Origin of the sequence: Massilia sp. H6 (genome assembly GCF_024802625.1) — a bacterium.
Taxonomy (GTDB): Bacteria; Pseudomonadota; Gammaproteobacteria; order Burkholderiales; family Burkholderiaceae_D; genus Telluria.
On record NZ_CP103371.1, the window covers coordinates 1,428,911 to 1,485,569 of the forward strand.

At 64.1% G+C, this 56,659-nt stretch carries 52 protein-coding genes and 2 tRNA genes (2 of these 54 cut by a window edge); 28 read left to right on the top strand and 26 right to left on the bottom strand.

All coding sequences use genetic code 11. The features are described from left to right. Positions 1-198 (bottom strand): IS3 family transposase gene (locus NRS07_RS06350; RefSeq protein WP_259211902.1) (it extends 983 nt beyond the left edge of the window). Within the gene, positions 1-198 belong to an annotated coding region that runs on past the window's edge; the region does not span the whole gene. An 83-nt stretch (positions 199-281) separates the two neighbouring features. Here NRS07_RS06350 and NRS07_RS06355 point away from each other — a divergent pair. After that, entirely contained in the window at positions 282-614 is a 333-nt protein-coding gene (locus NRS07_RS06355; protein WP_259211904.1) for a hypothetical protein, read from the top strand. Here the strand turns inward: NRS07_RS06355 and NRS07_RS20340 are convergent. The 6 genes from NRS07_RS20340 to NRS07_RS06380 form a co-directional block, all read right to left on the bottom strand. Beyond that, complete coding sequence (locus tag NRS07_RS20340) at positions 519-821, bottom strand: STAS-like domain-containing protein (protein ID WP_373889861.1); 303 nt, start codon at positions 819-821, stop codon at positions 519-521. The genes NRS07_RS06355 and NRS07_RS20340 overlap by 96 nt on opposite strands. Then, the gene (locus NRS07_RS06360) at positions 815-1,753 is read right to left on the bottom strand and encodes an ATP-binding protein (RefSeq protein WP_259211907.1); all 939 of its coding nucleotides are present in this window, start codon (positions 1,751-1,753) and stop codon (positions 815-817) included. Before NRS07_RS06360 ends, NRS07_RS20340 begins: the two co-directional genes overlap by 7 nt. Positions 1,754-1,889: 136 nt before the next feature. Further along, positions 1,890-1,965, bottom strand: a tRNA-His gene (locus tag NRS07_RS06365). A gap of 73 nt (positions 1,966-2,038) precedes the next feature. Beyond that, positions 2,039-2,908, bottom strand: coding sequence for a glutamate racemase (murI, locus tag NRS07_RS06370; RefSeq protein WP_259211909.1), 870 nt, complete (start codon positions 2,906-2,908; stop codon positions 2,039-2,041). Positions 2,909-2,947: 39 nt separating this feature from the next. Beyond that, positions 2,948-4,483: a fumarate hydratase gene (locus NRS07_RS06375; RefSeq protein ID WP_259211911.1), complete on the bottom strand. Its 1,536-nt coding sequence runs from the start codon at positions 4,481-4,483 to the stop codon at positions 2,948-2,950. 25 nt (positions 4,484-4,508) lie between these two features. Continuing rightward, the gene (locus NRS07_RS06380; RefSeq protein ID WP_259211914.1) at positions 4,509-5,114 is read right to left on the bottom strand and encodes a TIGR00645 family protein; all 606 of its coding nucleotides are present in this window, start codon (positions 5,112-5,114) and stop codon (positions 4,509-4,511) included. A gap of 204 nt (positions 5,115-5,318) precedes the next feature. On the opposite strand from NRS07_RS06380, the gene acs reads away from it, so the two are divergent. From acs to rfaD, 5 genes are all read left to right on the top strand, one after another. Continuing rightward, entirely contained in the window at positions 5,319-7,316 is a 1,998-nt protein-coding gene (gene acs / locus NRS07_RS06385; protein WP_259211917.1) for an acetate--CoA ligase, read from the top strand. Between the two features lie 283 nt (positions 7,317-7,599). Beyond that, positions 7,600-7,690: transfer RNA gene (locus NRS07_RS06390), tRNA-Ser, on the top strand. A 692-nt stretch (positions 7,691-8,382) separates the two neighbouring features. Continuing rightward, positions 8,383-9,726, top strand: coding sequence for a S1 family peptidase (locus NRS07_RS06395; protein WP_259211920.1), 1,344 nt, complete (start codon positions 8,383-8,385; stop codon positions 9,724-9,726). A 93-nt stretch (positions 9,727-9,819) separates the two neighbouring features. Further along, on the top strand, positions 9,820-10,842 hold the full coding sequence (gene waaF / locus NRS07_RS06400) for a lipopolysaccharide heptosyltransferase II (RefSeq protein WP_259213050.1): 1,023 nt from the start codon (positions 9,820-9,822) through the stop codon (positions 10,840-10,842). 25 nt (positions 10,843-10,867) lie between these two features. Continuing rightward, on the top strand, positions 10,868-11,863 hold the full coding sequence (rfaD, locus tag NRS07_RS06405) for an ADP-glyceromanno-heptose 6-epimerase (protein ID WP_259211924.1): 996 nt from the start codon (positions 10,868-10,870) through the stop codon (positions 11,861-11,863). 55 nt (positions 11,864-11,918) lie between these two features. Here rfaD and NRS07_RS06410 read toward each other — a convergent pair whose 3' ends face one another. After that, complete coding sequence (locus NRS07_RS06410; RefSeq protein WP_259211925.1) at positions 11,919-12,305, bottom strand: putative quinol monooxygenase; 387 nt, start codon at positions 12,303-12,305, stop codon at positions 11,919-11,921. Positions 12,306-12,450: 145 nt separating this feature from the next. Here NRS07_RS06410 and NRS07_RS06415 point away from each other — a divergent pair, with 145 nt between their 5' ends. After that, positions 12,451-14,085: a M28 family peptidase gene (locus NRS07_RS06415; protein WP_259211928.1), complete on the top strand. Its 1,635-nt coding sequence runs from the start codon at positions 12,451-12,453 to the stop codon at positions 14,083-14,085. Between the two features lie 18 nt (positions 14,086-14,103). Here the strand turns inward: NRS07_RS06415 and NRS07_RS06420 are convergent, their stop codons facing one another. Further along, entirely contained in the window at positions 14,104-16,677 is a 2,574-nt protein-coding gene (locus NRS07_RS06420) for an ATP-binding protein (protein WP_259211929.1), read from the bottom strand. Between the two features lie 320 nt (positions 16,678-16,997). Between NRS07_RS06420 and NRS07_RS06425 the strand changes: the two genes are divergently transcribed. Continuing rightward, positions 16,998-17,471, top strand: a complete 474-nt coding sequence (locus tag NRS07_RS06425; protein WP_259211931.1) for a chemotaxis protein CheW — start codon at positions 16,998-17,000, stop codon at positions 17,469-17,471. 142 nt (positions 17,472-17,613) lie between these two features. Here NRS07_RS06425 and NRS07_RS06430 read toward each other — a convergent pair whose 3' ends face one another. After that, positions 17,614-18,633, bottom strand: a complete 1,020-nt coding sequence (locus tag NRS07_RS06430; RefSeq protein ID WP_259211933.1) for a porin — start codon at positions 18,631-18,633, stop codon at positions 17,614-17,616. A gap of 406 nt (positions 18,634-19,039) precedes the next feature. Between NRS07_RS06430 and NRS07_RS06435 the strand changes: the two genes are divergently transcribed. The 5 genes from NRS07_RS06435 to NRS07_RS06455 all read left to right on the top strand — a co-directional run bounded on the left by NRS07_RS06435 (position 19,040) and on the right by NRS07_RS06455 (position 25,620). Continuing rightward, positions 19,040-20,101 carry an aldose epimerase family protein gene (locus NRS07_RS06435; protein WP_259213053.1) on the top strand — a complete coding sequence of 354 codons (1,062 nt, stop codon included), beginning with the start codon at positions 19,040-19,042 and terminating at the stop codon, positions 20,099-20,101. Positions 20,102-20,105: 4 nt separating this feature from the next. Then, positions 20,106-20,984: an SMP-30/gluconolactonase/LRE family protein gene (locus NRS07_RS06440; protein WP_259211935.1), complete on the top strand. Its 879-nt coding sequence runs from the start codon at positions 20,106-20,108 to the stop codon at positions 20,982-20,984. Positions 20,985-21,257: 273 nt separating this feature from the next. After that, a complete protein-coding gene (locus NRS07_RS06445) occupies positions 21,258-23,900 on the top strand; it encodes a GAF domain-containing protein (protein WP_259211937.1) in 2,643 nt (880 codons plus the stop codon). 53 nt (positions 23,901-23,953) lie between these two features. Beyond that, positions 23,954-24,643, top strand: a complete 690-nt coding sequence (locus NRS07_RS06450) for a fumarylacetoacetate hydrolase family protein (RefSeq protein ID WP_259211939.1) — start codon at positions 23,954-23,956, stop codon at positions 24,641-24,643. Positions 24,644-24,771: 128 nt separating this feature from the next. After that, on the top strand, positions 24,772-25,620 hold the full coding sequence (locus NRS07_RS06455) for a hypothetical protein (protein ID WP_259213055.1): 849 nt from the start codon (positions 24,772-24,774) through the stop codon (positions 25,618-25,620). 54 nt (positions 25,621-25,674) lie between these two features. Here the strand turns inward: NRS07_RS06455 and NRS07_RS06460 are convergent, their stop codons facing one another. Continuing rightward, positions 25,675-26,706, bottom strand: coding sequence for an asparaginase (locus NRS07_RS06460; RefSeq protein ID WP_259211940.1), 1,032 nt, complete (start codon positions 26,704-26,706; stop codon positions 25,675-25,677). Between the two features lie 314 nt (positions 26,707-27,020). On the opposite strand from NRS07_RS06460, the gene NRS07_RS06465 reads away from it, so the two are divergent. Next, positions 27,021-27,428 (top strand): hypothetical protein, encoded by a 408-nt coding sequence (locus NRS07_RS06465; RefSeq protein WP_259211941.1) that lies wholly within the window; start codon positions 27,021-27,023, stop codon positions 27,426-27,428. Here the strand turns inward: NRS07_RS06465 and NRS07_RS06470 are convergent. Beyond that, positions 27,414-28,280 carry a pirin family protein gene (locus NRS07_RS06470; RefSeq protein ID WP_259211942.1) on the bottom strand — a complete coding sequence of 289 codons (867 nt, stop codon included), beginning with the start codon at positions 28,278-28,280 and terminating at the stop codon, positions 27,414-27,416. The two genes, NRS07_RS06465 and NRS07_RS06470, sit on opposite strands and share 15 nt — an antisense overlap. Positions 28,281-28,410: 130 nt before the next feature. Here NRS07_RS06470 and NRS07_RS06475 point away from each other — a divergent pair, with 130 nt between their 5' ends. From NRS07_RS06475 to NRS07_RS06495, 5 genes are all read left to right on the top strand, one after another. Beyond that, positions 28,411-29,958: a dipeptidase gene (locus NRS07_RS06475; RefSeq protein WP_259211943.1), complete on the top strand. Its 1,548-nt coding sequence runs from the start codon at positions 28,411-28,413 to the stop codon at positions 29,956-29,958. A gap of 415 nt (positions 29,959-30,373) precedes the next feature. Beyond that, positions 30,374-31,477: a galactose-1-phosphate uridylyltransferase gene (gene galT / locus NRS07_RS06480; RefSeq protein WP_259211945.1), complete on the top strand. Its 1,104-nt coding sequence runs from the start codon at positions 30,374-30,376 to the stop codon at positions 31,475-31,477. Further along, positions 31,477-32,586, top strand: coding sequence for a Xaa-Pro peptidase family protein (locus NRS07_RS06485; RefSeq protein WP_259211946.1), 1,110 nt, complete (start codon positions 31,477-31,479; stop codon positions 32,584-32,586). The genes galT and NRS07_RS06485 overlap by 1 nt, the downstream gene beginning before the upstream one ends. Then, the gene (gene galK, locus NRS07_RS06490; protein ID WP_259211947.1) at positions 32,580-33,668 is read left to right on the top strand and encodes a galactokinase; all 1,089 of its coding nucleotides are present in this window, start codon (positions 32,580-32,582) and stop codon (positions 33,666-33,668) included. The genes NRS07_RS06485 and galK overlap by 7 nt, the downstream gene beginning before the upstream one ends. Further along, a complete protein-coding gene (locus NRS07_RS06495) occupies positions 33,665-35,491 on the top strand; it encodes a glycoside hydrolase family 2 protein (RefSeq protein WP_259211948.1) in 1,827 nt (608 codons plus the stop codon). The genes galK and NRS07_RS06495 overlap by 4 nt, the downstream gene beginning before the upstream one ends. 259 nt (positions 35,492-35,750) lie before the next feature. Here NRS07_RS06495 and NRS07_RS06500 read toward each other — a convergent pair whose 3' ends face one another. From NRS07_RS06500 to NRS07_RS06530, 7 genes are all read right to left on the bottom strand, one after another. After that, a complete protein-coding gene (locus tag NRS07_RS06500) occupies positions 35,751-36,293 on the bottom strand; it encodes a hypothetical protein (RefSeq protein ID WP_259211951.1) in 543 nt (180 codons plus the stop codon). Positions 36,294-36,454: 161 nt separating this feature from the next. After that, the gene (locus NRS07_RS06505) at positions 36,455-36,856 is read right to left on the bottom strand and encodes a VanZ family protein (protein WP_259211953.1); all 402 of its coding nucleotides are present in this window, start codon (positions 36,854-36,856) and stop codon (positions 36,455-36,457) included. A gap of 71 nt (positions 36,857-36,927) precedes the next feature. Further along, positions 36,928-37,239 carry a hypothetical protein gene (locus NRS07_RS06510; RefSeq protein ID WP_259211955.1) on the bottom strand — a complete coding sequence of 104 codons (312 nt, stop codon included), beginning with the start codon at positions 37,237-37,239 and terminating at the stop codon, positions 36,928-36,930. A 575-nt stretch (positions 37,240-37,814) separates the two neighbouring features. Beyond that, the gene (locus tag NRS07_RS06515) at positions 37,815-38,579 is read right to left on the bottom strand and encodes an SDR family NAD(P)-dependent oxidoreductase (protein WP_259211956.1); all 765 of its coding nucleotides are present in this window, start codon (positions 38,577-38,579) and stop codon (positions 37,815-37,817) included. Positions 38,580-38,680: 101 nt separating this feature from the next. Next, positions 38,681-39,196, bottom strand: a complete 516-nt coding sequence (locus NRS07_RS06520; RefSeq protein WP_373889862.1) for a TPM domain-containing protein — start codon at positions 39,194-39,196, stop codon at positions 38,681-38,683. A gap of 5 nt (positions 39,197-39,201) precedes the next feature. Further along, positions 39,202-39,984 carry a YgcG family protein gene (locus NRS07_RS06525; protein WP_259211958.1) on the bottom strand — a complete coding sequence of 261 codons (783 nt, stop codon included), beginning with the start codon at positions 39,982-39,984 and terminating at the stop codon, positions 39,202-39,204. A gap of 63 nt (positions 39,985-40,047) precedes the next feature. Next, entirely contained in the window at positions 40,048-40,671 is a 624-nt protein-coding gene (locus NRS07_RS06530; RefSeq protein WP_259211960.1) for a LemA family protein, read from the bottom strand. Positions 40,672-40,817: 146 nt separating this feature from the next. Between NRS07_RS06530 and pyrF the strand changes: the two genes are divergently transcribed. After that, entirely contained in the window at positions 40,818-41,639 is an 822-nt protein-coding gene (gene pyrF / locus NRS07_RS06535) for an orotidine-5'-phosphate decarboxylase (RefSeq protein WP_259211963.1), read from the top strand. Positions 41,640-41,678: 39 nt separating this feature from the next. On the opposite strand, the gene sbcB is transcribed toward pyrF, so the two are convergent. Both sbcB and NRS07_RS06545 read right to left on the bottom strand, forming a co-directional pair. Next, positions 41,679-43,127, bottom strand: a complete 1,449-nt coding sequence (sbcB, locus tag NRS07_RS06540) for an exodeoxyribonuclease I (RefSeq protein ID WP_259211964.1) — start codon at positions 43,125-43,127, stop codon at positions 41,679-41,681. 93 nt (positions 43,128-43,220) lie between these two features. After that, the gene (locus NRS07_RS06545; RefSeq protein ID WP_259211966.1) at positions 43,221-44,195 is read right to left on the bottom strand and encodes a GGDEF domain-containing protein; all 975 of its coding nucleotides are present in this window, start codon (positions 44,193-44,195) and stop codon (positions 43,221-43,223) included. A gap of 101 nt (positions 44,196-44,296) precedes the next feature. On the opposite strand from NRS07_RS06545, the gene NRS07_RS06550 reads away from it, so the two are divergent. Then, positions 44,297-45,109 (top strand): helical backbone metal receptor, encoded by an 813-nt coding sequence (locus tag NRS07_RS06550; RefSeq protein WP_259211967.1) that lies wholly within the window; start codon positions 44,297-44,299, stop codon positions 45,107-45,109. A gap of 54 nt (positions 45,110-45,163) precedes the next feature. Here the strand turns inward: NRS07_RS06550 and NRS07_RS06555 are convergent, their stop codons facing one another. After that, complete coding sequence (locus NRS07_RS06555; protein ID WP_259211968.1) at positions 45,164-45,556, bottom strand: HPF/RaiA family ribosome-associated protein; 393 nt, start codon at positions 45,554-45,556, stop codon at positions 45,164-45,166. Between the two features lie 127 nt (positions 45,557-45,683). Further along, entirely contained in the window at positions 45,684-46,718 is a 1,035-nt protein-coding gene (locus tag NRS07_RS06560) for a CDP-6-deoxy-delta-3,4-glucoseen reductase (protein WP_259211969.1), read from the bottom strand. Between the two features lie 191 nt (positions 46,719-46,909). Here NRS07_RS06560 and NRS07_RS06565 point away from each other — a divergent pair, with 191 nt between their 5' ends. Together NRS07_RS06565 and NRS07_RS06570 are read left to right on the top strand one after the other, a co-directional pair. Further along, positions 46,910-47,851: an SDR family oxidoreductase gene (locus NRS07_RS06565; protein WP_259211970.1), complete on the top strand. Its 942-nt coding sequence runs from the start codon at positions 46,910-46,912 to the stop codon at positions 47,849-47,851. 14 nt (positions 47,852-47,865) lie between these two features. Next, positions 47,866-48,096 carry a hypothetical protein gene (locus tag NRS07_RS06570; RefSeq protein ID WP_259211971.1) on the top strand — a complete coding sequence of 77 codons (231 nt, stop codon included), beginning with the start codon at positions 47,866-47,868 and terminating at the stop codon, positions 48,094-48,096. Positions 48,097-48,238: 142 nt separating this feature from the next. Here the strand turns inward: NRS07_RS06570 and NRS07_RS06575 are convergent, their stop codons facing one another. The 3 genes from NRS07_RS06575 to NRS07_RS06585 all read right to left on the bottom strand — a co-directional run bounded on the left by NRS07_RS06575 (position 48,239) and on the right by NRS07_RS06585 (position 53,284). After that, a complete protein-coding gene (locus tag NRS07_RS06575) occupies positions 48,239-49,084 on the bottom strand; it encodes a glycine-rich domain-containing protein-like (protein WP_259211974.1) in 846 nt (281 codons plus the stop codon). 244 nt (positions 49,085-49,328) lie between these two features. Next, positions 49,329-51,185 carry a CHASE domain-containing protein gene (locus NRS07_RS06580; RefSeq protein ID WP_259211976.1) on the bottom strand — a complete coding sequence of 619 codons (1,857 nt, stop codon included), beginning with the start codon at positions 51,183-51,185 and terminating at the stop codon, positions 49,329-49,331. 338 nt (positions 51,186-51,523) lie between these two features. Continuing rightward, entirely contained in the window at positions 51,524-53,284 is a 1,761-nt protein-coding gene (locus NRS07_RS06585; RefSeq protein WP_259211979.1) for a glutamine--tRNA ligase/YqeY domain fusion protein, read from the bottom strand. A gap of 184 nt (positions 53,285-53,468) precedes the next feature. Here NRS07_RS06585 and NRS07_RS06590 point away from each other — a divergent pair, with 184 nt between their 5' ends. From NRS07_RS06590 to NRS07_RS06610, 5 genes are all read left to right on the top strand, one after another. Continuing rightward, complete coding sequence (locus NRS07_RS06590; protein WP_259211982.1) at positions 53,469-53,759, top strand: DnaJ domain-containing protein; 291 nt, start codon at positions 53,469-53,471, stop codon at positions 53,757-53,759. A gap of 100 nt (positions 53,760-53,859) precedes the next feature. After that, positions 53,860-54,372: a hypothetical protein gene (locus tag NRS07_RS06595; RefSeq protein WP_259211985.1), complete on the top strand. Its 513-nt coding sequence runs from the start codon at positions 53,860-53,862 to the stop codon at positions 54,370-54,372. Next, entirely contained in the window at positions 54,369-55,181 is an 813-nt protein-coding gene (locus NRS07_RS06600; RefSeq protein ID WP_259211987.1) for a hypothetical protein, read from the top strand. Before NRS07_RS06595 ends, NRS07_RS06600 begins: the two co-directional genes overlap by 4 nt. A 17-nt stretch (positions 55,182-55,198) precedes the next feature. Further along, the gene (locus NRS07_RS06605; RefSeq protein ID WP_259213057.1) at positions 55,199-56,071 is read left to right on the top strand and encodes a hypothetical protein; all 873 of its coding nucleotides are present in this window, start codon (positions 55,199-55,201) and stop codon (positions 56,069-56,071) included. Between the two features lie 24 nt (positions 56,072-56,095). After that, positions 56,096-56,659, top strand: the beginning of a protein-coding gene (locus tag NRS07_RS06610) for an MFS transporter (protein ID WP_259211988.1). It continues 639 nt past the right edge of the window; only the first 564 of its 1,203 coding nucleotides appear in the window; it begins with the start codon at positions 56,096-56,098; its stop codon lies off the right edge, out of view.

A 56,659-nucleotide genomic window follows, 5' to 3' on the forward strand; every position in this document is an offset into this window, starting at 1 on the left:
CTCTGCGGTGAGCGGTTTGCCAATGCCTGGCTGGCCGCTCTGCTCAGCGCCGTATTGAGCCAGCGAGCGCCGGATTGCCGTCTGGCCGATGTTCGTGCTCTCGCTGACGTTCTGGATGCTCTGACCTTGCTCTTTGATCATCCGAACCACTTCTAGCTTCAGGCTGGGATCAAAGGTCTTTCGTTTTCTTGCTGTCATGTATTACTCCTCAGAAGATGGATTTTCCACCTATTGAGGTGTGCGGGCAAATTAGACCACAGCATACGAACCTGCGCCGGCTGATGGCGCACGCCGAGAAGAAGGCCAAGGAAGAGGGCGTCGAGTTCGCACGCTTCACGCTGAAGGACATGCGGCCAGCGGCGGTGACGGATCGGGTAGAAGACGGGGACGAAACAATCACGAACGCTACCGGACACAGTAGCGATCGCATGGTTCGTAAAGTGTACGACAGGCGGAAAACGAAGGTGGCGCGCTACGGAGTGACTTCGTCCGATAGATCAGTAGCTGCGCCGCCGGTACTACTTGGAGGTGCCGAGGTGGCGGCGGTTCACCTCGAAGTCGAATCTGGACTTGATCATTTCGTTAATCTGCTTCGTCGTGTTTACAAAGCGTAGATTAGTTTTGATTGTGTCAAACGAGACCACATCCAACAACTTGATCAGCGATGTGTTGATAAACGAAGACGGAACGGTGTCTACCCCGTCGAACGAAAGCTCAATGCGCTCCCCCCGGGTAAGCCGAGGACACAACACATCGTAAATCTTCTGTCCATCATCCTGTGAATAACATCGACGAACGATGTCGAGGGCACGGATTACCATTCGAACTCCTCCTTCTCCGCGATCGGTTCCAAGGAACCAGTTCTGAACGTGATTTGAATCAAGGTACCAGGGTACGATACCGTTTCGGTACGAGGCGACATGCGTACCCCCGACGCTGCATGAATGCAATTAAAAGTGCCTTTGAGAGACTGTACGAAAACTCTACCACGATTGTTCTCTACTACGTAACGGGTAAGAATATTGAGGCCAGCACCGCGATTTCGGTGGGTGCTCTTAGTCGTGAATCCCTCAATGACAGCCTTCGCGAGGGCCGCAGCATCGCTGATCCCCGGCTCGACTTTACGGACGTTAAACGGGATCCCGACGCCGAAGTCAGAAATCGTCAACATGACCTCGCCCTTTTGCGGATAGTGCTGCGCGAACACACATCCGATCTTTTCTCCAGAGTGGTCACTGATATTGTTAAATATCTCCTGCAAACAAACGTAGATCGATGCAAACGATGCGGGCGATAACCCGACACGTTGCGAAATCCACTCAGCGAACGTATGGTGGATCCATGACCAACTTCTGTCGTAAGTCACCAGTTCGAGAGGCAATGTCGTAGTGCGCAGCTTACTTCCCTTGAAGACAGGCTCTCCAACGTAACGTAAGAAAAAAGCCGAGTCGTCCAGGAACTTGTTCCCTTCCGTTGGGAAGTGAAAGTTCCGAAACACGACTTTGGTTCCGTGTTTGTGGCGTAAATACTCAACGACGTTCGACAGCACCGTGATAGCAGTCGGGTCAGCAAAATTTAATTTCGCGAAATCCAAGATGATCTTGCTAGCTCGTGGGTTTGACTCTTCATCCAGCGCGCCCTGCAAGAGAACGTGCAAATTCTTTGCGTTGAAACTGAACGGCAACGAAACCGTCACTGGTGGGGTAAGCAAGCCCGAAAGTAGGTTCATCGTCAGCCGTATGGGTAATGTCATGCAGATTGTTTATTGGAAGGTGCCGTAACCTCGAAGATGCATATGGGATCTTCCAAAATTTGGAATTCATCTTCCAAAAAGACAAAAGGGCTACAAGCTGGAAGCGTGTAACCCTTTGTTTTTACTGCCGAATTCTTGGGGTGGCTGATGGGGCTCGAACCCACGACAACAGGAATCACAATCCTGGACTCTACCAACTGAGCTACAGCCACCACTGTCTTGCATCCGCCGCGTTGTTGCTGCGACAGAACAAGATTATACAAACAACTTCGCGAACTGGCAAATCTAAATGTGCGGTGTGGCCGAACCCGGCCGGGAAAGGCTGGCTTCGACTTCATGTACCGGCGGGTCCTGCCCCAGCAAGGTCGAGAACGCCGCCGTGAGCGCCGCCGCGCTGGCGCTGGTGAAACCGTCCAGGCGCGCCGGCTGGCCGTCGCCCGCGCGCAGCAGCCCGGCCGCGCCCAGCAGGCGTGCCAGCTGGCGCGCCACCGCGTCGCCGGTGTCGATCAGCATCACCTCTGCGGCCGTATGCTGGCCGATTACGGCCTCGATCGAGGCCTGCACCAGCGGGTAGTGGGTGCAGCCGAGCACCAAGGTATCTGCCCCTTGCGCCAGCAGCGGAGCGATATAGCGTTGCAGCATGGCTTCGAGCGCCTGGGTGTCGCCCGCGCCGAACTCGATCTGGTCGGCCAGGCCGACACAGGGCTGTAGCAAGAAGCGCGCGCCATGAGCCTGGTGGATCTGGTCGCGCAGCAGCAGGAATTTTTCGCCAGCCAGCGTGCGTTCGGTGGCCAGTACGCCAACGATGCCCGTGCGGGTCGCCGCCGCGGCGGGTTTGAGACCCGGTTCGACGCCAACGATGGGCATCTCGGGATAGCGCGCGCGCAGCACGCGTACCGCAGCAACGGTGGCGGTATTGCAGGCCACCACCAGGGCCTTGACGCGGTGCGCCGCGAGATAGCCGGCCACGGCCAGCACGCGTTCGATGACGACGTGCTCGGGCTTGTCGCCATAGGGGGCAAAGCTGGTGTCGGCGAAGTACAGGAGATGTTCGTGCGGCAGCTGCGCCTGGATGTGGCGCAGCACCGAAAAGCCGCCGACGCCCGAGTCGAAGATACCGACCGGGGCATCGGGGGGGAGGGCAGGAGTGGTCATGGACAGGGACGCGGGCTGGCGAAACAGCCCGCGAGTCGATTACACCGCGTTGACCGGAATGCCCTTGAGCGATTCGATCCTGGCAGCCCATTCCTTGGGACCGGTGGTGTGCACCGAGGTGCCGGTCGAATCGACGGCGACCGTGACCGGCATGTCGGTGACGTCGAATTCGTAGATCGCTTCCATGCCCAGGTCGGCGAAGCCGACCACGGTGGCCGACTTGATTGCCTTCGACACCAGGTAGGCCGAGCCGCCGACGGCCATCAGGTAGGCCGACTGGTGGCGCTGGATCGATTCGATCGCCATCGGGCCGCGTTCGGCCTTGCCGATCATCGAGATCAGGCCGGTTTTCTCCAGCATCATGTCGGTGAACTTGTCCATGCGGGTCGCGGTGGTCGGGCCTGCCGGACCAACCACCTCAGTGCCTACCGGATCGACCGGGCCGACGTAATAGATGACACGGTTGGTGAAGTCCACCGGCAGCGCTTCGCCCTTGGCCAGCATGTCCTGGATACGCTTGTGCGCGGCATCGCGGCCGGTCAGCATCTTGCCGTTCAGCAGTAGCGTCTGGCCCGGCGTCCACGAGGCGACTTCCGCTTTCGTCAGCGTGTTCAGGTCGACGCGCTTGGACTTTTCGGTGTCAGGCCGCCAGTGCACGTCTGGCCAGCTCGACAGCGCAGGCGGCTCGATGTACGAGGGGCCCGAGCCGTCCAGCACGAAGTGGGCGTGACGGGTGGCCGCGCAGTTCGGGATCATTGCCACCGGCTTGGAGGCCGCGTGGGTCGGGTACATGTTGATCTTCACGTCGAGCACCGTGGTCAGGCCGCCCAAGCCCTGGGCGCCGATGCCCAGCGCATTGATCTTGTCGCACAGCTCGATCCGGAGTTCTTCTGTCTTGTTTTGCGGGCCGCGTTGCTTGAGCTCGTACATGTCGATGTCTTCCATCAGCGACTCCTTGGCCATGAGCATCGCCTTTTCGGCGGTACCGCCGATGCCGATCCCGAGCATGCCCGGCGGGCACCAGCCGGCACCCATCAGCGGCACGGTCTTCATGACCCAGTCCACCAGCGAGTCGGACGGGTTGAGCATGACAAATTTGGTCTTGTTCTCGGAGCCGCCGCCCTTGGCCGCGACCTTGACGTCGACGGTCTCGCCTTCGACCAGTTCCATGTGGACCACGGCCGGGGTATTGTCCTTGGTGTTCTTGCGCTCGAAGTGAGGGTCGGCCACGATCGAGGCGCGCAGCTTGTTGTCCTCGAAGGCATAGGCACGGCGCACGCCTTCATTGACGGCGTCGGTGACGGTGCCGGTAAAGCCTTCGAAGCGCACGCCCATGCCGATCTTGAGGAACACGTTGACGATGCCGGTGTCCTGGCAGATCGGACGCTTGCCTTCCGCGCACATGCGCGAGTTCGTCAGGATCTGGGCAATGGCGTCCTTCGCGGCCGCACTTTGCTCAGTCTCATATGCGCGCGCCAGATGCTGGATATAGTCGGCCGGATGGTAGTAGCTGATGTACTGGAGCGCGGCCGCGACCGATTCGATGAGGTCGCTTTGGGTGATAACGGTGGTCATGGAAGTTTTCGTCTCGATCAGGGGATTAGTGTTTCGAATGCGTGGTCATCACGATGCGGTCGGTGTAAGCGATCGCGATCGCCGACAGCAAGAAGGCGCAATGAATAATGGTCTGCCACATCATCGTGTCTGTGTTCGGGTAGTTGGCAGCATTAATAAAGGTCTTGAGCAAGTGAATCGACGAAATGCCGATAATTGCCATTGCCAGCTTGGTTTTCAGCACCGAGGCATTCACATGGGACAGCCACTCAGGCTGGTCGGGGTGGCCTTCGAGGTGCATGCGCGAGACAAATGTCTCGTAGCCGCCAACGATCACCATGATCAACAGGTTCGAGATCATGACCACGTCGATCAGTCCCAGCACGACCAGCATGATGGTGGTTTCAGTCAGCTTGGTCGGGCGCGGCGCGCCAGGTACGGTGACAGCATCGAGAATATGGGCCAGCGAAGCGGTATTGCCCATTGCCGCGCCAATCAAATCTTTCAGTTCTACCCAAAAATGAAAAACGTACACGCATTGCGCCAGGATCAGGCCCAGGTACAGCGGCAACTGCAGCCAGCGGCTGGCGAAGATCAGGTTGTTCAGCGGGGTAAGCTTTTTTACCGGGTTCGGCGGGTCAATCTGGACCATCGGGGTGTTCACTCCTGGAAAGCTGGACAAATACAGCCGAGCATTTTACACCCGCCGGTGGGTGCCTGTCGGTTGCAACGCCGGCTTTTCGAATGCATGGGTAGAATGGCATTTCAGAACGAGGCAGCGCAGCCGGCCATGTAAGGGCACCGTAAGCGGGCCCACCTAAGGTGTCCGGTGAAACCAACGACTAAGGAGACTAGAATGGCCGAGAACGAGACCAAGCACGAAGAATTCACGCTGCAGGAAAACCGCGTATTCCAGCCACCTTCCGGGTTCGCCGGCAAGGCCGCGATCTCCGGCATGCAAGCCTATGAAAAGCTGTGCGCCGAGGCCGCCAGCGACTACGAGGGTTTCTGGGCGCGCCTGGCGCGCGAGAACATCGACTGGCATAAGCCATTCACCACCACGCTCGACGAATCGAACGCGCCATTCTACAAATGGTTCGGCGACGGCCAGCTCAACGCCTCGTACAACTGCCTCGACCGCAACTTGAGCAACGGCAACGCCGACAAGACGGCCATCATCTTCGAGGCCGACGACGGCAGCGTCACCCGCGCCAGCTACCGCGAGCTGCACGAGCGCGTCTGCAAGTTTGCCAATGGCCTGAAATCGCGCGGCATCAAGAAGGGCGACCGCGTCATCATCTACATGTCGATGTCGATCGAAGGCGTGGCGGCCATGCAGGCCTGCGCCCGCATCGGCGCTACCCACTCGGTGGTGTTTGGCGGATTTTCGGCCAAATCGCTACAAGAACGCATCATCGACGCCGGCGCCGTGGCCGTCATTACCGCCGATGAGCAACTGCGCGGCGGTAAGTCGCTGCCGCTGAAGGCCATCGTCGACGAGGCGCTGGCGCTGGGCGGCATCAGCACCATCCGCGACGTCATCGTCTACAAGCGCACCGGCGGCGACATCGCCTTCCAGGAAGGCCGCGACACCTGGCTGCACGACTTGGTCGACAACCAGAGCGCCGAATGCGAGCCGGAATGGGTCGATGCCGAGCATCCTTTGTTCATCCTTTACACATCAGGCTCGACCGGCACGCCGAAGGGCGTGCAGCACGCGACCGGCGGCTTCCTGCTGTGGGCGGCGCTGACCATGAAATGGACCTTCGACATCAAGCCCGACGATGTCTTCTGGTGCACCGCCGACATTGGCTGGGTTACCGGCCACACCTATATTGCCTACGGCCCGCTGGCCGTCGGCGCCACCGAAGTCGTGTTCGAGGGCGTGCCGACCTATCCGCATGCCGGCCGCTTCTGGGACACCATTGCCAAGCACAAGGTGTCGATCTTCTACACCGCGCCAACCGCGATCCGCTCGCTCATCAAGGCATCGGACGTCGACCCCAAGGTACACCCGACGAACTTCGACCGTTCGAGCCTGCGCCTGCTCGGTTCGGTCGGCGAGCCGATCAATCCAGAAGCCTGGATGTGGTACTACAAGAACGTCGGCGAGGAGCGCTGCCCGATTGTCGATACCTTCTGGCAAACCGAGACCGGCGGCCACATGATCACGCCATTGCCGGGCGCGACCCCGCTGGTGCCAGGCTCGTGCACGCTGCCGCTGCCGGGCATCATGACTGCCATCGTCGACGAATCCGGCGCCGACGTGCCCAATGGGCAGGGCGGCATCCTGGTGGTCAAGCGCCCATGGCCATCGATGATCCGCACCATCTGGAATAACCCCGAACGCTTCCGTACCAGTTACTTCCCTGAAGAACTGGGCGGCAAATACTACCTGGCCGGCGATGGCGCGATCCGCAACAAGGACACCGGCTATTTCACCATCACGGGCCGCATCGACGACGTGCTCAACGTCTCGGGCCACCGCATGGGCACGATGGAAATCGAATCCGCGCTGGTGGGGCATCCGAAGGTAGCAGAAGCGGCAGTGGTCGGCAAACCCGACGAAACCACCGGCGAATCCATCTGCGCCTTCGTGGTGCTCAAGGGCGCGCGCCCGAGCGGCGAAGACGCCAAGAAGCTCGCCGCCGAGCTGCGCACCTGGGTCGCAAAAGAGATCGGCCCGATCGCCAAGCCCAAGGAAATCCGCTTTGGCGACAACCTGCCGAAGACCCGCTCCGGCAAGATCATGCGCCGCCTGCTAAGGGTGCTGGCCAAGGGGGAGGCTATCACGCAGGATGTCTCCACGCTGGAGAATCCGGCAATCCTGGAGCAACTCAAGGAAAGCGCGTAAGACCAAGCGCACCGGCCGCGATCTGCACGCCGGGCGCAGCCCGCTTCTCGCGAGAGGGGCGGGCTTTTAAACGACTTGCGGCCAAGACGGACCTGTCGACATCCGCCGCCCAATCCACATGTGCCCACAGAAAGTGGCGCGGCCTGCCCATCCCGCGCCCATGCCGCCGCCAGCTGGCCACCGCGGCCCCCACGACTGCGTGTAGCAAGCGTGTGGGAACAGTCTTGTATAGAAGAGAATCCTTGATATAATAGGCGGCTTCGTGGAGACACGAGGACCATCAGGAGAGATGGATGAGTGGTTTAAGTCGCACGCCTGGAAAGCGTGTGTAGGTTCATAGCCTACCGGGGGTTCGAATCCCCCTCTCTCCGCCAGGAAACAAAAGAATGGCCACCCTTTGGGTGGCCATTTTTGTTTCCTGGCGGAGAGAAGCAGGGCCCCTGCGGGCCCTGCGCGGGGGATTCGAAGGGCTGGGCGTACTTCGCCCAGCCCTCTCCGAATCGCCACTTCGCTGTCGCTACCGGCGACAGCCCCGCGCGCCGAGGGCGCGCGCTGCAAGCCTACTAGCTAAGCGCATTGCCGCCTCGCGGGCAAGAGAAGCAGGGCCCCTGCGGGCCCTGCGCGGGGGATTCGAAGGCCTCGCGCGTACTCGCGCGTGCCTCCCGAATCGCCACTTCGCTGTCGCCACCGACGACAGCCCCGCGCGCCGAGGGCGCGCGCTGCAAGCCTACTCGCTAAGCGCATCACCACCTCGCGGGTAAGAGAAGCAGGGTCCCCGCGGGCCCTGCGCGGGGAATTCGAAGGGCTGGGCGTACTTCGCCCAGCCTTCTGCGAATCGCCACTTCGCTGTCGCCACCGGCGACAGCCCCGCGCGCCAAGGGCGCGCGCTGCGTAGGCACCAGCTAGCGCTTTCTCTGATTAGTGTCGAGGTGGTGTCGGGATGTCAGATCTGCGCATATGCCCCCCGCGTAAAAATCCAGTGACTCAGCCATAAGTAAATGCTAAATTGCCATTTTCCTGGCGTAAGACCGGGGTAGTTGCGTTACTTTCTTGGGGGAGAGCGACGATGGACAACGAGACGTTCGAGCAGATGAAGCAGGCGAAGGAATTTTTTCATGCCAGCGCGATGAAAATTCCGGGTGTACACGGCACCAGCATCGGCATCAAGCGCGTCAAGGGTAGGCCAACCGGACAGTTGGCGATCTGCGTCCATCTCGGGCGCAAGCGAGCACTGGCTTCGGTCGCGCAAGACCAGCAGATCCCGCTCGAGGTCGACGGGTTTCCCACCGACGTGATCGAGCATGCCCCGGTCATCCGCTGCGACGCCAGCGCCGAAAAGCGCGCCATGTACGAAGACAATGGCAAATACCGCCCGCTGGTCGGCGGCACCAAGCTCAGTGTCGGCTACTGCTTCGGCACGCTGGGCTGCATGGTCAAGAAGCCCGACGGCAGCTGCTACGCGCTGTCGGCCGGGCATGTGCTGGGCAGCGTCGGCGCCACCGTCTTCCAGCCCTTGAAGGTCAAGTGCGACGAGATCGGAACGACCGCCGATATCCACGACAGCTCCGAAGTCGATGCCGCGATCGTTGGCCTGGACTACTACAACGATACCGGCCTGGCCCATATTCGTGAAATCGGTGCCGTCACCGGCACCCACGAAGCCGGTTGGGGCGACCTGCCACTGGCCGTCGCCAAGCGCGGCGTTTCCACCGGCCTGACCTTCGGCAGCATCGTCTCCATCCACTACAGCGGACTGGCCGCCAACCGCGAGCAGTTCCAGGACATGCTGTTCATCTGTGGCAGCGACACCGACTTTGTCGACCATGGCGACTCCGGCTCGGCCATCGTGCACCAGGCCAGCCCGGACGACAACCTGGTGGTCGGCCTGTTATGGGGCAAGGCGCCCGATACCAATCGCATCGCGATTGCCGCGCCCATCGGCCGTGTGACCGGCAGCCTGGGCGTGACGGTGCTAACTACCCACGACGTGGTGCGCTCGCCCCAGGAAACCCTGCTCGGCTGCTTCGAGGCTTTTCTCGGCGAGACCGAACGCGGCAAGGCCTGGTGGGTTGCCTATTCGACCAACCGCATCTATTTCCGCCACATCTTCCATAACGTGCCGCGGCTGGCGGCGATGTGGCGCAGGATGCCGGTAACCGAAATGCTGGCGGCGCTGCGCGAGGCCATGATCGACCCCGATACCGTCATTCCCGACAAGCTCGGCGCGCACGATACCGAAGAGGTGATGTGGGACCTCTACGACGGGCTCGGCAAATTCTTGCAGGCGCATCACCAGCCCTTGCTGCAGCAGCAGACGGCTTCGCTGTGCCGCTTCGTTAGTGCCAACATCGGCACCAGCTGGCGCGCCGCCCTGCATGGGCCGGGCTCGAAGAAGCGCACGACAACATAGGGGGCAGGGGCAGGGAAGGCTTGCGCCGCGGTTGCTATAATCGAGGATTACGAATGCGGGGATCGCTTCCCGTCGAATCACGAAGAAAGCCCCATCTTGCGCACGCTTGTCATTTCCCCCAACTGGATCGGCGACGCCGTCATGGCGCAGCCGTTGCTGCGCCGCCTGCGCGAGCTCCATCCTGAGCGTCCGATCGACGTGCTGGCCCCGACCTGGGTGGCGCCGGTCTGGCGCGCGATGCACGAAGTCGATACGGTGATCGAATCGCCCTTCAAGCATGGATCGCTGCAGTGGGCCGAACGGCGCGCGTTCGCGAAAATCCTGAAGGCGCGCGGCTACCTGGATTCGTACGTGCTGCCCAATACCCTGAAGTTCGCGCTGATTCCCTGGCTGGCCGGCATCAAGCGGCGCGTCGGCTACAAGGGCGAGATGCGCTACGGCCTGGTCAACGTGATGCACCACGACGACAAGGCGGCGCCGCGCCCGATGGCGCAGTTCTATGCAGCGCTGGCCGACCAGCCGGTGCGCCACCTGCCGCGTCCTGACACACTGCCCGAGCCGGTCATGGTTGTCGATCCGCACCAGGCCGACGCCGCCATCGCCCGGCTTGGCCTGCCGGCAGGAACCTACGTGGCGTTCGCGCCGGGCGCGGAATTCGGCCCGGCCAAGCGCTGGCCGGCGTCCTATTTTGCCGAACTGGCGCAGACCATCCTCGCCAATCGCCCGGACGCGCAGATCCTGCTGCTAGGCTCGCCGAAAGACCGCGCGGTCTGCGACGAGATCACCGCGCTGGTAGCCGGTGCACACAACCTGGCCGGCTCCACGACGCTGAGCGAAGCGATCGCGCTGATTGCGCGCGCGGCGGTGGTGGTAACCAACGATTCCGGCCTGATGCACATTGGTGCGGCGCTCGGCCGTCCGGTGGTGGCGATCTACGGTCCGACCGACCCGCGTCACACGCCGCCGCTGTCAAGGCTGGCCAGTGTGCTGTGGCTGCACATCGAATGCTCGCCCTGCCAGCAGCGCGAATGCCCGCTGGGCCACCAGAATTGCATGAAACAACTCTTGCCAGGCGATGTCTGGCAACCGCTGCAGCCGATGCTGGCCGCGGCCTGAACACAACCTGAAAACGAGGTAGAAAATGATACTGGTCACCGGCGCAGCAGGCTTCATCGGAGCCAACCTGGTACACGCGCTGTCCAAGCGCAAGCCGTTCAGCGTGTTCGCGGTCGATAACATGTCGCGCCCGGATAAATTCCTGAACATCGTCGATGCCGAACTGGCCGATTACGCCGACAAGGAAGACTTCCTGGTGCGCCTGAAGGCCGGCGAATTCGACGGCAAGTTCTCGGCCGTGCTGCACCAGGGCGCCTGCTCCAACACCATGGAGACCGATGGCGTCTACATGATGAAAAATAACTACGACTACACCATCGCGCTGTTCGAATTCTGCCGGCGCGAAGGCATCGCCTTTATTTATGCGTCGTCGGCGGCGGTGTACGGCGGCGGCACCGTGTTCAAGGAAGAACGCGCGCACGAGCGCCCGCTCAATGTCTACGGATATTCGAAATTTTTGTTCGATCAGTACCTGCGCCGCCACTGGCAGCAGCACGGCATGGACAGCGGCAGCCAGGTAGTGGGCCTGCGCTATTTCAACGTGTACGGCCCGCTCGAGGGCCACAAGGGCACCATGGCCTCGGTGCCGTTTCACCAGTACCACCAGTTCCTCAAGGATGGCAAGGTCAAGCTGTTCGGCGCCAACGATGGCTACGCGGCCGGCAACCAGATGCGCGACTTCGTCTATATCGACGACGTGGTCAAGGTCAACCTGTTCTTCCTGGATAACCCCGACAAGCGCGGCGTATTCAACCTGGGTACCGGACGCGCGCAGCCGTTCAACGACCTGGCCGTGGCCACCGTCAACGCGCTGGCCAATGATGGCGGTGCGCCGCTGACCCTGGAGCAGATCGTCGACCGCGGGCTGCTGGAATATATACCGTTCCCGGACAAGCTCAAAGGGAAGTACCAGAGCTTCACGCAGGCCGATATCGGGGCCCTGCGCGAAGCCGGTTATACCGAGCCGTTCACCGATGTCGCCAACGGCGTCGCGCAGTACATGCGCTACCTTAAGTCCTAGGACGGGCAGGGCAGGCGCTGGCGCCCCCTGCGCGGCCCGGCTTTCTAGAACAGCGTCAGCGCTGCGCCAGTCCGTGCCCGCCCACCGGCTCGGTTTCAAAACGCTCGCCGAAGCCTGCGATCAGCGGCCGTCCCCTGGCGATCGCCGCCTGTACCGACGGCAGTGCCAGCGAAGCCTTGTGGCTGTCCTGGCTGTCCCAGGTTTCGGTGATCCAAAGCGCGTCGGCGTCGAGCTTGTCCTTGGCGATCACGTATCCCAGGCAGCCCGGCATCGACGCTGTTGCGTCGAGCAAGATGGCGGCCAGCGCATCACGCTGGCCCGGCTGGGCGCGCATTTTTCCGATCAGGCCATACATGGTGGAGTCCTTTCGTTCCGGGGTAGCGCACGCGGCGAGGGGCAGGGCAGCAAGCAGGGCGACGGCGCGGCGGCGGGGAATGGTCATGCACGTGGTCATGCACGCGTCCTGTTGGGTAAAGAGCAAGTATAAGCCCATGGTCAGCCCTGCCGCAATGGGGCGCGCAACAGGCTCGATCGCTGGGTTAAGATGGCAGCCTGCCAAGCCGGCCCACCTTGAAACGGAACCTTCGATGCGACTTTCCCCTCTTGCCCTTGCCGCCGCCATGACCCTGCCTGGCGCGGCCTTTGCCCAGCAGGCCCCGGCAGTGTCCGAGCCGGTGCTGCGCGGCCATCTTGCCTTCCTGGCGGACGACTTGTTCGAGGGTCGCGGCACCGGCCAGCGCGGCGGCGATCTTGCGGTGCGCTACCTGGAGACCCAGGCCGCCATCATCGGCCTGCAGCCTGCCTATCCGTCCGCCGCAGGAGGCGGCTATCGCCAGAAGGTCGACATCCGTGGTACCCGGCTGCTGCCCGGCAGCGCGGTGCGCTTCGAGGCCGGCGGCAAATCATTCCAGCCCGAAGTCGGCAAGGAAATCGTGTTCGGCACCTCCAGCGGACGCAGCAGCGTGGCCTTCGACGCGCCGCTGATGTTCGTCGGCTACGGCGTGTCGGCGCCCGAGGAACGCTGGGACGACTACAAGGACGCCGACGTCAAGGGCAAGATCCTGGTCATGATGGTCAACGACCCGCAACCGACCGGCGAAGAGCCGGACCGCTTCGCCGGCAAGGCCTACACCTGGTATGGCCGCTGGCTATACAAGTTCGAAGAGGCGGTGCGCAAGGGCGCTGCGGGCGTGCTGCTGATCCACACGCTGCCGTCGTCGTCGTATCCATGGAGCGTGCCGGCCAACGGCTTCTCGCACGAGCGCTTCCACCTGGCCGGCGCCGGCAACCAGATCGAGGGCTGGCTGCATGAAGACACCGCGCGTGCGCTGTTCGCGGCGGCCGGCTTCCAGCTCGACGCGCTGCGCGCGCAGGCCGAACGGCGCGACTTCCGCCCGGTGGACCTCAAGATCGCCACCCGGGTCGAGCTGAAGTCGGCCATCCGCCAGGTCGAGCAGTTCAATGTGGTCGGCCTGGTGCCGGGCACCGATCCCAAGCTCAAAGAGCAGGCAGTAGTGTACTCGTCGCACTGGGACCACATGGGCATGGACGAAGGCCCGGCGGCAGGCAAGCAAGACCGCATCTACAACGGCGCCATCGACAACGCTTCGGGTACCGCCGCGCTGCTGGCCATGGCCGCCGAGGCAGTGAAGAAACCGGCGCGCCGCACCCAGGTGTTTTTGTGGCCGGCCGCCGAGGAGCAGGGCTTGCTGGGCAGCGCCGCTTATGTCAATGACCCAGTGGTGCCGCTGGCCAAGACCGCGGCCGACCTCAACCTGGACAGCCTGAACTTCGTCGGCAAGACAAAAGACATCGGCGTGCCCGGCGCCGAGCGCAGCACGCTGTATGACACCGCCGCCGGCGTGGCCAAGGCCATGGGGCTGAAGCTGGCGCCGACCATCCCCGACCTGTCGGGCGCCTATTTCCGCGCCGATCACTTCAACTTTGCCAAGGCCGGTGTGCCGGCCTTTAACGTGGGCTCGGCCGTGTTCTCGGGCGACGGGCATTTCGAATTCGCGCACCAGCACGGGGCGTCGAGCGAAAAGATGGTGGGCTTTAAAAGGGACTATCACCAGGTGACCGACGAATACCGCGCCGATTGGGATCTCTCGGGCATGGTGCAGCAGGCGCAGTTCACGCTCAACCTGGGGTATGCGGTGGCGAACGCTCCCGGCATGCCGACCTGGAAGAAGGGCGACAGCTTCGGCAGCGTCAAGCGCTAGGCGGAATAGCTGCGGCGATCAGGCCACGCCGGCGAGGATCTTCTCCAGGCTGGCCATGTCGACCGGCTTGACCAGGTGGTGGTCGAAGCCGGCCGCCGCGCTGTTGCGGCGGTCCTGTTCCTGGCCATAGCCAGTCACCGCCACCAGCACCGCCCCCCTGGTCGAGGGGAACCGGCGCAGGCGGCGTGCCAGTTCGTAGCCATCCATGTCGGGCAGCCCGATATCGAGCAGGCAGACGTCGGGCGCGAAACCGGGCGCCAACGCCAGCGCGTCCAGCGAGCCATGCTCGACCCGCACCTCGTGCCCCTGCGCGCCGACATACATCGCCAGCACCTGGGCCGCATCGATGTTGTCGTCCACCACCAGCACCTTCAGGTTGGCGTCCGCCGCAGCCGCCGCGGCGGCGCCTTCGGCAAGGCCAGGCGCGCGTTCTGTGCAGCGCTGCAGCCGCACCGTAAAGACCGTGCCCGCCCCCTGGCCGGCGCTGGCCACGCCCACGCTGCCGCCATGCAGCTCGACCAGGCTGCGCACCAGCGCCAGCCCGATGCCGAGGCCGCCGAGCGAGCGGTCGGGCGTGCGTTCGCCCTGCACGAACATGTCGAACGCCCGTTCCAGTTCGGCCGGCAGCATGCCGATGCCGCTGTCGCGCACTTCCAGCACCACCAGCTCGCTGCCAGCGGCGACGGAGACGCCGATCCTGCCGCCGGGGTCGGTGAACTTGGCCGCGTTGTGCAGCAGGTTGCTTACCACCTGCACCAGCCGCTTGCGGTCGCCGAATACATGGCAGGGCTGGGGCAGGGTAGCGATCTCGAGACGATGGCCCTTGTCGCGCACCAGTGCCTGCACCTGCTCGGACGCCTCGAGCACCACCGCATTGATGTCGATCCGCGCTTTGGAGAGCTCCACCAGCCCGCGCGTCACGCGCGAGACATCGAGCAGGTCGTCGACCAGTCCTGCCATGTGGCGCGCCTGGCGCGCGATGATGGCGCTGATCTGCTTGGTGCGCGCCGGGTCGAGCCCTTCCTGGCCGAGCAGCTGGGCGCCCGAGGTGATCGGCGCCAGCGGGTTGCGCAGTTCGTGCGCGAGCATGGCCAGGAATTCATTCTTGCGCTGGTCGGCCAGGCGCAATGCTTGCTCGGCGCGCACGCGTTCGGTCACGTCCTGCACCGAGCCATGCAGCGCCACCACGGCGCCGTCCTGGCCATGCACGCTTTCGCAGCGATAGTCGAGCCAGATGCGGTGGCCGTGCGCGTGGGTGGCCTCGAGCTGCAGCTTGCCGCTGCCGCCGCTGCGTACCAGCTCGCCGCTCAGGCGCTGCACTTCCAGCCACGACTCGTCGGTGAGCAGGGTGCCGCGCTGCCGTGCAAAGGGCGGCAGCGGGCGACCGAAGATGTGCGGCACCGAAGCCGACATCTCGATGCTGTCGCCGCCCCGGTTCCAGTGCCAGGTGCCGAAGCGTGCCAGCATATGGGTTTCGCGCAGCGCCGATTCCTTGGCCGCCAGCTCGCGCGAGCGCTCATCGAGCAGGACGGCAGCGTCGCCGATGGCGGCCGCCACCTCTGCCGCTTCGCGCACGTATACCTGTTCCAGCGGCACCCCGAAAACGGGCCGCGCGCTACTATCCTTGCCCAGCGCCAGCGCCGGCACGGTCAGTGCCTGCAGCGAGCGCGCCATGCGTCCGCCGATCAGCCAGGCCAAGCACAGGCCGATCGCGAACAGTACCACCGTGCCGGCCGCCATCAAGGCCAGCTGCCCCAGCAGCTCCGCGCGCAGGCTCTCGCGCGGCAAGCCGATCGCGACGCCCCAGCCGGTCGTGGCCGAGCGCGAGAACGACGTGATCAGCGGCTTGCCTTCGCGCGACTGCGAATCGATGGTGCCTTCGGCGGCGCGCCCGATGGCGTTGCGCAGCAGCGGATGGACCGGTTGGCCGACCGACTGCGCCATGTTGAGGTTGCGGCTGAACGTGATGCCCTGGCGGTCGAACAGCGAGGCGACCGCGCCTTCGGGCACCGATTTTGGCGTCAGGATGCCCTGGAAGTAATCGGGCCGCATGCCGATGCTCAGCACGTAGCGCAGCTCGCCTTGCAGCGTTACCGGAACGTCGATCCTGACGGTCGGCTGCTTGCCCAGCGGGCCAAGGAACACGTCCGACACCGAGGGCTGGCCGGTGGCGAATACCTTGTCGAGCTGGGGCGATTGGTCGATCGGCAGCGGCGTGCCGTAGTCGACCGAGGTGTTGACGATTTGCTGGCCGCTGCGGTCGCGCAGAACCATGTTCATGCCGCCGCCGGCCAGCGACATCGCCTGGCTCGCCTGGCGGTGCACGCGCGCGAAGTCGGCATCGGCGAGCGCGTCGAGCGTGGACAGGGTCTGGGCGATCGACTGCCCCTGCAGCAGCTTGTTGTCGGCCGTCTGCATCAGCGCGTGCACGGTTTGCATCGTGTTCTGGTCGTACTCGATGCGGGCCTTCTGGTACTGGTGGACAAACAGCAGCGCGGCGCCGACCACGCCCGGCAGCAGGGTCGCCAATACCAGCCAGAGCAGGTAGGCGCGCAGGGGCCTGCGGACGATAGGGGGTGCGGAGCCAGTCACGTGGGAAGCACAGATTGCAATAAAGACGCAATTCTACGTGACATTGCATTTAGGTATCGTTTTACCTGAACGCAGCCTTCCTCTACCAGCGTCCGGGCCGGACGGCTGGCGTTGTACGGTCGCCTACGCCATGCATCGATGGCGTTGTCAGTTGGCGGGGACGGAGTCGACAGAATGTTGTACGCACGCCATATTTCGCAACAAATCTGCCCCAATTTCATCATTTTTGTCATTTCACCATCGAACCGGCACCGGATTGGACGTAATCTACTTGCATTCAGGCAATTATGCCTCGCCAAACACGCATACAGGAATCGACCATGGACGCAGCAACGCATGACAACGAAGTATTGTCCTTCCGCCTCGCGAAGGAAGAGTACGCCATTAGCATCCTGAAAGTGCAGGAAATCCGCGGCTACGAAGAGCCGACCCTACTGCCGAGCGCGCCGGCCTGCATCAAGGGCATCCAGAATCTGCGCGGTTCGATCGTGCCGATCGTGGACATGCGCATCTTGTTCAACCTGGGTGAACCGACCTATGACCAATTTACGGTCGTGATCGTTCTGAACATCAAGAACCACGTGATCGGCATGGTGGTGGACAGCGTCTCCGACGTGGTCACCCTGCTCGACGAGCAGATCCGCCCGGCGCCCGAGATGGGCTCGGCGGCGGACAGCGACTACATCACCGGCCTGGGCACGGTAGGCGAGCGCATGCTGATCATGCTCGATATCGACCAGCTGATGAGCTCGGACAAGCTCGGCCTGATCGGCGGCAGCAAGCAGGCAGCCTGAGTAGCGCATTACCCGTGCAGCGCGAGGCCCCTGAATCCAGGAGAAATTGCGCAGCACGCAATTAGCGGACGAATGAACCCGACATCCAGAAACAAGAACGGCAGGCCTTGCGGCCTGCCGTTCTTGTTTTACGCTGGTGTGGTTAGAACAGGTGACGCACACCCACGTTGAACACCGATGGATCGGCGCCCAGGGCGGTGACTGGCGGAGCAAAGGTGCCGCCTGCCGAGGTCAGGCCGAAGTTGCCGGTGGCGTTGTTATTCACGCGGCCATAGCTGCTGTACAGGTTGGTGCGCTTGGACAGTGTGTAGGAATAAGCCAGCGAGAAGCCGTTGCCGCGCGCGCCGGTTTCGAGGCGCTGCTGGTGCGCCGAAACGAAGAACTTGCTGGCGCCGGCAGTGTACGAGCCGCCAATGGTGGTGTACTTGAACTCGTTGTTTGGACCGGTCAGGTCGGCCACCACGTAGGAGCCACGGATATCGAAGGCGCCGAAGTTATAGCCGGCGCCGAACACGTATTCCTTGTCGTCGCCGGTGGCCAGGCGCTCGATCTGGTGATAGCCAGCGCCCAGGTTCAGCGGGCCGTTCTTGTATTCGACCGACACGCCGACCAGGTTGCCCGACGGATTGTCGTTCTGGCGCTCGCCCGCGCTGTACGCGGCCTGGACCGTGAAGCCGCTCAGTGCTTCGCTCTTGTAGTTGACCGAATTGGCCAGGCGGCGGGTGGCGCGGTTGGTGCCGAAGCTGCCCAGGTTGGAACCGTAGTAGCCATGGCCCAGCGGGTCGCTCGACTGCACCACCGCGGCGATCGGGCTGTACTCGCGGCCGACGGTGACGGTGCCGAACGAGCCTTGCAGGCCAACCACGGCGCGGCGCTGGAACAGGCCGGAGGAATCGGAGGCGCCGCTGTCGATCGCGTAACCGGCTTCGATGTTGAACAGTGCCTTCAAGCCATTGCCCAGGTCTTCAGTACCACGGAAACCGATGCGGCTGGTCGACTGGGTACCCGAGGTGATCACGGTGCGGCTGTCCTGGCCCGGTGCGTCGGCATCTTCGATGCCGATCGATGCATCGGCAATACCGTACACCGTGACGCTGCTCTGCGCTTGCGCAGCCATTGGCAGGATGGATAACAGGGCGATTGCCAGGCTAATCTTCTTCATTATGATGTTCTCCAGTAATAAATGGTGTTCTTACGAATGCGAACAGAAAACAACTGTCCCATGAAACAAAGGCAGCATTGATAGGCAGTTACGTTACCAGCACCGTCTAAATGATGCCAATAAACATTTGCACTATCCTTACATGATTTCCGATTGGCATGTTTGTGTGGTCAAAAAGCTGCATGATCAGTCGCAAATGTTTCTGCAAAGATATTTTACATGTTGCGTAGGACATACGCTATGGGGAGTTTCCACAGATCAAAGTGACCTGTCGGTGGAAATTGATACTGGCCGCCGCACGTTGCCGCTCATGTGGGCGCGCAAGGGGGGCAGCCTTACCGGACGAGCCGGTTTTTCGAACCTGTTAGGATCGGGGGACCACGACCCCAGCAAGGATGAACACAAGGTGCAGACACGTATCACGCAAGCGCCGTTCGGCCGCCTGCCCAATGACGACACCGTCACCCAATTTACGCTCAGCAACGCAAACGGCTTGATGGCGAAGGTGATCGATTTCGGCGGCATCATCACCGAGCTGCACACGCCGGATCGCCACGGCAGGCTGGCCGATGTCGTGCTCGGCTTCGACCAGCTCGGGCCGTATGTGACCGATAGCCCGTATTTTGGCGCCCTGATCGGGCGCTACGGCAACCGCATCGCCAAGGGAAAATTCTTGCTCGACGGCCAGGAATTCCACCTGCCTACCAATAATGGCAAGCATCACCTGCACGGCGGCGCACCCGGTTTCGACAAGGTCAAGTGGGATGCCATTGTCGACGCCGACAGCCTGCAACTGGCCTACCGCAGCCGCGACGGCGAGCAGGGTTATCCGGGGAACCTTGACGCCACTGTCATCTACACGCTCACCGATGACAACGAGCTGATCGTGCGCTTCCACGCCGTCACCGACCGGGCCACGCCGGTCAACCTGACCCAGCACAGTTATTTCAACCTTGGCGGGCTGGGTGAGACCGGGAGCGACATCCTGGGTCATGTGCTGAGTATCGACGCCGACAGGTTCGTGGCCATCGATGCCGAATCGATTCCCCTGGGCCTGTTGGCGCCGGTCGCTGACACGCCTTTCGACTTCCGCACCCCATGCTTGATTGGCGCGCGCATCGGGCAGCCCGACCAGCAGTTGCGCCATGGCTTGGGCTACGACCATTGTTTTGCCTTGAACCGGCCTGCTGGGCGCGCCATGAGCCGGGCCGCCCGCGTGGTCGAGCCGGAGTCGGGCCGGGTGCTGGAGTTGTTCACCGAAGAACCCGGGGTACAGTTCTACAGCGGCAATTTTCTCGACGGTTGCCTGCAGGGCAAAGGGCAACGCTACCAGCATCGCAGCGGATTTTGCCTGGAGCCGCAGCACTTTCCGGATTCGCCGAACCAGCCGCATTTTCCCAACACCATCTTGCGCCCGGGCCAGGTCTACCAGACCGAATCGCGTTTCCGGTTCTCGGTGGCGAGCTAGGCAGATGGATGTGCTGATCGACGGCCAGCACGAGCTCGGTGAGTGCGTGCTGTGGTGCGAACGCAGCCGGCGCCTGCTATGGACCGACATCCCGGCGTCTACGCTGTGGTCGTATTCACCCGCTACCGGCAAGACCGCCAGCTGGCCGATGCCCGAGCGCCTTTGCTGCTTTTCCCTGACCGGCAGCGACGATCGTCTGCTGCTCGGACTTGCCTCTTGCCTGGCTTTGTTCACCTTCTCGACTGGCGCGATCAAGCGCATCGTCGACGTCGAAACCGATATTCCGGCCACACGCCTGAACGACGGCCGCTGCGACCGCCAGGGCCGCTTTGTGTTCGGCATGTTCAACCAGGTCGATGACCCAAAATTGGCGCTGGGCAGTTTCTACCGCCTGAAGCGCGATTTGACGCTCGAACGGCTGCCGCTCGGGAAGGCGGCCATTGCCAACAGCATCTGTTTCAGTCCAGACGGGCGCCGTATGTATTTCGCCGACTCCATCGACAACGCCATTCGCGTTTGCGACTACCACCCGTGCAGCGCAGAAGTGGGCCAGCCGCGCATCTTCGTGCCCGCTGGCGCCGCGCCCGGCGTGCCCGATGGCGCATGTATCGACGCCGAAGGCTATCTGTGGTCGGCGCGCTGGGGAGCCGGTCAAGTGATGCGGTTTGCACCGGATGGACGGCTCGATCGCGTGCTGCGGCTGGACGCGCCGCAACCGAGCTGCCCGGCCTTCGGCGGGCCCGATATGTCGACCTTGTTCGTCACCACGGCCCATCTCGGCATGAGCGCCAGCGATCGGGCCGCTGCACCCCGGTCGGGCGCGCTGTTCAGCCAGGCCATGGACCTGCAAGGCTTGCCGGAGTCGCGTTTCCTGCATGCCTGAGGCCGTGGGCGCCGGCGCGCGCGTATCGGGCGCGCTCGATCGATATTGCTCGCTATAATCCGCGATTGCGAAAAGTTTGCGGCAAGACAACAAATTCTGGCGACGGGTTTCCCATCCCGCGACCAGCAGCCGTGCGCGACTAGACTGGGTATCCTGATGAGCATCGAAAGCAGTTTCTCTACCCTCGCGGAGGGCGGCGCGCCCGCTGTCCCGGCCACTGACTGTCCGTGGCAGGTGTTGCCTACTGTGAATCCAGGCAATTGGCCCGAGGGCATGCAGGCCATTTCCAGCTTGACCATTGCCTCGCATGTCCCCATGTTCATTGCCTGGGGCCCCGAGTTGCGTCTGTTCTACAACGATGCCTATGCTGAGCTACTTGGCGATAAGCATCCGGAGGCAATGGGCCAGCCTTTGCTCCTGGTGCACCCAGAACTGTGGTCGCAGGTACAGCCGTGTATCTTTGCCGCATTGGCCGGCCAGCCGGCCCACTGCGAGAACGTGCTGATGCAGCCGGTTCGCAATGGCCGCATCGAACAGCGCTTCGTGTCGGCATCGGTCAGCCCGGTGCGCCATCACGGCGACGTGGTCGGCGTGGCCTGCGTCTGGTCCGACACCACGTCGCGCGTGCTGGCCGAGCAGCGCCACGCGTTTCACCTTGAATTGAGCACGGCCTTGCGTCCCCTGGTCGATGCCGCCCATATCATGGAAGCGGCTTGCCGCCTGACGGGCGGGCGCCTTGGCGTGGGCCGGGTTGGCTATGGCGAGATCGACATGGCGGCCGGTACCGTTAGCGTGGATCGCGACTGGACCGACGGCCGGCTCGCCAGCCTGGCCGGGCAATCGCGTCCGCTCGACAGTTTCGGTCCGGCGATTGTCGCCCAGTTGCGCAAGGGCCGCACGCTGCGGCTCGACGATATCGCCCTCGATGAGCGCTCGGCGCAGTATGCCCAGGGCTATGCCAGCGTCGGCGCGCGCGCGATGTTGATCGTACCGCTGATCGAAGCAGGGCAGTTGGCCGCGGTCTTCTATCTGCTTGAGCAGTGTCCGCGCCATTGGAGCGACCAGGACATACTCCTGGCCGAGGACGTGGCGCGCCAGACCCGCGAAGTGGTGCGGCGCGCGCGCGTGGAAGAGTCGCTGCGCGACGAAAAGCGTGTGCTCGAAATGCTCAACCGCACCGGACAGGCGCTGGCCTCGACGCTCGACTTCGACACGCTGATGCAGGCGATCACCGACGCCGGCACCGAACTGGCAGGGGCGCGCTTCGGTGGCTTCTTCTACCAGGCGCAGGGCGGACAGCGCGCTGACGATGGCGCTTCAGCACAGCTGTACACGCTCTCGGGCGCATGGCCGGAACGCTTCGGGGAGCAATTCGGACAAGGGGGCGACCCGGGCGCCGCCAGCTTGTTGCGTCCGCGCTTCGATGGCGAGCGCGCGCTGCGCTGCAGAGACGTCACGCGCGACCCGCGCTATGCGGCACTGGCGGCCACCGGCGCCACCCCGAGCGGCCAGCCGGCGCTGCGCAGCTACCTGGCAGTACCGGTGGTGTCGCGTTCCGGCACGCTACTGGGCGCTTTGCTGTTCGGTCATCCGGAGCCTGGCGTTTTCACTGAACGGACCGAACGCATCGTCGCCGGCGTCGCGGCGCAGGCGGCGATCGCCATGGACAATGCGCGCCTGTACGAGGTGGCGCAGAAATCCGCACTCGAACGTGACGCGCTGCTGCAGAGCGAACGCGCGGCGCGCGTGCAGGCCGAGCGACTCAGTCACACGAAGGACGAGTTCCTGGCCATGCTGGCCCACGAACTGCGCAATCCGCTGGCGCCGATCAGCAGTTCGGCCAGCCTGTTGTCGATGCAGTTCCAGGACGAGCCGCGAATTCGCCAGACCACCACCATCATCAGCCGCCAGGTGCGCCACATGAGCCGCCTGATCGACGACCTGCTCGACGTCTCGCGCGTTACGCGCGGGCTCGTCAAGCTCAAGCTGGGCGTGGTGGACTTTCGCGAGATTGTCTCGGGCGCGCTCGATCAGGCGCGTCCGCTCATCAGCGAAAAGGGGCACCAGGTCGAGATGGCGCTGCCGGCCGCGCCGGTGTATGTGCGCGGCGACCAGACCCGCCTGGTGCAGAGCGTGTCCAACATCCTCAACAACGCCGCCAAGTACACCCAGAACGACGGACGCATCGCCCTCAGGCTGGAAGCGACCGATGGACGCATGCTGCTCACCGTGAGCGATAACGGCTGCGGCATGCCGGCCGAGCTGGTGCCGAACGTGTTCGACCTGTTCACGCAAGGCGCGCGCACGCTGGCACGCTCGCAGGGCGGGCTGGGCCTGGGCCTGACGCTGGCCAGGCGGCTGGTCGAGCTGCACGAGGGCGAAGTGGGCGCCTCCAGCGGCGGCGTGGGACAGGGCAGCAGCTTCACGCTGGCGCTGCCTTGCGTGGACGCCGCGCCAGACGCCGCGGCCGGCGCCAACGGCGCGCCGCCGGACCAGTGCGCGAGTGCGGTGCTGGCGCGGCCGCTGCGCCTGGTGCTGGTCGACGACAACGCCGACGCGGTCGACAGCCTGTCCACGCTGCTGAACGTGCAGGGCTATCAAACCGCGGTCGAGTACGACGCGCGCTCGGGCCTGCGGCGCGCGCGCGCCGAGAGGCCGGATGCGATGCTGGTCGATATCGGCCTGCCCGATATCGACGGCTACCAGCTCGCGCAACAGCTGCGCGCCATGCCGGAAACCAGCGCCACGGTGCTGGTGGCGATCACCGGCTATGGCCAGTCCAGGGACCGCGAGCGCGCCATCGAGGCAGGCTTCGCGCATCACCTGGTCAAGCCGGTGGACATGACGGCGCTGGTGCGCGTGCTCGAAGCGGTCGGCAGTGCTGCTGCGCGCTCGCAGGCGTCCGGCACCGCTTGAAGCGCCGCCCGGCGTGCGGGTATCATGCGCGTCCAGTCCATGAAAGGATCCGCATGTCCAGTTACGTTATTTCCGCGCCCGCCACGCCAACGCTCGCCGTGGCGGGGCAAGATTCCCGTTTTCCGGTTCGCCGCGTGTTCTGCGTCGGCCGCAACTACGGTGCGCATGCGCGCGAGATGGGCAGCGATCCCGAGCGCGAGCCGCCGTTTTTCTTTACCAAGCCCGCCGATGCGGTGGTGCCGGCCAGTGGCACGGTGCCTTATCCGCCTGCTACCGACGACTTGCACCACGAGGTGGAGCTGGTGGTGGCGCTGGGCAGCGGCGGCGCCGACATCGCACCTGCCGATGCGATGGCGCTGGTATGGGGGTATGGCGTCGGCCTGGACCTGACGCGGCGCGACCTGCAGGCGCAGGCCAAGAATACGGGTCGGCCCTGGGACATGGCCAAGGGCTTCGACGCGTCGGCGCCTTGCAGTCCCTTGACGCCGGCGACGACGCTGGGGCTTGCGCAAGATGCGCGGATCTGGCTCGAAGTCAACGGCGCGCTGCGGCAAGAGGGCAAGCTCGGCGACATGATCTGGCCGATCGCCGATGTGATCAGCCATTTGTCGCGTCTGGTGCGGCTGGAGGCGGGTGATCTGATCTATACCGGCACGCCGGCAGGCGTGGCGGCCTTGAGCCGCGGCGACCGGGTGCGCGGTGGCGTGGACGGCGTCGCGCAGTTTGCGTTGACGATCGCGTAGCGCCGGGCCAGGCGAAAACGGGCCGGGCGAGCGCATGCACAGCCACGAAAACTGGTAGGCTACTCCCATCAAACACAGGCCGCGCCCAGATCAGGATGCGGCCAGATGGGGAGGCTGTCTTGAGCGAAGTGGCATTGATCACGCTGCATGGAATGGGAGAAACACCGCCCACCTATGCCGACGGGCTGATGGAGCGCGTGCGCGGACAGCTCGGCGCTGTCGCTGGCAAGGTCGTGATGCGCTCGGTGTATTACCAGAACATCCTGCAGGACAACCAGTACACGGTCTGGGACCGCACCGTGCAGGCTAGCGCGGTGCGCTACGCCGACCTGCGCAAATTCGTGCTGTTCGGTCTGGGCGACGCCGCCGGCCTGGAAAACCACAAGGAAAGCCCCGGTTCGGTCTACGAACTGGCGCAGGGCGAGATCGCGCGCACGCTGCTGTCGGCGCATGCGATCCGTCCCGGCATGCCGGTGGTGTTCGTGGCGCAGTCACTTGGCGGCCAGGTGCTGTCGAGTTACATCTACGATGCGCAGAAGGCGGCGGCGGGCAGGCCGGTGGGCGCTGGCATCTGGCGCAATATCGATGCCTGGGCGGCGGGCGCGCTGGGGCGCAGCTTGAGCGCCAGCGAGAAAACCTTTTTGGCCGCCGGCACCTGCGCGGCGCTGGTCACGACCGGCAGCAACATCCCGGTGTTTGTGGCCGCGCACAAGGAAATGCACATCATCCCGATCGCGCCACCCACCTCGCTGTTCAAGTGGATCAATTTCTACGACCCGGACGACATTCTTGGCTGGCCGCTGCAGCCGCTCTCCAGCGGCTACCGCGCGCTGGTGGAAGACCGCGCCATCAATGCCGGCCGTGGCGCCGCCAGCCTGTTACTGCGCAGCTGGAACCCGCTTGTCCACAACAGCTACTGGGATGACGATGCCGTGATCGCGGCGATCGCTGCGATGCTGCGCCGGCTGGCAGCCTGACCAGGTTCAGGGTTAGGTTCAGGCCCAGATTCAGGTCCAGGTTCAGGTCCAGATTCAGGCCCGGCCCGCGGGCGCCAGCGTGAACAGGGTCCGGATATCGCCCGCCACCGCACCGCGCGCATTGCGGATGAGCGGCTGGCGGTATTGGTCCAGCTCTGCGCGGCGGGCCGCGTTGAGCAAGCCGAGCTGCTCGAGTACGCTGTAGACGACCGGGTGCAAGGCGCGGCTGTTGCCGTCGGTAATCTTGACGGCGATGCCCAGGCCGGCCGAGCCGATGCCGATGGTTTGCACCGCGTCGGCGCCCACTTTCGCCACCCAGTCGCCGCCACCGGCGGTCATCCAGGACAGGTCGGTACGTGCCGTGCCCGAGACCAGGTCGGGGCGCGCCGTCATCGCATCGCGCAAGTCGCCCATCGCTCCACCCAGCCGCGCATCGGCTTTGCCTTGCCCCAGGCGTGCGTACAGGTGGGCCAGGCGCGACAGGGGCATTGCATAATTCGGCGCCGAGCAGCCGTCGATCCCGGTCGGCATGGCCTCTGCAGGCATGCCGACCGTGTCGGCCAGCGTGGCGCGGATCGCCTGCTGCAGTGGATGGGCGCGCTCCACATAACCGGCGGTCGGCGTGCCATGCAGGCGGCACCAGGCCAGGAAGCCGCTGTGCTTGCCCGAACAGTTGTGGTGCAGCGGGGTCCAGTTGCGGCCGGCGGGCGGCTGCTGACCTGTGAACTCGTAGAACAGCGGCGTTGCGCAGCCGCATTCGAGGTGGCCTGGATCGAGGCCGATCTTGGTGAGAATCGATTGCACGCCTTCCAGGTGCATGTCTTCGCCCGAGTGGCTGGCGCAGAGCAGGGCCAGTTCGTCGCGCGACAGGCCAAAGCGCGCGGGCCCGTCGGACAGCATGAACGGCAGCGCCTGGAAAGGCTTGAGCGCCGAACGCGTGAACGTGGGGTAGTGCGGGTCGCCGGCCGAATACAGCAGGCGTCCCTGGACGTCGACGACCGCCACCGAGCCGGTATGGACGTTCTCGATGGTGTTCTCAGTGCCGGGGTAGCCGCGCGTGGTGGCAGCCAGGGAGATGGGTTGCATGGTCTGTCGCCCGAATCAACGAAAAGCCTACTGTAAGCCATATGCGGCCAGGGCTGCCGCACGTTCGGCAGCAGCTTCGCCGGCAGGCGCACACGTATATGCACCCCCCACCTGGCATCGGTTTTACGCAGTTCATCCCGTATTTACGGCGTTTCGGCGCTTGCAGCTTGAGCCTGCGCGGCGCTTGGCTAGACTACTCATATCGCCAGACAAACCCAGACAAACGCTGGCGAACTTGAATATCGTGGACCGCGCAGCACAGGTTGTTAGCCGCACCGGTCCGACCTCAATCGCCATTAAAAGGAATATCGATCATGCGTACCAAACTGCTGCTGGCTGCCACCGCCACCTTCTTCGCCCTGACCGCCACCGCCACCGCCACGGCGGCGCCCCAGGCCGCCTCGACCGAACGCGTCACCGTGATCGGCGCCCAGGCCGCGCGGACCCCGATGGCCCCCTTCCTGTTCGACCGCATGATGGGCGACTACGAAATGACCGACGGCCGCAAGCTGACCGTCACCGGCAAGCTCACCGGCAATGCGAAAACGGTGTATGCCGACCTTGGCGACGGTCCGGTCGAGATCGTCCACATCGGCAAGGGCCGCTTCGTCGCGATGAACAAGGACGTGCGCTTTGCCTTCGAAGGCACGCGCCGGCATGTGGAGACGGTGCGCGTTAGTACCGTCGACGGCCGCCGCCAGCTTGCATTAGCCCAGCGCTGAGCCAAACCGCCCGGCCTGGTAATCCTCGATGGCCTGGGCGATTTCTTCGCGGGTCGTCATGACGAAGGGGCCATGCGCCACCACCGGTTCACGGATCGGGGCCGCATGGCCAAATACCACCAGCGCATCGCGCTCGGCCCGGATCTCGATGGCGTCGCCGGCGTCGTTAAATTCCACCAGGTGCATCTGCGTGACCATGGCGCCCTGCCTGCCCACCCGGACCATGCCGCGCGCCACATACAGGAACACGCTGCGCCCTGTCAGGCCGCTGACGCGCAGGCAGCCGCCTGCCTCCATCTGCAGGGTGCTCATGAAGACGCCGGTGAGCGTATGCACTGGCCCGCACGATCCTTCCCATTGCCCTGCAATCAGGTTCATGGTTACTTTGCCGGCGTCGAGCGGCAGGGCAGGAATGTCGGCGCGCTGCAGTCCTGTATAGGCCGGCTCGCTCATTTTCAGGCTTGCCGGCAAATTGACCCACAGCTGCAGGATCTCGACCGGACCGCCCGCATCCAGAAACGCGCGCGGCGATACTTCGGCATGCACGATGCCACGCCCGGCCGTCATCCACTGCACGCCGCCGGCATCGATGATGCTTTCGTGGCCGGCGTTGTCGCGGTGGGCCAGCATGCCCTCGAGAATAAAGGTGACGGTCTCGAACCCGCGATGCGGGTGCGGTCCGAAGGGCAGGCCGCTGTTGTGCGGGGGATAGGTCTGCGGGCCGTGGTGGTTAAGGAACAGGAATGGGTCGATCTGTTCGAGGCGGGGAGCGGGCAAGGGACGGCGGGTGATCAGCTCGCCAATGTCGTCGCGCGTGGCGGGGTGTATCCGCTGTACGGTTTTTTCGGTCATGAGGGCATGTCCTCGTGGGTTTGGGTTGCCGTCACCATACCCGAACGCGACCGGGTGCGCAGGCACGCCTGTGCTAGACTTCTTGCGCATTTGCAACCCGCACTGGTGACCCCCGACGATGGAGATGGCGATGACGATTCGAACAACCCTGCTGGCCAGCGTGCTGCTGGCAGTCTTCGGCACCGCGGCGGCGGTGCCGGTTGCCGCCGCTGGCGCGACCAAAGCGCCGAGCGAGGTGGCGGTCAGCACCGCCAAGTATGCCGTCACCACCTACCGCACGGAGCTGGTCGACACGCTGGCGGAGCTGGTGAGCTATAACACGGTGGCCGACCCGGTCGTCGCATCCGACAAGAATCCGGTTCATATCGCGTTCAAGCAAGCCCTCAAGCGCGAGGCGCAGCGCCTTGGGCTGGACTACGCTGACCACGGCTGGACCGTCATCATCGGGCTGGGCAGCGCGGCCGAGCGGGTTGGCGTGATTACGCATGGCGACGTGCAGCCGGTGGATGCGAGCAAGTGGAAGAAATCGCCCTTCGTGCTGGACCGTACCAGCGAGCCTGGCAAGCTGCTGGCGCGCGGCGCCGAGGACGACAAGGGCCCGATCGCCACCGCGCTGTATGCGATGAAGGCGATCCGCGACCGTGGCGTGCCGCTGTCCAAGCGCATCGAGCTGTACGTGTACATGGGCGAAGAATCCGACTGGGGTCCGCTGACCGAGTTCCTGAAAACCCACCAGCCGCCGCAGGTCAACATCACGCTCGACGCCGAATACCCGGCAGTGACGGCCGAGAAGGGCTCGGGCACGATTGCCGTCACGGTGCCCCGGCAGGACGCGGCCAGCGCGCCGGCGGGCGAGCCCTACGTGGCCGAGTTCGGCGGCGGCTTTTTCCGCACCCAGATTCCGGAAGACGCTACTGCGCTGGTGGCAAACGCTACCCCGCAGCTCGAACAGGCGGTGCGCGCGCGCGCCGCCGGGCAAGACGGCATGCAGTACCACTTCGCCTGGCAGGGCAGCGGCCTGGCAATCAAGGCCAGGGGCGTGTCGGCCCACTCATCGAAACCGGAACACGGCGTCAACGCGGTAAGCATGCTGGCCGATGCGCTGGCGGTGCGCCCCTGGGCCAACACCACGGCGGGCGGCGTGGTCAACTTTCTCAACGAGATGGTCGGCACCGGCCTGTACGGCGAAAAGTTCGGCACCATCGCCTACCGCGACGGGTTCATGGGGCAGATGACCGTCGCGCCGACGGTGATCCGCCAGCGCAAGCAGGAAGAAGGCGGCGGCATCGAGGTCTCGATCAACCTGCGCCGCCCGCAGGGCAAGAGCACCGAGCAGCTCACCGGCGAGATCCACGCCGCGCTGGCCCAGTGGCAAAGCCGCCAGCTGTCGCTTGCCAATGTCACGGTACGCATCAACGAGCCGTGGGTACAGAAGAACGCGCCGCACTTGCCGACCCTGATGAGCGTGTTCTCGTATTTTTCCGGCATGAAAGACCCGCAGCCGGTGGCGATCGGCGGCGGCACCAACTCGCGCCTGTTCCCGGGCGCAGTCAGCTTCGGCCCTGGCATGCCGGGCAAGGTCTACACCGGCCACTCGGAGCACGAGTTCATTACCGAAAAGCAGCTGCTGCTGAACTTGCAGATGTACACGGCGGTGCTGGTGGAGCTGGCGCGCTAGGCCTGCCATTGGTCTGTTGTGCAGGGATATGCCGCTCGGGCTTACCGAGCGGTTTTTTTTTTGCTGGACGCGAAGCGCCACGCCAGCTGGAGCCTTTTTGCCCTGTTCTTGCGGGTGACTTCGTAGGTGTTCGTCTCGACGGCGCTGGGTAGAAAATCCCATCCTTACGTAGGATCAGGCTTACAGAAAAGCGCCGGGCCGAGCATGGATTATCGGCTTTCCCAGAGAGGCAAAGGGCGGCTTGCACGGGCCAGTCATGCCTTGTGCAACGGCGTCGTTGACGATTGGAAAATACAGGTATACCGGCGGAAAAATGTGGTGAAATCACCATGTTAGGATTGGTGTTCAGAACGCGAGCACACCGGTTCCGCCGGTGACTGCTCGCGCCCGATTTGCCCGACATTTTTTGGATACCATGCACAGCAAAGATCTCAAGAAGCCGGACGGACGCAACATTACCCTCTACAGCAACCGGCCGATTCCCGAGGGAATCACCGCACCGAGCCCGTTCGCCGAGCCCCAGCACGCCAATCCGCATCTGCGCTGGCACCCGCTGCGCGGCGAATGGGTCACCTATGCCGCCTTTCGCCAGAATCGTACCTACCAGCCGCCGCCGCAATACAATCCGCTGGCGCCGATCAGCGATCCCGAGCACCCGACCGAAATGCCGGCCGGCGACTACGAGATCGCCGTCTTCGACAACCGCTTTCCCTCGCTGGCGCTGGAGTCGCACGACCCGCCCAGCGTGACGGTACCGACCGCGCCCGCCAATGGCCACTGCGAGGTGGTGGTGTTTACCCAGACGCCGGAGGCGGCGCTGGCTTCGCTGCCGCTGTCGCGCATCGAGCTGCTGCTGTACACGTGGGGCGACCGTACCGAGCGCATCGGCAGCCATCCGAACATCCACTACGTGCTGCCATTCGAGAACCGTGGCGCCGAAGTCGGCGTTACGCTGCACCATCCGCATGGCCAGATCTATTCGTACCCGTTCGTGCCGGCGGTGCCGGCGCGCATGCTGGCGCAGGAGCGCGAATACTTCCTGCAGCACGGCACCAGCCTGCTATGCGACATGGCGCGCGACGAGGCGGCCGATGGCAAGCGCGTGCTGTACCAGGACGAGCATGCCATCGCCTTTGTGCCGGCCTGTGCCCGTTATCCATACGAGGTGTGGGTGATGCCGACCGCGCCGTGCAAGGATTTCGCTGCCCTGAGTGGGCCGCAGCGGGCCGGCCTGGCACGGGCGCTCAAGACGGTTTTGCTCAAGTTCGAGACGCTGTGGAACCGGCCTTTCCCTTACCTGATGGCCTGGTACCAGGCGCCGACCGACGGCGCCGAGCATCCCGAGACCCAGCTGCACGCGCAGTTCTATCCGCCGTACCGCACCAAGGACCGGCTCAAATACCTGGCCGGAACCGAGCTGGCAGCCGGCATGTTCGCAATGGACGTGCTGCCCGAGACCACCGCCTACGAACTGCAGCAGGTCGAAGTGAGCCTGGACGAGAACCGGGAGGCGCGCTGATGACCGTAGTCCAGCCAAGAGAGGCTGAAGTTGCCGACAAGCTGGCGCTGGTACGGACCCACCTGCAGGCGGCAAACGCGGGGGCGTTGCGCCTGCGCGGCGTTGACTGGTTCGCCTGGATCACTGCCGGCGGATCGAGCGCCGTGTTGCACACCACCGACCAGGGCGTAGCCGAGGTACTGGTCACGCTCGAAGAAGCCTGCATCCTGACCGATGCCATCGAAGCCGAGCGTTTGCGCGCAGAAGAAGTCCCGGAAGGCTTCACCTTCCATGCCGAACCGTGGGCCGAGCCCGAGCTGCGCGAGCGCTATGTGCAGACCGCGGCTGGCGGGCGCACCATCTTGTCTGACCTTCCACGCAATGGAGAGCAGGCCTTGCCCGCGGCGCTGCGCCAGCGCCGACTGGTGCTGGGCGCCGCCGAACGCGAACGCTACCGCATACTGGGCCGGGAAGCGTCCGAAGCGATGAGCGAGACGATGCGCCAGGCACGCCCCGACTGGACCGAGTTCGAGCTGGCCGGCGCCGGTGCGCAGGCACTCTGGCGGCGCGGCATTCATCCAGCCCTGGTGCTGGTGGCCGGAGAACGGCGCCTGCCAGCCTGGCGTCACCCGACCCCCACCCACGACCGGATCGGCCAGCGCGCCATGCTGGTGTTCTGCGCGCGTCGCCACGGCCTGTATGCCAACCTGACCCGTTTCGTGCGCTTCGGCGCTGCCGGGGCGGCGCCGCTGGACGACCAGCACGCGCTGATGGAAGTCGAGGCCACCGGGCTGGCAGCGGTGCTGCCGGGCATGTCGCTGTCGTCGGTGTACCACGCGCTGGACGCGGCCTACAAGCACGTTGACCGCGAAGCGGCGATCCGCGAGCATCACCAGGGCGGAATTACCGGCTACCGGGCGCGCGAGATCGTGGCCAGCCCGAGCACTGCGACCCTGCTCGAAGAGGGCATGGCCTTTGCGTTCAACCCGAGCTTCGTGGGCGTCAAGATCGAAGACACTTTCCTGCTCGGTCCGGAAGGACTCGAGAACCTCACGTTCGACCCCGGATGGCCGGCGGCGGACGTACATGGCCGCATGCGGCCCCTCTGGCTGGAGACGCAAACATGGTGAATACCGACACATTCTTCGGCGGCGCGCCGGAAGTGAACGCATCGGCTCCCGGGCGCGTTAACCTGCTCGGCGAGCATACCGATTACAACGACGGCTTCATGCTGCCGGTGGCGACCCCGCAGCGCACGGTGGTGGCGATGAGTCGCAGCGGCGACGACCACTTCCACTTTTATTCGCCCACCTTCGACAACACCGTCACCTTTGCCTACGACGGCAATGCGCCGCAGGGCTATGGCAGCTATATCGAGGGCTGCATCCGGCTGGTGCAGGCCGAGGGCATCGAGGTGCCGCCGCTGCGCATCTACGTGACCTCGGACCTGCCGGTGGGCTCGGGCCTGTCGTCCTCGGCCGCGCTCGAAGTGGCGACGCTGCGTGCCATGCGCGCGCTGCTCGGCTTCGAACTCGACGACGTCAAGCTGGCCCGGATCGCGCAGCGCGCCGAAATCGAATACGCGCACGTCAACTGCGGCATCATGGACCAGATGGCCTCGAGCCTGGCCGGTGAGACCAGCATGCTGTTCATCGATGCGCGCACGCTCGAGCACCGGCTGGTCGACATGCCGCCCGATACCGAACTGATCGTGGTCGATTCCGGCATTGCGCGCAAGCTCGCCGCCAGCAAGTACAACGAGCGCCGCGCCGAGTGCGAGGAAGCTTCGCGCAAGCTGGGCGTGCCGGCGCTGCGCGACGTGCTCGACCCTGCCAGTGTGGAAGGCCTGCCGTCGCCGCTGCGCGAACGCGCCCGCCATGTGGTGCTGGAAAACCTGCGCGTGCTCGAAGCGGCAGGCGGCGTTGGCGCCGAGCGCTTTGGCGAACTGATGAATGCCTCGCACTTCAGCCTGCGCGATGACTACGAAGTCTCGATTTCCGAACTGAACGACCTGTGCGAGCAATTGCGTGCCCAGCCCGGCGTGCTGGGCGCGCGCCTGACCGGTGCCGGCTTCGGCGGCGCCTGCGTGGCGCTGTGCCGGGCTGGCCAGGCGCAGCAAGCCGCCGCCAACGCGCTGGCGGCATACAACCAACATGGACGAGAGGGCCGGATTTTGCTTCCGGTCCCGACTCAACAGAAAGGACAACAATGAGTCAGTTTGAATACCCCCGTCCCCAGCTGGTGCGCGACAACTGGATCAACCTGAACGGAAAATGGCGCTTCTGCTTCGACGACGACCTGGTCTACCGGCTGCCGGACCATGCGCCCGAATGGACCCACGACATCAACGTGCCGTTTGCTGCCGAAACCGAGATGAGCGGCATCCAGGATACGGGCTTTCACCGCGCCGTCTGGTACGAGCGCGAGTTCGAACTGGCGGCCGACGGCAAGCGCACGATCCTGCATTTCGGCGCTGTCGACTACAGCGCCCGGGTCTGGGTCAATGGCCGGCTGGTCGTCGAGCATGAGGGCGGCCACACGCCGTTCCAGGCCGACATCACCGGTGCCATGAGCGAGAGCGGCAAACAAGTCGTTACCGTGTTTGTCGAAGACGATCCGGCCGACCTCGCCAAGCCGCGCGGCAAGCAAGACTGGCTGCTCGAGCCGCATTCGATCTGGTATCCGCGCACCACCGGCATCTGGCAGACCGTCTGGGTCGAGCAGGTGGAAGACACCTATATCGCCTCGCTGCGCTGGACCCCGATTTTCGAGACCTATGAAATTGGCTGCGAGGTATTTGCTGCCGGCCATACTCATCAAGACCTTTTCGTCGAGGTCAAGATCTGGCACGGCGAACATTTGCTCGCCGACGACTACTACAAGCTGCTGGCCGGCGAAGCGAACCGCAAGATCGCGCTGTCCGATCCGGGTATAGACGATTCCCGCAACGAAATCCTGTGGAGCCCGGAGCGCCCGACCCTGCTCGATGCCGAGGTCACGCTGCGCTGCGGCGACAAGATCCTCGACCGTATCCGCTCGTACACGGCGCTGCGCTCTGTCTCGATCAACCGCGACCGCTTCATGCTCAATGGCCGTCCCTACCAGCTGCGCCTGGTGCTGGACCAGGGCTACTGGCCCGAGTCGTTCATGACCGCGCCTTCCGACGAACACCTGAAGCGAGACGTCGAGCTGGTCAAGCTGATGGGTTTCAATGGCGTGCGCAAGCACCAGAAGATCGAAGACCCGCGCTTCCTGTACTGGGCCGACAGGCTGGGCCTGCTGGTGTGGGAAGAGATGCCGTCCGCCTACCGCTTCAGCTCGCGGGCGATCACGCGCATGGTGCGCGAGTGGACCGAAGCGATCCAGCGCGACTACAGCCACCCCTGCATCATCGTCTGGGTAGCGTTCAACGAGTCCTGGGGCGTACCGAACCTGACCCTGACCCAGGCCCATCGTAACGCGGTCGAGGCGCTGTATCACCTGACGCGCACGCTCGATTCGACCCGGCCGGTAATCGGTAACGACGGCTGGGAAGCCTCGGCGACCGACATCCTTGGCATCCACGACTACGACTGCGACCCGGAAAAGCTGCAGGCGCGCTATGCGGTGACCGACCCGGTGCGCACCCTGTTCGACCAGCGGCGTCCGGGTGGCCGCATCCTGACCCTGGACGGCTTTCCACACCGCGGCCAGCCGATCGTGCTGACCGAGTTCGGAGGAATCGCCTACGACCAGAAGCAGGATCCGGATGCCGACAAGACGACCTGGGGTTACTCGCGCGCGCATTCGGCCGAGAGCTATTCGTCGCTCTACCGCAGGCTGTTGCAGGTGGTGAACGAAACCTTCATGTTCAGTGGCTTCTGCTACACGCAGTTCACCGATACCTTCCAGGAGGCAAATGGCCTGCTCAACGCCGACCGCACGCCGAAACTGCCGCTGGAAGTGATCAGTGCCGCCACGCGCAATGTGCCGCTGCAAAGAAAGGACATCGAATCGGAAGGGGATGGCTTGCCTGGTGGAACCGGCATGCCGTAAGCGAGATGAAACCCGGGGGAGCGCTTGTGCGGGACTGTGGTCTTGCCGGGCGCCGGGCGGAAAGTCGCCCGCCAGCAGGCATGGCTGGGCGAAGCTCGTCGCCCGGCCAGACGCTGGGGATGGCCCGTAAATCTCCCCACGCGCGCACCTGAGGGTGCGCTTTTTTTTGTTGCACGATTCTACAGGCGCTCCGAACGCGCCTGTCACGTGTAGCGCATGCCGCCGCCAGGCTTAGCCGCCGCGAAGCCCGGCGCCTACGCTAGCGCTGGATTGCGCCGCCGGTCACGTTTATCCGGTCGCCGCTGCGGAAATCGGGTGTGATGTCCTGGGTGACGACCTGGGTGCTGCCGTCGTCCATGCGCACGGTGATGCGGTAGGAGGCGGCGCTGCCGGTGGCGCCAGCCGCGCCAGTGCTGCCGACGCTGCCCGAGCTGGCGCTGGCACTGGGAATGACCTCGATTGCCAGCACGGTGCTGTTCGGGCTGGCGCTGGCGGCCGTGGATGGGCCGGTCTGCGCAGGCGTGACGCCGGTCGTGGCCGTGCTGCCCGACTGGTCCCAGCCCGACGAGCTGGTGGTGCCGGTGCCGGTGCTGCCCGCGCTGCCGCTGGCGGTGCCAGCCGGATAGCCGGATGCATCGGTGGTGCCGATGGTGCCGCTGGTGCCGCTGGTGCCAGTGGTGCCGGTGGCGCCGCTGGACATGCCGCTGCTGGACGTGTCGCTGCCAGTGCCGGCGCAGCCGGCCAGGCCCAGCGCCCCCGCCAGCACGCCCGCCAGGATCATGCTCTGTTGTTTTTGCTTCATGACCAACTCCTTGTAATGGATGTTCAGTGGGATGCGTGACGATGCAGCGTGCCACCTCTGGTAAGAGGCACGAAGCGCGTCAGCGTTCCAGCGGACTCGGGTTGGACGTGAGATGCATCAAGTGGCCTTGAGGCCGGTGAATTTTTTTGCGGCCGGATTTGTCAGGGCTGGCGCAAGGGGTCGCGTCGCGGCAGGAAGACCGCTAGCGCCGTGCTGGTCAGGAGTGCGGCGGTGATATCGATCATCCAGTCGCGCACGTCGCCCGAACGGTAGGGCAGGAAACTCTGCACCAGCTCGTCGCCGGCGCCCATCAGGCCAATTGCCAGCACGGCTTTTAAAGCGCGCACCGGTGCGCTTCCGGTGCTGCCGAAGAACCACAGCAGGGTCAGGAAGGCATAGGTCAGGCCGTGCAGTACCAGGCCGGTTGCGTATACACCGACCTCGGCGCGCGCACCGGGTATCGAGCCAGCAATGACAACGCCGGCGTACAGGACCAGGGCCAGGATGAGGCGGGCGTGGCGCAGGCGTGGATCGAGCAACAGGAGGGAAAACAATGCAGGCATGACGGCGGGGCGTTGGGCAAAAGCCAACGATACCACGCCAGCCGGCTATCAAGCCAGATCCCTCGTGCAGTTCAGATGGTCAGCGCCGGAGCGCCGTTGGGGTAGTGCGCGTCGAAACAGCTTTCGCAGTCGGCGCAAAAGAGATGGGCCATGCGCACACTGGTCTGGCGCAGCACCAGCTTCAGGTGGGTGAACTGGCACTTGGGGCAGATTTCGCGCACCGTGCCGAAGGTGAGCAAATCGAGCGACATGCCCGCGTCGAGTGGCTGGTCGATGACTGCCTGCGGGCTCAGTTCGACGAGGACCAGGTCGTCGTCGGTGTGCTGACGGCGGCCTGCAGGTGAGTGAGGCGAAGAATATGTTTCGGATGCACGAAAATTCATAGACTGGCTCCGTTGCTGTGTTGTCTGGCCCCGCGGATGAGACAAATCCAGGGCGCGAGCTTCATGATAGCCAAATCTCGCAAGGCTACAAGCGCTGTGGCGAGATTTATATTGGCATGTTGACCATGTGAAAACTGCCTGCCAGCAGTTGGTGGGCATGAGCCAGGGCCGGACAGGGAGGCGAGGGATGAGACGCAAATCGGGTTGGTGTGTTGCACACTGTGCAGCACACCGGCTGCAACCACGCATATCGGTTGCGTGTGTCACAGGTGATTCAAAGTATATGGGCTTATGACGACCATGCTATGACACTGATCAAACGTCGACAGTGCTAACTGAACAATTCGGATGCAGCGCGATCTCAACGATATCGCGCAGGACGCGCGCCACGAGAACAATCGAGAGGCAAAAAAAAAAGCCCGCTCGAGGCGGGCTTAAAACTATTTTCTTGGAGGAGAATAGTGGAGACAGGTGCAATTATGCTGCGCCGCCAAATATATGTCCAATTGCGAATTTGGATACCAGACATTGATATTTCGCATATCTTCACGTCGTTCTCGGTAGCCGAATGGGTGTCACTCGCGCACCGCAACGGTATAGTTCAACGCCATCCTTCCGCCGTCCGCATACAGGGTCTGGCCAGTCATGTACGAAGCGTCTTCGCTTGCCAGAAACGCGGCGATCGCGGCGATTTCTTCCGGTTCGCCACAGCGTCCGAGCGGGGTACGCGACAAGATGGTGTGGCGCGCTTCGGGGCTGCCGAGCACGGCTTTTTTCGCCAGTTCGGTCAGGATCGTGCCGGGGCCGATCGCATTGACGCGAATGCCGTGCTGGGCCAGGCTGATGGCGGTCACCCGTGTGAGCTGGTTGATGCCGCCCTTCGACACCACATAGGGCACCTGGTTAGGAATCGTCAATTCGGCGTTGACGCTCGACATATTGATGATGCAGCCGCTCTGGCGCTTGACCATCTCGCGGGCAGCCGCCTGGCTGCACAAAAACATTGATTTGAGGTTGACCCGGAGCACACGGTCGAAGTCGTCCTCGGTCAGGTCGAGGAAGTCGGCCGCGTGGGTGATGCCCGCGTTGTTGATCAGGATATCCACCTGGCCAAAGGCCGCCAGCGTGGCCGCCAGCATGGCTTCCACCTCGGTTCTCAAGCTGACGTCGGCCTGGTAAAAGCGCGCCGCCTCGCCCAGCGCGGTGGCCGCTTGCGCGCCTTCCGGGCGGACATCGACGAGCATCACGCGGGCGCCTTCCTGTACCAGGCGTTGGGCGCAGGCCAGGCCGATGCCCTGGCTGGCGCCGGTGACGATCGCGGTTTTGTTGGCAAGTTTCATGACGGGCTTTCTGAATGTGCAAACAGCAATTGTAGCGAGCCCTGCCGGCTCTTGCATTGCTTGCTACCGTGATGTCCGCGCCACCCCGCGCCTCCCCGCGATTACAGCATCAGCGGCTTGTCCGGCAATTCGTTGGCGCGCGAGCCATCGGCCGGGAAATGTTGCCGCAGCAGCTCGTTGACCTGCCCGATGGCGGCCAGCGTCGCATCATGGAAATGTCCTGCCTTGAAGCCATCGGTCATGGTGCGGCAAACCGCCTGCCAGGTAGCGCTGTCGATCCTGCGGTCGATACCCCGGTCGGCCACGATGTCGACCCGGTGCTCGGCCAGGTTGACGTAGATGAGCACGCCGCAATTGTCTTCGGTGTCCCATACGCCATAGTCGGCGAACAGCGCCAGCGCGCGCTGGCGGTTGGTGACGCCGTCCCAGGCGTCGTCAAGGTCGAGCGCCTTTTCAATGATCAAGCGAACTTCTCCGCGATGGGTCTGTTCACCCGCGGTGATGGCCTCGCTGATGGCAGTCAGTGTAGTTTCAGGAAAGGCGCGCTTGGCTGCGGCGCCGCTACTGGTGAGGTGGCGCCATGTGCGCGTGATGCGATGCTTGATACCGTTGTCCATGCCCATTACCAATCTCCAGAGGCGCCGCCGCCGTCGAAACTGCCGCCGCCGCCGCCGAAACCGCCGCCACCGCCAAAGCCGCCACCGCCACCGCCGCGGCCCATGCCGCCAAGTACATTGCCGAGGATGATGCCGGTCGCGACATTGCCCAAGCCGCTACCGCGGCGGCCCCAATGGCCGGCAGACAGTCCTTTGCGGCGTGGACGGAACATCGAGCGCAGCAGGCTGAAACCGATCACGATCGCCAGGATGCCGAAGATCGAGAATCCGCCACCGCCGCCTTGCGCGGCCTGTCCTTGCGGTGCTCGCTGCTGCACCGGCGCCGGAAAGGCCTCTTTGTTGAGCAGGGTGGCAATGGCGCCGACGCCGGCCACCAAACCTTCGTAGTAATGGTTTTGGCGAAAATGCGGGGCGATTACGTTGGTGAGGATGCGTTTCGATTGCGCATCGGTGAGCACGCCCTGGACGCCGCGTCCGGCCTCGATCCGCAGCCGGCGCAGCGAGCTCGGGTTATCCCGCGCCACCATCAAGAGCACGCCGTCATCAATGCCCTTGCGGCCGAGCTTCCAGGCGTCGGTGACGCGGATGCTGTACTGCTCGATCGCCTCCGGTTCGGTCGAGGCGACCAGCAGCACCGCGATCTGGCTGCCGGTGCGCTGTTCATAATCGGCCAGCACCGCCGTCAGCCGTTCGCGCTGGGCGGCGTCGAGCATGCCGGCCTGGTCCACGACGCGCCCGCTCAGCGGTGGTACCGGCTTGAGCTGGGCCAGCGCAGGGCTGGCCAGCATGCAGGCCAGCAGCACGGCCCATAGGGAAGACAGTAAGCTCCCTCTGGAAAAAGCACGCATCGCTTATTTGCCGAAGTCGACGGTTGGCGCAGTCGAAATCGCTTTTTCGTTCTCGACCGTGAACGATGGCTTGGTTTCATAGCCAAAGATCATGGCGGTCAGGTTGTTCGGGAACTTGCGCACCGTGACGTTATAGTCTTGCACCGCGGCGATGTAGCGCTGGCGTGCCACCGTGATGCGGTTTTCCGTGCCTTCGAGCTGCGACTGCAGCTCACCGAAGCGAGCGTCGGCCTTCAGGTCAGGATAGCGTTCGGAGACCATCATCAGGCGCGACAACGCGCCCGACAGTTCGCCCTGAACCTGCTGGAATTTCTGGAACGCGGCCGGATCGTTCAGCACTTCCGGGGTGATCTGGAAACTGGTCGCGGCTGCGCGGGCGCGCGTTACGGCCTCGAGCGTCTCGCGTTCGTGCGAGGCATAGCCCTTGACGGTATTGACCAGGTTGGGAATCAGGTCGGCGCGGCGCTGGTACTGGTTCACTACTTCGCTCCAGGCCGCCTTGGTGGCCTCGTCCTTGGTCTGGAAGGCATTGTAGCCACAGCCAGATAACAGGCTACCGGCCAGGAGGGCGAGGGCCAGGCCCCGGATCCAGCGGAAAGAGAAGGAAGTTGCAAGGCTAAGGGTCATAGTGAATAATCCACGGCAAGTTGTCGAATAATCAAAATATACAGGATGTAAAGATATCCTGGCGCATCATCGGGCCGCGCCGACCGCGCCGATGCCTGGCGGGTACAATATTGGGTTCGCAATCATCGACCAACAAGGGGCCCAACGTGAATTTCATCGACAAACTTGCCGCTGCATGGACCCGCAACGACTCGCTGCTGTGCGTCGGTCTCGATCCCGACCTGGCACGCATGCCGGCACACCTGCAGGCCCAGCCGGATGGCATTGCCCGGTTCTGCAAGGCGATCATCGACGCGAGCGCCGACCTGGCCTGCGCTTTCAAGCCGCAGATCGCCTATTTCGCCGCGCTGGGCGCGGAACGCCAGCTCGAAGACATCTGCAATTACCTGCGCACGAACCATCCGCACATTCCACTGGTGCTCGACGCCAAGCGCGGCGATATTGGCGCCACCGCGCACCAGTACGCGCGCGAAGCCTTCGACCGCTATGGGGCCGATGCGGTAACGGTCAACCCCTACATGGGCTTCGATTCGGTCGAGCCTTACCTGGAATGGGCCGACCGGGGCGTGATCGTCCTGTGCCGCACCTCGAACGCCGGCGGCTCGGACCTGCAATTTCTCGATGTCGGCGGGCGCCCCTTGTACCAGCACGTGGCGCAACTGGTGGCCGACAAGTGGAACCGCAACGGCCAACTGGCGCTGGTGGTGGGCGCTACATTTCCTGAAGAAATCGCGCAGGTGCGCAAACTGGTGGGCGACATGCCGCTCTTGATTCCGGGCGTCGGTGCCCAGGGTGGCGATGTGGAAGCGACCGTGAAGGCTGGCCGCACCCTTGAGCGGACCGGGATGATGATCAATTCATCGCGGGCGATCCTGTACGCGACGCCGCTCGACGGGGAAGATTTCGCCGCGGCGGCGCGCAGGGTGGCGCGCGAGACGCGCGACGCCATCAACGTGGCGCGCGGCTAACAAAGCGCCCCTGGCCTGGTGCCACGCCGGCACCGGCCTTCAGTACCGCTCCGGCGCGATCATCTCCACATAGTCATATAGCGCCCCCAGAATGGCTTCGGCGCGCTCGTCTGCTGTCTCCGACAGCGCGTCGATTTCGCCGAACAGCTGGTCCACCGTGCGTGCGCCGCCGGCGCCGTCGAACAGGCGCGCGGCGCGGTGGTCTTCCCACTCTTGTGCTTCTTCGGCCGACAAGGTCTGTGGAAAATTGCGTGCGCGGTAGCGGAAGAACAGCTCGCCCAGGCGCTCGTCGTCGAACGACGGCCGCAGGCCGGCCAGCGCCTCGGGCTTGTCAAGGCGTAGCGACTCGAGCTTGCGGCGGTCGCCGTTGCCGACGAAGCCGCCGTACAGGTCTTCGTCGACGTCGACCGCGGTGCTCGCGGCCGGCTTCTGGAACACCTGCGCCCAGATTGCGCTCATGTTGCGCCCGCCGGCTGCCAGCGCCGCATGCGCGCGGCCGCGCTCCAGGTCGATGTCCCAGCGCGTGGCCATGGCCGGCTGCAGGGTCTTGAGGTTGCCTACCAGCATAGGCGCCTTGTTCAGGTGGACGCTCTTGATCGGCAGGCGCGTGACGCCTTCGGGCAAATCGGCGCTGCGGGTGAACATGCGCTGGCGGATGGTCTCGACATCGAGCGTGAACAGCTCGGACGGATCGTGGCGGCAATCCCATACCAGGATTTCGTTCTTGTTGGTCGGATGCTGTGCCAATGGCCAGACCAGTCCCAGGCAGCCATGCTCGACCGGGAACATGCCGGACACGTGCAGGAAAGGCTGGCGCTGCGTCGGCTCCAGGTGCAGGCCCATTTCGGCAGCGACGCGGTCCTTGCGGCGCAGTTCCAGGCAAAAGTCGAATAGCTTCGGCTGCTTTTGGCGGATGAGCCGCGCCAGCGCAATGGTCGCGCGCACATCGGACAAGGCGTCGTGCGCCGCATCATGGACCAGCCCGTTGGCCGCGCTCAGGTGCTCAAGCCTGAAGCTTGGCTTGCCGTCGTCGCGGGTGGGCCATACGATGCCGTCCGGGCGCAGTGCATGCATCATGCGCACCACGTCCAGCAGATCCCAGCGGCCGCAGCCGTTTTGCCACTCGCGCGCGTAAGGATCGATCAGGTTGCGCCAGAACAAATGACGCGTCACTTCGTCGTCGAAGCGGATGGTGTTGTAGCCAACCCCGATGGTGCCCGGTTCGCTGAAGGCGGCCTCGATCCGGCGCGCGAATTCGTGTTCGGGCACGCCGCGCTCAAGACATTGCTGCGGCGTGATGCCGGTAATCAGGCAGGATTGCGGGTCTGGCAGGAAATCCGGCGCTGGCTGGCAATACAGCATGACCGGCTCGCCGATCTCGTTCAGGTCGGCATCGGTGCGGATCGCCGCGAACTGGGCCGGGCGGTCGCGGCGCGGGATCGCGCCGAAGGTTTCATAGTCGTGCCAGAGGAAGGTATGCGTGCTCATGTATTGTTATGGTTGCGCCGCGAGTGCGGCGGGCAGGCGCCATGGTGGCACAGAATGGGCCCGGCGTCAGCCGTTGCGGCGCGCCCCTTTGCGTCAGACGCTGACGCGGTCGCGCCCGGCCTGCTTGGCGCGGTAAAGGGCGGCATCGGCGGCCGCCACCAGCGCGTACTCGTCGCCGCCGCTGCCGAGCACGGCAACGCCGAAGGACCCGGTAATGTGGGGCATGGGCATGCGCATGTCGGGAAATACCATGGCCGCGCGCAGGCGCTCGGCCAGGCGTTCGGCCACCATCTCGGCCAGCCCCAGGTGGGTGTCGGGCAAGACTGCCAGCAATTCTTCGCCGCCATAGCGCACCGCGAAATCCGAGGGCCGCAGCGAATCGCGGATCACGCTGGCCGCCGCCGCCAGTGCCGCGTCGCCGGCAATATGGCCATGGGTGTCGTTGAAACGCTTGAAGTGGTCAAGGTCGATCATGATGACCGCCAGCGGGCTGCCGTCCTGGTGCGCCCGCATGGCCAGCTTGGGCAGCATTTCGTTGAGCCAGGCCCGGTTGTACAAGCCGGTCAGGGCGTCGTTGAGCGACAGCTGGCGGTAGAATTCGCCGAGTTTCTGACGCCGGCGCAATTGAGCATTGGTGGCGCGCACCCGAAAGGAAAGCAGGCGCAGCAGGTTACGCGCCAGCACGTTCGAGCGGTCGATCAGCTGCCACACCAGTTCCGGCTCGATCACCAGCAGCTCGCAGTCCTCGAGCGCGGTCATGGCGGCCAGGTTGACCGCATCGTCCAGCACCGCCTGTTCACCCACGCTTTCGCCGGGAAACACGCGGGTCAGGCCGCCTTCGCCGTCGTTGTCACTGGCGCTATGGGAGTCGGGCGCCACTTCGAGCGTGCCCGACAGCACGATATACAGGCGCGCCCGCAAGCCATCCTCGACCCGCTGGCCTGCGGCCACCCGGATCAGCGCGCAAGGGGCGAGCGCTGCCGTGACGGCCGGGTCGTCGGCATCGCGGAACAATTGCAGGTCGCGTAAGGCGTAGCGGGATGCACCGAAGGTGCCAATCGAGTTCACGGGGTCTGGTAGAAAAGGTCGTTACGACGAAGAATAATAACCCATTGCAATAGATGAGCGCGGACTGGCGTTCCAGAAACAACAGTGTTCCAATAGCAGCCATGACGAATCCTTCTTCCCTGCTGGTCGACGCGCTCGGCCACGCGCACCTTCCCGCGCCCGGCGCACGCATCGTTTCGCTGGTGCCGTCGATTACCGAGTTGCTGTGCGATCTCGGCCTGGCCGGGCAACTGGTGGGCCGTACCGGGTTCTGCATTCACCCGCGCGCCACGGTCGAGGCCATTCCCAAGATCGGTGGTACGAAAGATGTGAACATCGACAAGATCCGCAAGCTGGCACCGACCCACCTGATCGTCAATATCGACGAGAACGAAAAGCCGACGGTGGAACGGCTGGCCGAGTTCGTGCCCAATATCGTGGTCACGCACCCACTGGCGCCGCGCGACAACCTGGCGCTGGCACGGCTCATGGGCGCGATCTTCGGGCGGGAAGCTGCGGCCGACAGCTGGTGCGCCGCGTTTGAAGGGGAGTACGCGGCCCTGCGCGCGCTGGCACCATCCCCGCCGCGCACGGTGTTGTACTGCATCTGGCAGGATCCGTGGATGAGTGTCTCCGAAGCTACCTATATCGCTGCCATGCTGGCCGAACTCGGCTGGAGCGTCCCCAAGCTCGGCGCGGCGCGCTACCCCTGCTTCGACTGGTCGGATGACCTGGTGCGCCAGCTCGACGCGGTATTGCTGTCGACCGAGCCCTACCGTTTCACGGAGGCGCATGCGGACGTCCTCGAAAAGCAGCTCGGCATTCCGGTAGTGCTGGTCGATGGGGAGATGATGTCGTGGTATGGCAGCCGCGCAGTGGCGGGCCTGCGCTATCTGCGCGAGCTCAGGGCATTGGTGGAAGGTGGTGTGGTGTGAGACCGGCGCGGCCGGCACGCACGCCCAGGAGCCGGGCGTGCGGGTGAAGCGCAATTACGAATCGGTCAGGTGCTTGTCGGACAGCGGATCGACATCAGGCTCGTCCATTGCCAGGGCCACTGGAACGTGCTTGTTCTTGTCGGCCAGGCGGCCAAGGGCGCTGTCGAGGGCGCGGGCCAGCTTGCCGCCGGCGTTCTTGATCGACTGGTGCAGCTCCACTGCGTGCTCGTGCACGACGATCGGCTGGTAACCGCTCACGCGTGCTTCCATCATGCAGTAATTGCCGCCGTCGGCATGCTTTTCCTTGTTCTCGTCGCTCAGGTGCACGTCGACACGGGTCACTTGCTCGCCAAAACGGCCGATCGAGCTCTGGACCACGGCTTCCACGTGCTCATCCAGGCCCTGGTGTTTCTGGATGGTGTTATCGGTATTAACGTTGATTTGCATAAAATCGCTCCTGTTATCGTTGCAACTTCATCTTACATGCGGCGCAGGATTTACCGCGTCCTGCTTGACACGTGGGGCCGCCCGGGCCGGTTGCAAGGGTCGCCAGTTTGCAATCTTGCCCGGTCGGTCAGCCTGGCGGCTGCGCCAGGTCTGCTTCGCTGGTAAAGGCATCGGCAAAGAACTCGTCTTCAGGCAGCCCGGCTTGCGCCACGTAGTCGCGCCGCGCGCAGTCCACCATCGCCGGGGCGCCGCAGGCATACACCTGGTAGCCGGAGAGATCGGGCAGGTCTTGCATCACGGCCGCGTGCACGTAGCCGCTGCGTCCCTGCCAGGCGTCAGCGGGCAGCGCATCGGACACCACAGGCACATACCGGAAGTCGGGCAGGGTGGTTTCCCATGCGCGGCACAGTTCGTCCATGTACAGGTCTTGCGGGCGGCGGCCGCCCCAGTACAGGCGCACCGGGCGCGTGGACTTCAGGTGCATCAGGTGCTCTACCAGCGCCTTGACCGGCGCGAATCCGGTGCCCGATGCCAGCAGCACGATCGGCTTGTCTGAATCTTCGCGCAGGAAGAAGGTGCCGAGCGGACCTTCGAAGCGCAGGATGTCGCGCTCTTTCATGGCGCCGAACACGTGGTCGGTGAACAGGCCGCCAGCCAGGTGGCGGATATGCAGCTCGAGCGGGCCGGTGAACGAAGGCGCGCAGGCGATGCTGTAGGCGCGGCGCTTGCCGTCCTTGAGCAAAAATTCGACATACTGGCCGGCGCGGTAGGCCAGCGCTTCGCTGGCCGGCAGCTGCAGGGTAACGATGGCGACGTCCGGCGCCGCCTTGCGGATGCCGGCAACCCGGGTCGGCATCTTGCGGATCGGGTAGTCGGCACTGCCGCCCACTTCACGCGCTTCGATCACCAGGTCGCCATCGGGCACGGCGCAGCAGAACAGCGACATGCCGGCGGTCTTCTCGATGTCGCTCAGCGCGCGCTGCTGGTGCGGTTTGTGGTGCAGGAATCCATCGAGCACCTTGCCCTTGCACGAGCCACAGGCGCCATTCTTGCAGCCGTAAGGCAGGCCGATGCCGGCGCGCAGGGCGGCGGAAAGGACGGTTTCTTCGGCCTCGCAGGTGAACTGGTGGCCGCTGGGCTGGACGGTAATCTGGAAGGTCATGCGATATCGGAGGTTGGTGCCCGCACCGGCGGACGTTGGAATGGATGAGCGGGATTGCCGAATGCGCCGAAATCAGGTGCTGCGACAGGACGGTATTCTACACCGCGGGCATGGCGGGCGCGGCGCGTCGCTGGCGCGAGCCATGCCGCCCGCTGTGCTACATTGATGCGCCCAGAACTCGCCCTTTTTTCATGACCCGGTCACCTGTATTTCACCAGCCGCGCCTGCTCATCGTCGGCTGTGGCGATGTCGGCATGCGCGTGCTGCCCCTGGTGCGCGGGCGCTGCCGCGTGTTCGCCCTTACCAGCCAGCCGCAGCGCTGCGCCGAACTGCGCGCCGCCGGTGCGATTCCCATCGTGGCAGACCTCGACCGGCCGGACACGCTGGCGCGGCTGCGCGGATTGGCCGATTGGGTGCTGCACCTGGCGCCTCCGCAGCCCGACGGCGCAGCAGACCGGCGCACGCGCCACCTGGTGGCGGCGCTCGGCAAGGTCGAGCGCATGGCCTATGTCAGTACCACCGGCGTGTACGGCGATTGCGGCGGCGAACTGGTGCATGAATCGCGCCCGGTGGCGCCCAGGAATGCGCGCGCGCAGCGCCGCGTCGATGCCGAGCGCGTGCTGCGCGCCTGGGCCCTGGTCAACGGCACCCGCCTGTCCATCCTGCGCGCGCCGGGCATCTATGCCGCCGACCGACTGCCCCTGAAACGCCTGGAACTGGGCACGCCGGCCCTGCGCCCGGAAGACGACGTGTACACCAACCACATCCACGCCGACGACCTGGCGCGCATCGCCTGGGTGGCGCTGCTGCGCGGACGTCCGGGGCGGGTGGTCAATGCGGTGGACGACACGCGCATGAAGATGGCCGATTATTTCGATGCGGTGGCCGACGCATTTCACATGGCGCGTCCACCGCGGCTGGCGCGCGCCGAGCTGCAGCAGGTCGTCACGCCGATGCTGCTGTCGTATATGTCCGAGTCGCGCCGGCTCGACAACGCCCGCCTCAAGCGCGAACTGCGCATGCGGCTGCGCTATCCCGACGTGACGGCGGCGCTGGCCGGTTTTGCCGCCAACAGCGCCCTGGACCGCGCGGCACCGCGCTCCGGTACAATCGCGGACCAAAAAGGACACTGAAGGAGTACCCAAGCATGCAATACGAAGAATATCTCGACGAAGTCACCACGCTGATCGTCGAAAAATATGGCGTCACGGAAGCTGCGGCCATCAAGATCGTGGTTGTCGCGCAAGACAAGGAATTTTTCGTGCCGCACGACCAGACGCCCGAGATGCGCAACATCGACCAGGCCCACCTCGATGCCCGCGCCTTGTTCGAGGCGAGCGGCCAGGCCAAGGTGGTTCCGGGAAAAAAGAAGAAGTGAGCTGTCTACCTCGCTGCGTTGGCACCTTGGTCAAAGTAGCGAGCAGCGCTCGTTGAACGTGAACGGCCGGTATGGTTTTGCCGCCATACCAACCGTCAACGGAAAGCCAAGTTGCCAGCGTTTTAGCCAGTGCAGCGTAAGATCACGCGGCTGCCAGCATTGACTTGCTTGGTGCGGAGCACCAAGCGTTCGCGGCATTGACGGCTTCGCGGGGCTTGCTGGGCGCTGAGCACCAGGCGTAGGCGGCGCTGGCGGCTTCGCGAGGCTTGCTCGGCGCGGAGCACCACGCGTAGGCGGCACTGCCGGTTTTCTGGGGTGTGCTCGGTGCTGAGCACCATGCGTAGGCGGCGCTGAGGGCATCGCGGGGCTTGCTCGGTGCGGAGCACCATGCATACGCGGTGTCACCAGCTTCGGCTTGCTTGCTCGGTGCTGAGCACCATGCGTACGCGGTGTCACCAGCCTTGGCTTGCTTGCTCGGTGCTGAGCACCATGCGTACGCGATGTCATCAGCTTTGCGTGGCTTGCTCGGCGCGGTGCACCAAGCATTGGCAGCATTGGCGGATTCGCGAGGCTTGCTCGGCGCAGAGCACCATGCGTGCGCGGCATTGGTAGCAGGCGCGATGCCGAATTGCGCTTCGTAGATTTCGCGCATGCGCTCGCCTGCGCGCGCCTGGTCGCCAGCGTCGGCGTCGGCGCCGATACCGACGTAAGGATAATGGTGTAGGAAATAGCCGAACATAGCTTCGCAATCGACTGCGTATTTCATGGTGTCGAGAATGTGATAATGCCAGAAGGTGTCGACGTCGACGGTAGGCGAGACCTGCGCGTCGGGGAATTTCTTCATCAGGAAAAGAAAGCGGCGGTATTCCACTTCGGCTGCATCGGCCCGCAGTGCGGACCAGCCTTCACCAGATTCCACATGCATCAGTTTCATTTTGATTGGAGCGAGATCGAGTGCTTCAAAGGCTGCGAATTCATTAGTCGACATAGTTATCACCTTTTTTAGTGGAGCTGTTGTTAAGGCATTTTTCTTAATCCCTAGTATTGAAACGGTATTCCAGAAAATCCTCCTCGAGAATGTGACGCGTTTATCGGAAGCCAAGAACTGCGTCTTGACCACTGGCAGTGGAATCAATTGTCCTGCGACCGGTCAGACGCAATGTTGAGTTCGATCAACCGACAAACTGCTGTGCTAAAACGAGACAACATGTCAGCCGTATTCGCTGCATGAATCACGCGATAACCTTCAGCACGACATTGCTGGCGTGTACAGGGGAAGCTAACGAACCGTGCAGGTGTCCATCGACGGGGATGGTGACAACGACGGTGGTGCCGGTGTCCGGGCTACTGCTGATCGAGAAGCTGCCGCAGAGGATGTTGATCCTTTCCTCGATGCCAACCAGGCCGAATGAGCCGGTGCGGTTGCGGCTGCCTGGTTGCATCCCGACGCCGTTGTCGCGGATCGTCATGGTCAGCATGTTGACGTGCTGGTGCAGTTCGATCCGCACCTTGCTCGCGCGAGCATGACGCGCCACGTTGTTGAGCGACTCCTGCAGGATGCGAAACAGGGCGGTTGCGCACTGGTCGTCGAGATGGTATTCGGTGTCGTTCTCGACCAGCTCGCACGCGATGCCAGTGCGCCTCTCGAAGTTGTTCACCTGCCAGTCGACCGCCGCATTCAGGCCGAGGTCGAGCACGTTTGGCCGCAGGTCGTTGATGATCTGACGCACGCTGCGGATGGACTTGTCGATCTGCCGCACCGTCGCGCCGGCGCGCTCGTGAAGGCGGCCATGCTTGTCGCGCGTGCGGTTGGCAAGGATCTCCGCCTCGATCTTCAGCGCGAGCAGGTTCTGCGCAAGCTCGTCGTGGATCTCGCGCGCGATGCGCTTGCGTTCGCTTTCCTTGATCTGCTCCGCGTGCGCGGCCAGTTGGCGCAGCTTTTCGTTGGTGGCCTGCAGCTTGGCCTGACTGGCGCGCAGCTCGCGCGTCATGTCTTCGGCCATATGCAGTGCGCTGCGGCGCGACGATGCCATGGTCTGGAACAGCGCGTACAGCAAGGCGGTGCTGAGGAATCCGGCCAGGGCGGCCATCCACGGATAGTAGAGGTCGAAGCGTGTGAATAGCGCCGACTTGGCAATGCTGAAATCGGCGCGCCACTGACGCTGGTTGAATTGAATGGGCAGGCTGGCCTGGAGCACATCGGCGCTGTCGGGCAACGGCGGCCGGGTGGTCGCCGTTGCATGGCTATCGTAAAGGACCGAGCTCGATGGAAGCTCGCCTGGCTCCAGCGGCACACTGTCGAGGTCAGTAAGTACCAGGCGCACGCCATTGGCCGGAAATCCCTCGAGGACGCCGTTAACCATCCTGTTGACGCCGAAGCCAATGCCGACGGAGCCGAGATAGGCTGCACGCCGCTCGGCAATGGAGTCGGTCGGCATGTCGCTGTGATATACCGGCAAACGCATTGCGAGTACGTTCTGGATGGGGCCGGGTGCTGCACTGACACGGAAACCGGAAGCAGCAACAGTATTGTTGTCACGCGACTGCGCTGCTATGCGGCGAATATAACTGCGGGCTTCAAGGTCGATGCCAAGCTTGGCGAGCGTTTGCGGGGTGGCAGGTTCCACGTAGACAAGGACCGTGTAGCTGTCACGGGCTGGATCGGGAAGCAGCTTGGCGGCAGGTTCGGGCATGCCGTATTTGCGCAGCCTGTTGCGCGCTTCCGCGTCTACCGCCGGCAAGCCTTCTGCGCTGACGCTACGGGCATAGTTCATGACCTCGATGCCGGGGAAGTTGCGAGGCGTATCGAGCCGTTCGACGTAGTGACGGAATTCGTCGGCGCTGGCGTTGCGGCTGGCATGGAATAGTCCGGCCATGCCGCGCAAGAAGTCGGTGTAACTCTTGATCCGGGCGTCGATCGCAAACTGGGCGGTGCGCGCCATCCCGCGGAAGCGGGTCTGCGCATCGCTTTCGATAGCCTCGGCGGTAACCGTGTACAGGACAGTGCCTACCGTCATCGACAGCAGGGCTCCGGTTAGCAGCGCCGTCGGCATGCGGGCGCGATGATAAGAGTGACGGCGTGGGTACATCGAACGTATTCTCGTTAGCAAGGATTCATTGCGTCGCGTTAATGCGACAACAACTCATACGCTAAGCGTGTTTACGTCAAATGAGACCTGTCAGATGTATTAGGTTTACCAATCCCGCAACGAGAGCTGCGATGAATACGTGTCGAATCCGAAGCGAACCTGCATCCGCGAGCGTGCGGGAATATGCTTTTAAAGCTTGGTGCAATAGGAAAGCCAGCTGTTGGACGTTCGTCATGAGAGCCGCTTGCGCGAAGCAGGGAACGATGCTGCTGGCATCGTTCCCTGCTTAAGACACGCGAAACACCCGCACTGCCCAGGCTGCATGGCAGATAGGCGAATTACTTGCCCCAGCTGTCCTTGAGCGTGGTCACGCGATTAAAGACCGGCTTGCCCGGTGTCGACTCCACGCGGTCGGCCACAAAATAGCCGTGCCGCTCGAACTGGAAGCGCTGGTCGGCCACGGCGTCTTTCATGCCCGGCTCCAGGTAGGCGGTCACGGTTTCCAGGGCGCTCGGGTTGAGCGCGGCCTTGAAGTCCTTGCCGCCGGCGTCCGGGTTGGCATCGAGGAAGAGGCGGTCGTACAGGCGTACTTCGGCCTCCAGGGCAGTGGCGGCGCTGACCCAGGTGATATTGCCCTTGACCTTGTAGTTGTCGGCACCTGGCGTACCCGACTTCGAATCCGGGAAATAGCTCACGTGCACAGCGCTGACCGCGCCATCGGCGTCGCGGTCGAAGCCGGTGCACTCGACCACGTAGCCGTATTTCAGGCGCACGCGGCTGCCCGGCTGACCGTCTTTCGGCGGAGTGAAGCGGTGGTAGCCCTTGACCGGGTTTTCCATGAAGTCTTCCTGCTCGATCCACAGCTCGCGGGTGAACGGGAAGCTGCGCACGCCCATATCCGGGTGGTGCGGGTGGACCGGCGAACTGCATTCATGCGACTCGCCTTGCGGGAAGTTGTCGACGATCAGCTTGAGCGGTCGCAGCACCGCGATGGCGCGCGGCGCCTTCGGGTCGAGGTCGTCGCGCAGCGCGCCTTCGAGCGTGCTCATGTCGATCCAGCCGTCGGCCTTGGACACGCCGATGCGCTCGCAAAACAGCTGGATCGATTCCGGCGTGTAGCCGCGCCGGCGCAGGCCGACGATGGTCGGCATGCGCGGGTCGTCCCAGCCCGTGACGATGCCTTCGTCGACCAGCTGGCGCAGCTTGCGCTTGCTGGTGACGACGTAGGTCAGGTTCAGGCGCGCCATTTCGTACTGGCGCGGCACCGGGCGTTCGAAGAAGCCGCCGGCCGTCAGCGTTTCGACCAGCCAGTCGTACATCGGACGGTGGTCCTGGAACTCGAGCGTGCAGATCGAATGGGTGATCGATTCGAGCGCATCCGAGATCGGATGGGTGTAGTCGTACATCGGGTAGATGCACCAGTCGTCGCCCGTGCGGTGGTGGTGCGCATGGCGGATGCGGTACAGCGCCGGGTCGCGGTTGGTCATGTTGGGCGAGGCCATGGCGTCCTCGAACATCTTCGCGCGCAAGATGTGCTCGCCATCTTTGAACTTGCCGGCCTTCATGTCGCGGAACAGTTGCAGCGATTCTTCCACCGGACGGTTGCGGAACGGCGAGTTGGTGCCGGGCGTACCGAAGTTGCCGCGGTTCTTCGCCATTTCTTCGGCGCTCTGGCTGTCGACATAGGCCTTGCCCTCGCGGATCAGGTATTCGGCCATCTCGTACAGCTTGCCGAAGTAATCGCTGGCGTAATGCAGGTATTCCTGGCCACCCTGTTCCCACGAGAAACCGAGCCAGCGCACGCTGTCCATGATGGTGTCGACGTATTCCTGGTCTTCTTTTTCGGGATTGGTGTCGTCGAACCGCAAGTGGCAGCGGCCGGCATAGTCGCGCGCCAGGCCGAAGTTCAGGCAGATCGATTTGGCATGGCCGATGTGCAGATAGCCGTTCGGCTCCGGTGGGAAGCGGGTAATGACCTGCGGCATGCCGTCACGCGCGTGGGTGCCGGCCGCGAGGTCATTGTCGATAATGGCCCGCAGAAAGTTAGACGGAGGCACAGGCGCACTGTTCGCGGCCGGTTTGTTCTTATCGTTGCTCATGAAAAAGTTTCTGGATGGGGAAGTAACGCACATTTTACCGTACGGAGGGGCCGGCGGCCTCGCGCGTAGCGCAGGGCAGGACGGGGACCTTGGGCGCGCATTCGCCACGTTATCGTTTTCTATAGGATAATCCCGGTTTGCCGTGTCGCGGTAATGCTAGCGGCCTTCGCCGGGAGAATTTTAGATGGAAAATTTATATGCGATCCTCGGCGTCGCCCCGAATGCCGGCGACGACGAGATCAAGAAGGTCTACCGCTCCCTGGCGATGCGCTACCACCCGGACCGCAACCAGGCGCCGGGCGCCGAGGCGCGTTTCAAGGCCGTCTCGAAGGCCTATGACATCCTGTCCGATCCGGTCAAGCGCGCCGAGTACAACCAGAGCGTCAACCACCGCATCGTGCTCGATGCCGAAGCCGAGGCCTACGAACTGTGGCGCTCGGTGTTCGCGCTCAACGGCGTCAATTTGCAGCATTGAACTGCAGTAGCGGGCGCCGCACCGGGCTGCGGCGCCGGCGGCATGCACGCCGCGTGCCTTGGCAGTTGCGCCGCGCCCATCATCAACAACAGGATACAACATGAAAAACGTACATCCCGAATTCTCGTTCCAGTCACGCGAACTGGAAGGGCAGATCGAGGGCACGCTGGGCGACCCGCCCAACAAGAAGAACTACAACATGATGGTCAGCGCGCTGGTGTCGGAATACGCCGGCGGCTCGGGCCTGGACGACGTCAACCTGATGGCGTTCGCACTCGCTGACTGTATCAAGTTCACCGATCCGAAGGGCCTGCTGCGCGAAGCGGCCGACTACGAAGGCACCGACCCGGCAGCGGTATTCGCCATGGCCGAGTGCGACGGCGAGCAGGGCCGCGCCATGTACGCCGCCATGACGGCGAATTATCCAGAACTGGCACGCCAGGCCATCATTACCGCCTTCCTGTACAAGAACCAGTCGCGCTGGGAAGACGAAGACCGCGATTTCGACCGTCTCGGCGAGGGCGACGAGGGCGACGACAACGACATGGAAGACGGCGCCGCCACCGACGACTTTACCCAGCTGTTCGATCCGGATGGAGGAGAGCGCGAATGAGCGACGAAGGACACGAAGCCAATAACGCCTCGGCCGGCGGCGGCAGCAACCTGCCCGCGCTGACCCGGCAGGTGAGCGAACTGGTGCTGGCCGGCTCGCTCGATCACGCCGAAGAAGCGTTCTCCAAAGCCGCCGACGAGCACGGCGACTATGCCGTGGTCGAAGTACTGTCCACGCTGCCGCCGCAGGTCACCGCGCTGCACCTGGCCGGCTTCGATGGCGGCAAGACATCGCTTGCGACCATGCTGGTGCCGCCCAAGGCCTGGGCCGACAGCCTGGCCTATATCGCCGCCACCTGGCCGGACAACATGATCGAGGACGATCCCGAGCGCATCGCCGAGAACCTGTTCAACCACGTGCACGGCATCGTCTATGCCAACGACGACGAAGAGCGCCGCCACGAACTGCTGCGCGAAGCCTCGGCCACCGACCACGGCGCCACCGTGTTCGCCATCATGTGGTCGCTGGCGCCGCGCGAGATCCTCGAGGTGGCCGGCGAAATCCTGGCCAAGGGCCGCTACGTGACCGGCCAGACCAGCGGCGACAGCGACATCGTGCCGCTGGCGATCGACCTGGCCAAGGCCAGCGAGGACGGCTGGGAGCGCTCGCTGCTGGAGTTGTTCCCGGAATTTCGCCACAGCGCCGAAATGGCCGATGTGCAGCTGCCGGACGATCCCGACGAAGAATCGCCCTTCATGCAGCGCAACACGCGCGAACTGCTCTACCGCTTGCGCAAGCAGGTGCCGTCGGTGCGCAGCATGCCGCGGCGCGGGACCCGCAGGAGCATGGGCACGGACATCTTCTCGTGAGCGCGCTGTCCGCAAACATGTTGCCCGCACTGGTGATCGAGAAGCTGCCGCGCCTGGTGCGCGCGATCAAGCTGCTGCCCGAAGAAGCCACACCGGACGAAGCCGCGGTGCTGGCCGACGAGCTGTGCGGCATCACCGCGATGGTGGCCGAGAAGTTCACCAATGACCGCACCGCCGAAGGCATCCAGCGCGCACTGCTGCTGACCGTGGGCGGGGTGTCGCTTGGCCTCGAGCACGAGGTCGACACCGACGACGACCTGGCCGCGCTCGACGTGCTGATCGAGGAGGGCGCCGAACAGGTGTTCCAGGCGGGGTTTCGCATGGTGCGCGACCTGGCCGCCATGCCAGAAGATACCCTGGTGGGCGAGTACGACACCGACCCGGTGTACGCCAAGCGGCGCCTGAAAGAGTTGTTCGTCGACTTGTGCACGGCCGATCCGGGCGAGACCTGGTCCGGCTACGAGCGCTACCTCAGCCAGCTCAAGGAGCGCCAGGGCGTACAGGCCATCGTGCGCGCCGCCCAGTGGCTGCGGCGCCACCACTACGAAGGCCCGATCCTCGACCCTGACCTCAATGCCGAAGGCGTGATCGCGCTGGCGATTATCTTCGCGGTGGAAGCGGGCGGGCGCATCACGGCGCGCACCGGGCAGCGCGAGTTCGAACGCTTCGTGAAATCGGTGCGCAGGAACAAGCCCGACTTCGAGGCCGGCTGGGCCGAGCTGATGGCGCGTGTTCCGGCGGCGCACCAAGGCGTCATCGCCGAGCGCATTGCCACCTACCGCGAGCAATGCACGGTGCTGCAGCAGATCGGCACCAAGGCCAGCATGAAGCAGCTGTTCGGCGAGCTCGAGAACTATGCCGGCTCGGAACTCGACGCCGACCTGCCGTAAGGGGTCGGCAATGACGGGTTGGCCTTGACCGGTGCGCGTGGTCCGATCGCGGCCGGAAGCCCGGACTTTCGCCGCATCAACCGCGCGATGGCGTTCGGCGGTTTTTCCGTCTTCGCGATGCTCTACTGCGTCCAGCCGCTGATGCCGCTGCTGGCACGCGACTTTTCTCTTACTCCCGCCCAGGGCAGCCTGGCGCTGTCGGTGTCCACCGCCACCCTGGCGGTGGCGCTGCTCGTCTCCGGCGCCCTGGCCGATCGCATCGGCCGCAAGCAGATCATGGTGGCGTCGATGGTCGGCGGCGCCCTGCTCACGCTGCTGTCGAGCTTCGCGCTCGACTATATCCAGCTGGTCGGCGCAAGGGCGCTGCTCGGACTGGTGCTTGGCGGCCTGCCGGCGGTGGCGATGGCCTATCTCAGCGACGAGATCGAAGGCGCCTCGCTCGGCCTGTCGATGGGCATGTACATCGGCGGCAGCGCCCTGGGCGGCATGAGCGGGCGGGTGCTGTCGTCGATCGTCAGCGATGTCACCTCGTGGCGCATCGCGCTCGCTCTGCTGGGCGTGGCCGGGCTGTATGCGGCCTGGGAATTC

Excerpts from the sequence above, each read along its gene's own strand:
- NRS07_RS06510 (WP_259211955.1), bottom strand. The coding sequence starts at position 37,239 with ATGAATTTTCGTGCATCCGAAACATATTCTTCGCCTCACTCACCTGCA.
- NRS07_RS06570 (WP_259211971.1), top strand. The coding sequence starts at position 47,866 with ATGCAATACGAAGAATATCTCGACGAAGTCACCACGCTGATCGTCGAA.
- NRS07_RS20340 (WP_373889861.1), bottom strand. The coding sequence starts at position 821 with ATGGTAATCCGTGCCCTCGACATCGTTCGTCGATGTTATTCACAGGAT.
- NRS07_RS06530 (WP_259211960.1), bottom strand. The coding sequence starts at position 40,671 with ATGACCCTTAGCCTTGCAACTTCCTTCTCTTTCCGCTGGATCCGGGGC.
- galT (WP_259211945.1), top strand. The coding sequence starts at position 30,374 with ATGCACAGCAAAGATCTCAAGAAGCCGGACGGACGCAACATTACCCTC.
- NRS07_RS06465 (WP_259211941.1), top strand. The coding sequence starts at position 27,021 with ATGCGTACCAAACTGCTGCTGGCTGCCACCGCCACCTTCTTCGCCCTG.
- murI (WP_259211909.1), bottom strand. The coding sequence starts at position 2,908 with ATGACCACTCCTGCCCTCCCCCCCGATGCCCCGGTCGGTATCTTCGAC.
- NRS07_RS06355 (WP_259211904.1), top strand. The coding sequence starts at position 282 with ATGGCGCACGCCGAGAAGAAGGCCAAGGAAGAGGGCGTCGAGTTCGCA.
- NRS07_RS06470 (WP_259211942.1), bottom strand. The coding sequence starts at position 28,280 with ATGACCGAAAAAACCGTACAGCGGATACACCCCGCCACGCGCGACGAC.
- NRS07_RS06475 (WP_259211943.1), top strand. The coding sequence starts at position 28,411 with ATGACGATTCGAACAACCCTGCTGGCCAGCGTGCTGCTGGCAGTCTTC.
- NRS07_RS06395 (WP_259211920.1), top strand. The coding sequence starts at position 8,383 with ATGGACAACGAGACGTTCGAGCAGATGAAGCAGGCGAAGGAATTTTTT.
- NRS07_RS06375 (WP_259211911.1), bottom strand. The coding sequence starts at position 4,483 with ATGACCACCGTTATCACCCAAAGCGACCTCATCGAATCGGTCGCGGCC.
- NRS07_RS06525 (WP_259211958.1), bottom strand. The coding sequence starts at position 39,984 with ATGCTGGCCAGCCCTGCGCTGGCCCAGCTCAAGCCGGTACCACCGCTG.
- NRS07_RS06550 (WP_259211967.1), top strand. The coding sequence starts at position 44,297 with ATGACGAATCCTTCTTCCCTGCTGGTCGACGCGCTCGGCCACGCGCAC.
- NRS07_RS06515 (WP_259211956.1), bottom strand. The coding sequence starts at position 38,579 with ATGAAACTTGCCAACAAAACCGCGATCGTCACCGGCGCCAGCCAGGGC.
- NRS07_RS06595 (WP_259211985.1), top strand. The coding sequence starts at position 53,860 with ATGAAAAACGTACATCCCGAATTCTCGTTCCAGTCACGCGAACTGGAA.
- NRS07_RS06555 (WP_259211968.1), bottom strand. The coding sequence starts at position 45,556 with ATGCAAATCAACGTTAATACCGATAACACCATCCAGAAACACCAGGGC.
- rfaD (WP_259211924.1), top strand. The coding sequence starts at position 10,868 with ATGATACTGGTCACCGGCGCAGCAGGCTTCATCGGAGCCAACCTGGTA.
- NRS07_RS06590 (WP_259211982.1), top strand. The coding sequence starts at position 53,469 with ATGGAAAATTTATATGCGATCCTCGGCGTCGCCCCGAATGCCGGCGAC.
- NRS07_RS06520 (WP_373889862.1), bottom strand. The coding sequence starts at position 39,196 with ATGGACAACGGTATCAAGCATCGCATCACGCGCACATGGCGCCACCTC.
- NRS07_RS06600 (WP_259211987.1), top strand. The coding sequence starts at position 54,369 with ATGAGCGACGAAGGACACGAAGCCAATAACGCCTCGGCCGGCGGCGGC.
- acs (WP_259211917.1), top strand. The coding sequence starts at position 5,319 with ATGGCCGAGAACGAGACCAAGCACGAAGAATTCACGCTGCAGGAAAAC.
- NRS07_RS06605 (WP_259213057.1), top strand. The coding sequence starts at position 55,199 with ATGTTGCCCGCACTGGTGATCGAGAAGCTGCCGCGCCTGGTGCGCGCG.
- NRS07_RS06445 (WP_259211937.1), top strand. The coding sequence starts at position 21,258 with ATGCAGGCCATTTCCAGCTTGACCATTGCCTCGCATGTCCCCATGTTC.
- NRS07_RS06585 (WP_259211979.1), bottom strand. The coding sequence starts at position 53,284 with ATGAGCAACGATAAGAACAAACCGGCCGCGAACAGTGCGCCTGTGCCT.
- NRS07_RS06450 (WP_259211939.1), top strand. The coding sequence starts at position 23,954 with ATGTCCAGTTACGTTATTTCCGCGCCCGCCACGCCAACGCTCGCCGTG.
- galK (WP_259211947.1), top strand. The coding sequence starts at position 32,580 with ATGGTGAATACCGACACATTCTTCGGCGGCGCGCCGGAAGTGAACGCA.
- NRS07_RS06380 (WP_259211914.1), bottom strand. The coding sequence starts at position 5,114 with ATGGTCCAGATTGACCCGCCGAACCCGGTAAAAAAGCTTACCCCGCTG.
- NRS07_RS06565 (WP_259211970.1), top strand. The coding sequence starts at position 46,910 with ATGACCCGGTCACCTGTATTTCACCAGCCGCGCCTGCTCATCGTCGGC.
- NRS07_RS06575 (WP_259211974.1), bottom strand. The coding sequence starts at position 49,084 with ATGTCGACTAATGAATTCGCAGCCTTTGAAGCACTCGATCTCGCTCCA.
- NRS07_RS06460 (WP_259211940.1), bottom strand. The coding sequence starts at position 26,706 with ATGCAACCCATCTCCCTGGCTGCCACCACGCGCGGCTACCCCGGCACT.
- NRS07_RS06495 (WP_259211948.1), top strand. The coding sequence starts at position 33,665 with ATGAGTCAGTTTGAATACCCCCGTCCCCAGCTGGTGCGCGACAACTGG.
- NRS07_RS06415 (WP_259211928.1), top strand. The coding sequence starts at position 12,451 with ATGCGACTTTCCCCTCTTGCCCTTGCCGCCGCCATGACCCTGCCTGGC.
- NRS07_RS06560 (WP_259211969.1), bottom strand. The coding sequence starts at position 46,718 with ATGACCTTCCAGATTACCGTCCAGCCCAGCGGCCACCAGTTCACCTGC.
- NRS07_RS06500 (WP_259211951.1), bottom strand. The coding sequence starts at position 36,293 with ATGAAGCAAAAACAACAGAGCATGATCCTGGCGGGCGTGCTGGCGGGG.
- sbcB (WP_259211964.1), bottom strand. The coding sequence starts at position 43,127 with ATGAGCACGCATACCTTCCTCTGGCACGACTATGAAACCTTCGGCGCG.
- NRS07_RS06425 (WP_259211931.1), top strand. The coding sequence starts at position 16,998 with ATGGACGCAGCAACGCATGACAACGAAGTATTGTCCTTCCGCCTCGCG.
- NRS07_RS06360 (WP_259211907.1), bottom strand. The coding sequence starts at position 1,753 with ATGACATTACCCATACGGCTGACGATGAACCTACTTTCGGGCTTGCTT.
- NRS07_RS06440 (WP_259211935.1), top strand. The coding sequence starts at position 20,106 with ATGGATGTGCTGATCGACGGCCAGCACGAGCTCGGTGAGTGCGTGCTG.
- NRS07_RS06430 (WP_259211933.1), bottom strand. The coding sequence starts at position 18,633 with ATGAAGAAGATTAGCCTGGCAATCGCCCTGTTATCCATCCTGCCAATG.
- NRS07_RS06410 (WP_259211925.1), bottom strand. The coding sequence starts at position 12,305 with ATGACCATTCCCCGCCGCCGCGCCGTCGCCCTGCTTGCTGCCCTGCCC.
- NRS07_RS06505 (WP_259211953.1), bottom strand. The coding sequence starts at position 36,856 with ATGCCTGCATTGTTTTCCCTCCTGTTGCTCGATCCACGCCTGCGCCAC.
- NRS07_RS06580 (WP_259211976.1), bottom strand. The coding sequence starts at position 51,185 with ATGTACCCACGCCGTCACTCTTATCATCGCGCCCGCATGCCGACGGCG.
- NRS07_RS06485 (WP_259211946.1), top strand. The coding sequence starts at position 31,477 with ATGACCGTAGTCCAGCCAAGAGAGGCTGAAGTTGCCGACAAGCTGGCG.